This is a genomic window from Agromyces seonyuensis (genome assembly GCF_009789225.1).
In the GTDB taxonomy this organism is placed as follows: domain Bacteria; phylum Actinomycetota; class Actinomycetes; order Actinomycetales; family Microbacteriaceae; genus Agromyces; species Agromyces seonyuensis.
Genome location: NZ_WSTA01000019.1, coordinates 1 through 52676 on the forward strand (window position 1 = coordinate 1; position 52676 = coordinate 52676).

Consider the following 52676-nt stretch of genomic DNA (forward strand, 5'->3'; position numbering starts at 1 on the left):
CGCCTCGGCCGGCACCGCGGCGGGCTCGGCTCCGGCGCCGCGCGCGTCGAAACCGCGGCGGGCGAAGGATGCCTCGGGTGCGGCGGTCACGGGGGCGACGCCGGCGGTCGATCCCGCTGCGGACGGCGGAACCGAGCCCGGCGCGACCGAGCCGAGCGGGGCGGAACCCGGCACGACCGACTCCGGCGCGAGCGACTAGGACGCGCCACGGCGCAGGGAGGGGGACCCGATGCGACTGATTCCGAGATCCACGTACCGAGTGCAGGTGCGGGCCGAGTTCGACCTCGACCAGGTCGCGGCGATCGTGCCGTACCTGTCGAGCCTCGGGGTCGACTGGGTGTACCTCTCGCCGCTGCTCGAGGCGGAGCCCGGTTCGAACCACGGGTACGACGTCGTCGACCACCGCCGGGTCGACCCCGCGCGCGGCGGGCCGGGCGGCCTCGAGGCGCTGGTGGCGGCGGCGCGGCGCGCGGGCCTCGGTATCCTCGTCGATCTCGTGCCGAACCACGTGGGCGTCGCGACGCCGCGGCACATGGCGTGGTGGTGGGACGTGCTCGCGAAGGGCCGGGAGTCCGAGTTCGCGGGGGCCTTCGACATCGACTGGGACTTCGGCGCCGGCAAGCTCCGCATCCCGGTGCTGGGATCGTCCGACGCGCTCGCCGAACTGCGCCTCGAGACGGCCGACGACGGCTCGTTCGAACTGGCCTACTTCGACCACCGCTTCCCGGTCGCCGCGGGCACGGCGAGCGAGGTCGGCGAGGATCCGATCGCCGTGCACGCCCGGCAGCACTACGCGCTCATGGACTGGCGCTGGGCCGATGATTTCCTCAACTACCGGCGCTTCTTCGGGGTGAACACGCTCGCGGCGGTGCGCGTGGAGGACCCGCGCTGGTTCGAGGAGTCCCATGTCGAGGTGCTGCGCTGGGTGCGCGACGGCCTCGCCGACGGCCTCCGCATCGACCACCCCGACGGACTGCGCGACCCGATCGGCTACCTCGCCGCGCTCGCCGACGCGACCGGCGGCGTCTACGTGCTCGCGGAGAAGATCCTCGAGGGCGACGAGGCGCTGCCGGCGTGGGCGGCCGACGGCACGACGGGCTACGACGCGCTCGCCGACGTCGACCGCGTGCTCATCGACCCGGCGGGGGAGCCGCTGCTCACGGACTTCGACGCGGAGCTGCGCGAGGACGTCGACCACCTCGACCACGCCGAGCTCGTGCGCGACACGAAGCGGGGCGTCGCGAACGGGTTGCTCCGCTCCGAGGTGCTGCGGCTCGCGCGCGAGCTCGACGGCCCCGAGCACGGCGAACCGGTCGTCGACGCGCTCGCCGAACTGCTGACGGGCTTCCCCGTCTACCGCTCGTACCTGCCGTTCGGACGGGAGCACCTGGAGTGGGCCGCCGATGCGGCGCTGCGCGAACGGCCCGACCTGGAGGCCGAGCTCGACCGCATCGTGCCGCGCCTGCTCGACCCCTCGGAGCCCGCGGCGATCCGGTTCCAGCAGACGAGCGGCATGGTCATGGCCAAGGGCGTCGAGGACCGGGCGTTCTACCGCGACTCGCGGCTTACGAGCCTCACCGAGGTCGGCGGCGACCCCGCCGTGTTCGCGATCGACACGGACGGCTTCCACGAACGTCAGCGGCGGCGCTTCGAGACGCTGCCGCACTCGATGACGACGCTCTCGACGCACGACACGAAGCGCGGCGAGGACGTGCGGGCCCGCATCGACGCGATCGCCGAGCCGGCCGCTGCCGCCGACTGGGTCGCCTACCTCCGCGTGCTGGAGGCACTCGTCGGCACGGGCGACGGGGCCTTCGACCACCTGCTCTGGCAGGCCGTCGTCGGGGCGTGGCCGATCTCCCGCGAGCGCCTGCACGCCTACGCCGAGAAGGCCGCGCGCGAGGCGGGCGACTCGACGGACTGGAACGATCCCGACGCCGACTTCGAGAAGCGGGTGCACTCGCTCGTCGACGCGGTCTACGACGACGAGCGGGTCGCGGGGCTCGTCGCGGAAGTCGTCGGGATGCTCGCCGAGCCCGGGCGCTCGAACGGGCTCGCCGCGAAGCTGCTGCAGCTCACCATGCCGGGCGTCCCCGACGTCTACCAGGGCTCGGAGCTGTGGGAACGCTCGCTCGTCGACCCCGACAACCGTCGCCCCGTCGACTTCGCCGAGCGTCGCGCCCTCCTCGCGCGCCTCGACACCGGCTGGCTGCCGGAGGTCGACGAGTCGGGCGCGACGAAGCTGCTCGTGACGAGCCGCGCGCTGCGTCTGCGCCGATCGCATCCGGAGCTCTTCACCGGCTACTCGCCCGTCGCGGCCGACGGCCCGGCGGCCGACCACCTGCTCGGCTTCGACCGGGGCGGGGCCGTGACCCTCGTGACCCGCTTCCCGCGCGGGCTCGCCGAGCGCGGCGGTTGGGGCGAGACGACCGTGACCCTGCCGGGCATCGCCGCGCGGCACACCGACGTGCTGACGGGGCTCGAGTACGAGCACGACGTGCTGCGCGTCGCCGACCTGTTCGCCCGCTACCCCGTGGCGCTGCTCGCCCCGGTGGACGGCGGGGCGGGACCGGATCCGGCGGACGCCCGGAGGGAGCGACGATGACCGGGTTCCGCGTGTGGGCGCCCCGGGCGGGCCGGATGACCCTCGAGCTCGACGGCGCGCGCATCCCGATGACGGCCGGGACCGGCGGCTGGTGGAGCGCCGAGGGGGAGGGCCGCGACTACGGCTTCCTCATCGACGACGCTGCCCCGCCCCGCCCCGACCCCCGCTCGCGGCGGCAACCGAACGGGGTGCACGGCCTGTCCCGCGTCGAGCCGACGATCGAGCCCCTGCCCGCAGTGCCGCGCGCGGGCGGGTGGACGGGGCGGCAGCTCGCCGGCGGGATCGTCTACGAGCTCCACATCGGCACGTTCACGCCCGAGGGCACCTTCGAGGCGGCGATCGCGCGGCTCGACCACCTCGTCCACCTCGGCGTCGACTTCGTCGAGGTGCTGCCGGTGAACGCCTTCAACGGCGAGTGGAACTGGGGCTACGACGGCGTGCTCTGGTACGCCGTGCAGGAGTCCTACGGCGGGCCGGCCGGCTACCGCCACTTCGTCGACGCGTGCCACGAGCGCGGGCTCGCGGTCATCCAGGACGTGGTCTACAACCACCTCGGGCCCTCGGGCAACTACCTGCCCGAGTTCGGCCCGTACCTGCACGAGGGACGGGCGAACACCTGGGGCGCGTCGATGAACCTCGACGGGCCCGACTCCGACGAGGTCCGCGCGTTCATCATCGACAACGCGCTCATGTGGCTCGGCGAGTACGGCGTCGACGGCCTGCGGCTCGACGCCGTCCACGCCCTCGTCGACCACCGGGCGGTGCACCTGCTCGAGGAGCTGGCCGAGCGCGTCGACGCGCTCTCGGCGCACGTCGGCCGACCGCTGACGCTCATCGCGGAGTCGGACCTCAACGATCCGCGGCTCATCCGCTCGCGCGAGGCGAACGGGTACGGCCTGGATGCCCAGTGGAGCGACGACTTCCACCACGCGGTGCACGTGGCCGTGTCGGGGGAGACCGTCGGGTACTACGCCGACTTCGCCCCGCTGTCGGCGCTGGCCGACGTGCTCGAGGGCGGGTTCTTCCATGCCCGGACGCGCTCGACCTTCCGCGGTCGCATCCACGGCCGGCCGATCGACACGGAGCGCACGCCGACGTGGCGGCTCGTCGTCTTCGATCAGGACCACGACCAGATCGGCAACCGCGCCGTCGGCGACCGGCTCAGCGCGAGCGTGGATGACGGTGGCCTCAGGATCGCGGCCGCGCTGACGCTGCTCTCGCCGTTCACCCCCATGCTCTTCATGGGCGAGGAGTGGGCGGCGACGACGCCGTGGCAGTTCTTCACTTCGCACCCCGAGCCCGAGCTCGGGAAGGCGACCGCCGAGGGCCGTATCGCCGAGTTCGAGCGCATGGGCTGGGATCCCGCGGTCGTGCCCGACCCGCAGGACCCCGAGACGTTCCGCCGGTCGAAGCTCGACTGGTCGGAGCCGTACCCGGCGGGGGAGGACGGCACCGCGCACTCCCGGATGCTCGCCTGGTACCGCGAGCTCATCGCCCTGCGGAAGGCCAGGCCGGAGCTCACGGACCCGTCCTTCGCGGCGACCGAGGTCGAGGTCGATGAGGCCGCACGCACCCTGCTGGTGCATCGCGGGCGGCTCGCGATCGCCGTGAACCTCTCGGATGCCGGGGCGACGGTCGCCCTCGACGGCGCGGTGCTCGCGGACTCGACGCGAGCGGCCGACGGCCGCTCGTCCCGCACCGTGCTCGGCTCCGCGGAGCTGCCGCCGCGGAGCATCCTCGTCGTCGAAGCCCCGTCGGTCGAGTAGCGACGCCCCCGTCGTCGGTCGAGTACCGAACCCCCGTCGTCGGTCGAGTAGCGACGAAGGAGCGTATCGAGACCAGGGGAGACGGCCCACCTGGCTTCGAGACGCTCCGCTCCTCGAACGACGACGCACCCCGGCCGTCGGACCGGCTCAGACCGCGTCGACGTAGAGCCAGGTCGGCTCGCGGCGGAAGCGCGAGCGCTCGCGCTGGCTGCGGCGCTCGCCGTCGACGCGGGAGAACGCCTCGAACTCCACGATGCCCTCGCGGTCGAACGGGCCGCCGGCGAGCGTGTCGAGGATGTCGAGGCGGAGCCAGCGCACGTCCTCGTCGAGGTCGAGTGCGGCGGGCCGCGTCGACGGATGCCAACTCGCGAGCAGGTAACCCGTATTGCCGGCTACGAAGGCCGTGAAGCGTGAGCGCATGAGCGCCAGCGCGGTGGGGGCGCTGCGGTCGCCCGCATGCAGCGGCCCGCAGCACTCCCCGAAGGTCAGGCCGGTGCCGCAGGGGCAGCGGTCGTCGGCGCCGAGGTTCGCGAACGGCATCAGGTCACCGATCAGTCAGTCGGCGTAGCCGGGAGCGGCGGGGAGCCCGAAGAACTCCTCGAGCGTCGTGACGCCGGTGTCGTGCAGGTGCGTCGCCAGCTCGACGCCGACGAAGCGGTAGTGCCACGGCTCGAACTGGAACCCCGTGACCTCGACCTTGTCGGCCGGATAGCGCAATAGGAATCCGAACCGGTAGGCGTTCGTCGCGAGCCACTGGCCTTCGGGCGTGTCCGCGAAGCAGGTGTCGAGCGAGCAGTCGCCGGAGGCCGCGCCGATGTCCATCGTCAGCCCGGTCTGATGCTCCGAATACCCTGGTCTGGCGGTCAATCGCTCGGTCTCCTCCTGGCCGAGGCTCGCGAGGTTCTCGTTGTAGATCCGCTCCTGCGACGAGTAGCGCCGGTAGGCGGAATCGCCGCGGAGCGACAGACCCGCCTCGGTCTCGGCAGCGGCGAAGAGCTGCTCGACGGCTGCCGCCGCCTCGGGGCGCATGTCGGCGTAGCCCGACACGTTGGCCGACACGATCTCGGGGGCGTAGTCGATGGGGTTGAGCGGGCGGAGCTTGTTCACGACGATCCAGATCGAGTTCGGGTCGTCGATCGAGTTGGCGGACTTGTCGAAGGTCTCCACCGGTGCCGGTGCCTGCGGCGGGGTCGCGGGCTCGGGCCGCGTCGGGGCCTCGGTGGATCCGACGGAATCGGGCGTCGCCTGCGGCGGGTCGGCGAACCAGAACACGATCCCGACGATCGCAACGAGGAGGACGGCTGCGACGATCCCGATGATCGGTCCGCGTCCGGCAGTGCGCTCGGGCATCCGTCGATCATACGCGGCGCCGCTCGGCGCGAACCGGGCGCCGGCGTCGGGCGGGTGGTCCGGATCGGCGGCGACGGGCGATCCCAGCTCCGGCACGGGTGGAAACGCTTGCGAAACACGCGGGGAACGACCGCGACACGCCGTTCGTGAGAGCGCTCTCTTGACAAGTCCGGAACCGTGCGTCTAAGTTTTCGACTCGAAGTCGTGAGAGCGCTCTCTCCTTGAGATGTGGCGTCCTGACGATCACATTCCCAACCCACCTCACAAAGGAGTGACCGTGAAGCTTTCACGCCACACGAAGGTCGCGGCGGCCGTTGCCGGCGCCGCCTCCATCGCGCTCCTCGCCACCGCCTGCTCCTCCGGCGGTAGCGAGTCCGGATCCGACGGGGACATCACCCTCACCGTCACGACCTTCGGCACGATGGGCCTCGACGACCTCTACGCGCAGTACGAGGCCGACCACCCCGGCATCACCATCAAGCCCACCAACATCGACACGGGCGGCAACGCGCTCACCGACTGGCAGACCAAGCAGGCCGCCGGCTCGGGTCTGCCCGACGTCCAGGCCGTCGAAGAGGGCTGGCTCTCCAAGGTCATGCAGGTCTCCGACTCCTTCACCGACCTCAACGAGTACGGCGGCGCCGAGAACTCGGCCGATCAGGTCTCCTGGAAGAACGAGCAGGCCACCGACGCGGACGGCCGCCTCATCGGCTACGGCACCGACATCGGCCCCGAGGGCCTCTGCTACAACGGCGCGCTCTTCGAGGCCGCCGGCTTGCCGAGCGACCGCGAGTCCGTCGCGGCGCTCTTCGGCGGCGACGACGCGACCTGGGAGAAGTTCTTCGAGGTCGGCAAGCAGTACACCGACAAGACCGGCAAGGCGTTCTACGACCAGTCCGGCTTCGTCTGGAACTCGATGGTCAACCAGCTCCCCGAGGGCTACTACACGTCCGACGGCGAGCTCAACGTCGAGGGCAACTCCGAGCTCGAGGCCCGCTGGGCACTCCTCGCCCAGGGTGCAGCCGACGGCCTCTCGGCGAACCAGACCCAGTGGGACTGGGGCGGGGGCAAGGCGTTCATCGACGGCTCCTTCGCGACCTTCGTCTGCCCGGGCTGGATGCTCGGCAACGTCAAGGGCAACGTCGAGGCCGCCGGTGGCGACGCCACTTCCGGCTGGGACTTCGCCGACGTCTTCCCCGGCGGCGCGGCCAACTGGGGCGGCACGTTCCTGACCGTCCCCACCACTTCGAAGCACCCGAAGGAGGCGGCGGAGCTCGCCGCGTTCCTCACGAGCACCGAGTCGCAGGTCGCCGCCTTCCAGGCAGCCGGCGCCTTCCCCTCGACGACCACCGCGCAGGCCGACCCCGGCGTGACCGGTGAGAGCGAGCTCACGGAGTTCTTCAACGACGCGCCCGTCGGTCAGATCCTCGGCTCGCGCGCCGAGGGCGTCGTCGCCCAGTACAAGGGCCCGGACGACTCGGTCATCCAGGAGCAGGTCTTCGGACCCTCGGTCCAGGAGCTCGACTCCGGCAAGGCCGACGGCCCGACCGCGTGGGACCACGCGATCGACCTGCTGAACCAGCTCGTCGCGCAGTAAGCCAGACGGACGAACGGCCGGGCCCGGCGGAGCATCCGCCGGGCCCGACCCCCGAAACACCCCCCCCGAACCCAGACAGGCGAGCAGATGACCTCGACACTCACCCCTCCGGCGGAGTCCGCGCCGGCGGCGCCGGCCCCCGCAGGGAAGCCGTCGAAGGACCGTTCCGAATTCCGCCGGAAGCTCTCGCGCTTCGACCTCAAGGCCTCGCCGTACTTCTACGTCGCGCCCTTCTTCATCCTCTTCGGACTCGTCGGGCTCTTCCCGCTCGTCTACACGTTCGTCGTCTCGCTGAACGACTGGAACCTGCTCACGGGTCCCGGCGAGTGGGTCGGCCTCGACAACTTCGCCGCCGAGCTCACCGACCCGCTGTTCTGGAACTCGCTGTTCAACACCTTCAGCATCTTCCTGCTGTCCGCGATCCCGCAGCTCATCGCGGCCGTCGTCATCGCCGCGGTGCTCGATCAGAACATCCGAGCGAAGACGTTCTGGCGGCTGTCGGTGATCCTCCCGTACATCGTCACCCCCGTCGCCGTGACGCTGATCTTCAGCAACATCTTCGGCGAGCAGTACGGCCTCGTGAACAACATCCTCACGACCATCGGGCTCGACCCGGTCATGTGGAAGACCGAGACCCTCCCCTCGCACATCGCCATCGCGATCATGGTCAACTGGCGCTGGACCGGCTACAACGCGCTCATCCTCCTCGCGGCCATGCAGGCCGTCCCCAAGGACATCCACGAGTCGGCCGCCCTCGACGGCGCCGGTGCCGTGCGCCGGTTCTTCTCGATCACGATCCCGAGCATCCGCCCGACGATGATCTTCGTGATCATCACCGCCACCATCGGCGGACTCCAGATCTTCACCGAGCCCAAGCTCTTCAACGCCGCGAGCTCCATCCCCGGCGGTCCGCAGCGGCAGTACCAGACCACGGTGCTCTACATCTGGGACCTCGCGTTCAACCGGCAGGAGTTCGGCAAGGCCTCCGCAGTCGCCTGGATCCTCTTCCTCATCGTCGTCGCCTTCGGCCTCCTGAACTTCTGGCTCTCCCGGCGCATCGCCTCCGGCGAGAACCGCGCCATCTCGAAGCGGCGGGCCAAGCGACTCGCCCGCTACCGCACCGAGCAGGAGCTCGAGCTCGACCGACTCTCCGCGATCCCGGGCGCCCCCGCCCGCACCGGCGCCTCCGTGCCGCTCGAGCGCGACGCCGATCTGACCCCCGAGGAGCGTGACGCATGAGCGCCGCAACCGTCGACCGTGGAACGCGCACGAGCGCGCCGACGCCGAAGCCCGGCAAGCGGCGCTCGATGGGCATCGAGCGCCGCCCCGGCTGGTTCACCTACACCCTCATCGGCGTGTTCTTCGTCGCCGGGGCGTACCCCCTCTACTGGTCGTTCGTCATCGGCTCGAGCGACAAGTCGGCGCTGACGAGCACGTGGCCGCCGCTGCTGCCCGGCGGGCAGTTCTGGATCAACGCCGCCGAGGTCTTCGACACGATCGACTTCTGGAAGGCGCTGCTCAACAGCGTCATCGTCTCGAGCGTCATCACGCTCTCGGTGATCGTGTTCTCGACGCTCGCCGGCTACGCCTTCGCCAAGCTCCGCTTCCGCGGCCGCGAGGGCCTCATGGTCTTCGTCATCGCGACGCTCGCCGTGCCGACGCAGCTCGGCATCATCCCCCTCTTCATGCTCATGAAGGACTTCGGCTGGACCGGCACCCTCGGCGCCGTCATCATCCCGACCCTCGTGACGGCGTTCGGCGTGTTCTTCATGCGCCAGTACCTCGTCGACGTCATCCCGGACGAGCTCATCGAAGCCGCCCGCGTCGACGGCGCGAGCATGATCCGCACGTTCTGGCACGTCGGCGTGCCCGCCGCGCGCCCGGCGATGGCGATCCTCGGTCTGTTCACGTTCATGACGGCCTGGACCGACTACCTGTGGCCGCTGCTCGTCGTGCCGCAGAACCCGACGTTGCAGGTGGCGCTCAGCCAGTTGCAGTCGGCCAAGTACGTGGACTATTCGGTCGTGCTCGCCGGTGCGGTGCTCGCGACCCTCCCGCTCCTCATCCTCTTCGTGGTGGCGGGCAAGCAGTTGGTGTCCGGCATCATGGCCGGTGCGGTGAAGGGTTGACCTCTCAGATGACGAACGTGTTCCCCGAGGGGTTCCTGTGGGGCTCGGCGACCGCCGCGGCCCAGATCGAAGGCGCCGCCCACGAGGGCGGCAAGGAGGACAGCATCTGGGACGCGTACGCGCGCGTGCCCGGTGCCGTCGCCGGGGGCGACACCCCCGACCGCGCCGTCGACCACTACCACCGGATGCCCGAGGACGTCGCGCTCATGCGCAGCCTCGGCCTGCAGTCCTACCGGTTCTCGACGAGCTGGGCGCGCGTCGTGCCCGGCGGTCGCACGGTCAACCCCGTCGGCCTCGACTTCTACTCGCGCCTCGTCGACGAACTGCTCGAGGCCGACATCCTGCCCTGGCTCACGCTCTACCACTGGGACCTGCCGCAGGCGCTCCAGGAGCAGGGCGGCTGGGCGAACCGCGACACCGCTGCGCGCTTCGTCGAGTACGCCGAGGCGACCTATGCGGCGCTCGGCGACCGGGTGACGCACTGGACGACGTTCAACGAGCCGTTCTGCTCCTCGCTCATCGCGTACGCCGGCGGCGAGCACGCTCCCGGCCTCACCGACCCGCGCGCGGGCCTGGCCGCACTGCACCATCAGCACCTCGCGCACGGCCTCGCGACCTCGCGGCTGCGCGAACTCGCCGCGGCCGAGGAGCGCGACATCCGCCTCGGCATCACGCTGAACCTCACCAACGCGGTGCCGAACGACCCGACCGACCCCGTCGACCTCGACGCGGCCCGCCGCATCGACGGTCTGTGGAATCGCATGTACGTCGAGCCGCTGCTGCTCGGCGTCTACCCGGCCGACGTGCTCGAGGACGTGCGCGAGCACGACTTCGGCTCGCTCGTGCACGAGGGCGACCTCGCGGCGATCAACCAGCCGATCGACTTCCTCGGCGTGAACCACTACCACGACGACAACGTGTCGGGGCATCCGCTGCCCGCCGACGCGGCCCCCGGGCTGCGCCCGACCGACAAGCCCGGCCGGTCGCCGTTCGTCGGCAGCGAGTTCGTGACGACGCCCTCGCGCGGCCTGCCGCGCACGGCGATGGACTGGGAGGTGCACCCGGCCGGCCTCACGACGCTGCTCGTGCGCCTCGGGCAGGAGTACCCGAACCTGCCGCCGCTCTACGTCACCGAGAACGGCGCCGCGTACGAGGACGAGGTGTCCGAGGACGGCGCGATCCACGACGACGAGCGGCTCGCCTACGTCCGGGCGCACGTCGAGGCCGTCGGCGCGGCGATCGATCAGGGCGCCGACGTGCGCGGCTACTTCGTGTGGTCGCTGCTCGACAACTTCGAGTGGGCCTGGGGTTACGCCAAGCGCTTCGGCATCGTCCGCGTCGACTACGACACGTTCGAGCGCACGCCGAAGGACTCGGCGCTCTGGTACGCGCAGCACATCGCCGCCACGTCGGGCGTCGGATCGGTCGGCGCGACCGCCGCGTCCGCGTGAGCGCGCGCTAAGTTGGGCGCACGGAGAATCGGTCGACGCGGCGAGGGGGACGTGATGGTCGAGGACGCTTCGAGCAGCGGTGCACCGACCCTGGAGGCGGTCGCCGCCCGGGCGGGCGTGTCGCGCGCGACGGTGTCGCGCGTCGTGAACGGTTCGACGACGGTGAAGCCCGAGGCGATCCGCGCGGTGCAGCAGGCGATCGCCGAGCTCGACTACGTGCCCAACCGCGCGGCCCGCTCGCTCGCGAGCCGGCGCACGCAGACGATCGCCCTGATCGTGCCGGAATCGGCCGCGAAGGTCTTCGCCGACCCGTTCTTCGCGTCGGTCGTGCAGGGCGTCGCCCTCGCACTCGCGCGCACGGACTACACGCTCACGATGCTCATCGAGTCCGAGGCCGACCCGACGAAGACCGGACGCTACCTCCGCGGCGGCAACGTCGACGGCGGCATCGTGGTCTCCCACCACGAATCCGACCACTCGTACGTCGACGCGGGCATCCCGATGGTCTTCGGCGGCCGGCCGATCGACGGCGGCGAGTCCGCGGGCCCGACGGTCGACGTCGACAACCGCAACGCAGCGCGCGCCGCGGTCGAGCACCTCGTCGAGCGCGGGCGCACGTGCGTCGCGACGATCGCGGGCCCGCAGGACATGCCGCCGGGGCTCGACCGCTTCGCCGGGTTCCGCGAGGCGCTCGAGGCCGCCGGGTTGGATGCCTCGCTCGTCGAGTTCGGCGACTTCACGCCGGCCTCCGGGGCGATCGCCATGCGTCGGCTGCTCGAGCGGGGCGTGCCGATCGACGCCCTCTTCGCGGCGAACGACCAGATGGCGATCGGCGCGTACTCGGCGATCCGCGAGGCGGGGCTCTCCATCCCCGAGGACATCGCCGTCGTCGGCTTCGACGACGACGTGCACTCGGCGACGGCGGTGCCGCCGCTCACGACGGTGCACCAGCCCTCGGTCGACATGGGCGCGTCGATGGCGAGCATCCTCGTCGACCTCATCGAGGGTCGCGAAGCGCCGACGGCGACGCTGCTGCCGACGACGCTCGTCGTGCGCCAGTCCTCCTGAGTCGGCCCGCTGAGCCGGGCCGTTGAGCCGATCCGCTCGGGCGGCGCTCAGGCGTCGAAGGCGGGCAGCAGCTCGGCGGCGGCGAGTTCGAGCGTCTCGACGTCGGCGAGATCGGCCATCTGCAGGTAGAGCGTGTCGGCGCCGGCGACGGCGAGCTGCGACACCCGCTCGGCGACCTCGCCGATCGTCCCGGCGAGCCCGTTCGCGCGCAGCTCCTCCGGGTCGCGGCCGAGTCGCTCGCACCGAGCGCGGTAGGCGGCCTCGGTCGCGGCGATGACGGTCGTGTAGGCGACGGAGCGCCCGAGCGAGCGAGGGTCGCGCCCGGCGGCCTCGCACGCGGCATCGACGCTCAGGAAGAGGTCGGCGACCTGCCCCTCGTACTCCGGGAACGGGATATTGAACTCCGAGGCGAAGCGCGCGGCGAGCGCCGGCGTTCGCTGCGGTCCCTTGCCGCCCACGATCACGGGCATCGGCGACTGCGCCGGCTTCGGCAGCGCGGGGGAATCGACGAGCGTGTAGTGGTCGCCCTCGAACGAGAATCGGCCGCCGACCGGGGTCTCCCAGAGGCCGGTGACGACCTCGAGCTGCTCCTCGAGCATCCCGAACCGGCGCTCGGGGAAGGGGATGCCGTACGCGGCATGCTCCGCGGCGAACCAGCCGGTGCCGAGTCCGAACTCGATGCGGCCGCCGGACATGGCGTCGACCTGGGCGACCTGCACGGCGAGCAGGCCGGGGTGGCGGAAGGTCGCGCTCGTGACGAGGGCGCCGAGGCGGATCGTCGAGGTCTCACGGGCGAGGCCCGCGAGGGTCACCCACGTGTCGGTCGGGCCCGGGTATCCGTCGTGCTGCCCCATCCTCAGGAGGTGGTCGCTGCGGAAGAACGCGTCGAAGCCGAGGCGCTCGCTCTCGAGCGCGAGCTCCAATTGGGTCTCGTAGGTGGCGCCCTGCTGCGGTTCGGTGAACACCCGGAACTTCATGTCCTGATCCTCCCATGGCTCCGGGGCGGACGACCCGGCGCCGTGTCAGACGACGACGACGGAGGCGGCGGCCGCAGCGGATGCCGCCGGCTCCGCCTCGGACGCCGGGGCGAGCGCCGTGCGCCGCCCGAGCGCCTCGGCGACCTGGCCGAGGGATCGGCTCGCCGGGTACGGCGCCGCGACGAGGTCGCCGGGCCGGCTGGATGCCTGGAGGATGCGACGCAGGACGGTGTCCGGCGTGCGCTCGGGGTCGGCCGGGTCGACGGCTCCCACGATCGTGTGCCACCAGACGTCGGTCGGGAGCTTGCCGCGCGCCGCCTTCTCCTTCGTGACGAGACCCGGGGCCATGTACGGCTCCCGGTCGACGGCGTTCGCGTCGAAGAACACCCGCTTCGGGTCGCGGCAGTAGACGAGGATCGTGTCGTGGCGGCGGACCCAGCCGTCGTCGGCGGCCGCGCCGAAATCGCGCACCCAGACGATCTCGTTGAAGAAGCGCTCGCGACCGACGAGGGCGTCGAGCAGCACCTTCGCGTAGTGCGCCTCGCGCGAGTCGAGCTGCAGGTAGAGCGTGCCGTCGGCCGCGAGCGCGCGCCAGGCCTCGTCGAGCACCGGTTCGAGCTCCGCGCGGTACGGCTCGAATCGGTCGTCGTAGCGGGCCAGCGCTGCACGAACCCCGGCGGGCCCGGAGCCGAGGACGTCCGTGACCGCCGTCGCCGTCGACGGGGCGCTGCGGTCGGTGCGCGGGCGATCGCGGTGCGGATTCGCGGGCGCGCGGAGGACGGCGAGAGTCGTGCTCGAGTCGGGCAGCGCGGCGAGCACCGCGCGGGCGGTCTCGTGCGGGGATTCGGGCTCGACGGGCATCCGTCAAGCATGCCATCCGGTCGCCGGGCGCGCGCCCGCTGCCGGATCCCGGCGGGGCGGCCGCTTCGGCGTTCCGGCCCCGCCCGAACGCCTCGCTCGGCGATTCAGTCGGGGTCGAGCTCGAGCCGGATGCTGCCCTTGAAGCGATCCGCGCGTGCGACGCGCTCGTCGTCCGGGTCGTGCTCCCGCGCGGCCGGGCGGCTCGCGAACGAGATGCCGCGGTCGTCGTCGCCGGGCAGCGGCGCGGGCGCCGGGAGGATCGCCTGGCGGTCGAGTTCGGCCTGCGCCTCGTGGCGGGCGGGCGCGAAGACCTCGTCGAGGGCGCCGAACACGCCGGAGCCGGAGCCGCCGCCGGTGGACTTGCGCTTGTCGGACAAGTCGATCCAGCCGCGCTGCACGGCGAACCAGCCGCAGGCGCCGAGGGCCGCGGCGATCAGCGCGTAACCCCACCAATCCACCGGGCGAGTGTACCCCGTCCGGGTGACGCGGAACTGCGGTCTTACGGCACCCGGCCGATCCACTCCGCGCTCGAGAACTTGCCGGCCGCGAGGGCCTCCGCTTCGGCCAGTTCGTCGGGCTGCACGTGGCCGCGCTTGGCGCCGTAGAGCACCGTGAAGGTCTGCTTGAGCGCCTCGATGATCGCGGCGCGGGAGAGGCCGGTCTGCGAGCGCAGCGGGTCGACCCGCTTCGCTGCGGAGGCGATGCCCTTGTCGCTGAGCTTCTCGCGGCCGATGCGCAGCACCTCGAGGAGCTTGGCGTTGTCGATGTCGTAGGACATCGTGACGTGGTGCAGCACGCCGCCGTTGCCGAGGCGCTTCTGCGCGGCTCCGCCGATCTTGCCGAGCGGGCTCGCGATGTCGTTGAGCGGCTGGTAGGTCGCCTCGATGCCGAGCCCCCGCAGGCCCTGGAGCACCCAGTCGTCGAGGAACGCGTACGAGTCGGCGAAGCTCATGCCCTGCACGAGCTCGGCGGGGACGTAGAGCGAATAGGTGATGACGTTGCCGCGCTCCATCATCATCGCGCCGCCGCCCGAGATGCGGCGGACGACCTCGAAGCCGTGGCGCGCGGCGCCCTCGGGGTCGACCTCGTTCTTCACCGACTGGAAGGAGCCGATGACGACGGCCGACTCGTCCCACTCCCAGATGCGCAGGGTCGGCTTGCGACGGCCGTCGCCGACGCGACCGGCGAGCACCTCGTCGAGGGCGAGGTGGACCTTGGGGGAGACCGCGTCGTCGTGGATGAGCTCCCACTCGTAGTCGGCCCAGCTGCGGGCGTCGGTGAGCGCTCGGCGCACGGCGACGGCGACCGACTCGGGGGAGAAGCCGAGCAGCACGGCGTCGGGGCGCAGGCCGTCGTGGATCGCCGTCGCGATGGTCTTCGCGTCGGCGCCGGCGGCGAGGCCGTTCACGGCGCGGTCGATGTCGCCGAGCGCCTCGTCGGGTTCGAGGAAGAAATCGCCGGCGAGCCGGAAGTCTCGGATCACCCCGTCGACGACGTCGAAGTCGACGACGACGAGCTTCCCGCCGGGCACCTTGTATTCACCGTGCACCCGGCAACCCTACGCCCCGCCGCCGACCGGGAGGCCGGTGAGGCCGGGAATAGGGTTGAGCGCATGGAACAGACGAGCGGACCCGACGGCTACTCCTATCTGGGGCCGGCCGGGACGTTCACCGAGGCCGCGCTGAAGCAGGTGGCCGCCGCGGCCGGCAAGCCCTGGCATCCCGTCAACAACGTCGGCGAAGCCCTCGCCGACGTGCAGGAGGGGCGTTCGGTCGGCGCCGTCATCGCGATCGAGAACTCCATCGAGGGCGGGGTGACGGCGACCCTCGACGCGCTCGCGGCGCGCCCGGGGCTCCGCATCACCGGCGAGTACCTCGTGCCCGTCGAGTTCGTGCTCGTCGCTCGGCCCGGCAAGACGCTCGATCGAGTCCGCATCGTCAACGCGCATCCGGTGGCCTACGCGCAGTGCCGCGGCTGGCTCGAGCGCGAGCTGCCGGCCTCGGCGCACATCCCGTCGTCGAGCAACGTGGCCGCAGCGGCATCCCTCTTCGCCGACGCCACCGCGGATGCCGCGATCGCCCCGCCCGGCATCACCGACCACTTCGACCTCGACGTGCTCGCGCGCGACCTCGGCGACGACCCGGGCGCCGCGACGCGCTTCGTGCTCGTGAGCCGGTCGACCGCGCTCCCCGAGCGCACCGGCGCCGACAAGACGAGCGTCATCGTCGAGCTGCCCGACGAGGAGCCCGGCTCGCTGCTCGCGATGCTCGAGCAATTCTCGACGCGCGGCGTCAACATGAGCCTGCTGCAGTCGCGCCCGATCCTCGGCGACGCGTTCAACCGCTACCGCTTCGTCATCGACCTCGACGGGCACGTGCACGACGAACGCGTCGCGGACGCCCTGCTCGGCCTGCGCCGCTACAGCCCGAAGATCACGTTCCTCGGGTCGTACCCGCGCGCCGACGGCCGTCCAGTGCAGTACGAGGCCAAGCACGACGACGAGGTCTTCATCGAGGCGCGCGACTGGCTGCGGGGCATCCTCTCGGGCGAGCCCGCCGCCGACTGAGTCCCGTCGATCGAGGAGCCCTCGCGGGTCGAGCAGCGAAGCGTCTCGAGACCTGGCGAGCCGCCGTGCGGGGCCTCGATACGGTCGCTTCGCTCCCTACTCGACCGGCGGCACCCCCGCGACCGCGACGTGCGGCGCGAGCGGGTGGTCCGGCGTCACGTGCGGGAGCCGGGCGACGCCCTCGAGGGGGCGGGCCTCCTCGCGCGCCACGTCGGCGCCGGGGATGACGAGGCGCACCGAGGACTCGAAGGCCGAGAACAGGTCGGGGGAGCGGAACACCCCGCCGATCGCACGGACCTTCGGCGCCGGGTTCTCGCGTTCGCCGACGCGGGAGAGCGCCGCGAGCACCGAGCCCGCCATCTCGTCGCCCGCGAGCTCGAGGATGCCTCGGGCCACGGCGTCGTCGGGAGCGTGCTCGGCGACGACGGCCGAGTAGCGCGCGATGCGGGCGACCTTCGCGGGATCGGACTGCAACTCGATGTACGCCGCCTCGACGTCGGGGAACTCGGCGAGGACCGGACCGGAGAGCGACGTCGCGGCGCCGCGGCCGTCGTGGGCGCGCAGCACGGCGTCGAGCGCCGCGCGGCCGATCCAGTAGCCGCTGCCGGCATCGCCGATGAGGAAGCCCCAGCCGTCGACCCGGGCCACCCCGCCCGCGCCGACGCCGAGCGTCACGACGCCCGTGCCCGCGGCGACGACGGCGCCGAAGTCGGTGTCGAGGGCGCCGAGGTAGGCGCTCACGGAGTCGTGCGCGAGACGCACCCGGCGGGTGCCGAACGGCCGCAGCGACTCGAGGAGCTCATCGGCCTTCGCCTCGGCAGGCGTGAGGCCCGAGACGCCGAAGGAGACGTCGCGCAGCGGCTCCGGAGCATCCTCGGCGACCGCCATGACCACGCCGGCGAGCTGCGGCAGGAGGGGCCGGTCGGTGCGGATGCCGCCGAACCCGAACTCGAGCTCGGCGCCGTCGGCGCCCCGGTAGCGGGCGCGGATGCCGGACTGTCCGGCGTCGACGGCGACCGTCGCATCGCGCGGTTCGGGGGATTCGTTCACGGCAGCGATCGTACCCGCCCGCCTGGCGCGCTCCACGGGCCCCGATGCGCGCTCGTCAGCCCTCGACGCGCACGACGAGGGCGCCGGCGTCCGTCCAGAACCGCGCCGCGACGATCTCGCCGAACGCGTCGCCGTCGATCTCGAACTCCTGCGGCACGCCGTCGGCGACGCGCACCCGGGCCTCGGACCCCCGTCGGTAGACGATCTCGGTGCGGCGCGATCCGCCCGTCAGGTCGATGAACTGGCGTCCGAGGCGGCTGCGCCGCATGACGCGGTTCTGCCATGAGACCCGGAACCAGATGAAGATCCAGCCGAACCAGGAGCGCGGCTGGAGCACGACGACGTCGAGCAGTCCGTCGTCGATCGCCGCATCGGGCACGAGCTCGATGTTGCCGGGCAGGTCGCCGAGGTTCGCGATGAGGATGCTGCTGACCCGGGAGTGGTGGACGCTGCCGCCCTCGACCTTGTAGGCGGCCCGGAAGGGCGCCGACGCCGGCAGCGCGCGCAGGCCGCCCTCGACGTAGGCGAGCCAGCCGACCCGGCGCTTCAGATCGGGGTTCGTGTTGGAGATCATCGTCGCGTCGATGCCGACGCCCGCCATGACGAGGGAGCCGTGCCGCTCGCGCGAGCCGTCGGCACGCTCGACCTCGGCGACGAGCACGTCGACCTTCCGCTCGACGCCCGCGAAGGCGAGCACGACGCAATCGGCCGGGTCGTCGATGGGGAGCCGGAGGTTGCGGGCGAACAGGTTGCCAGTGCCGAGCGGCACGATGCCCATCGGGATGCCGGAACCGCGCAGCCCGTCGGCCACCGCCCGGATCGTGCCGTCGCCGCCCGCCGCGATGACGAGCTGCACGCGGGCCTCGACGGCCTCGGCGGCCATGCCGACGCCCGGGTCCTCGACGGACGTGTCGATCCAGAGGGAGGGCGCCCAGCCCTGGCGCTCCTCCGCGGCGGCGACCGCCGTGCGGAGCACGTCGATGCCCTGCTTGGAGGGGTTCGAGATGATCGCGGCGCGCGGGGCGTCCGACTCGCTCCCGGCCGGCGCCGGGCGCTCTTCGTCGCGCGCCGCTTCCTGCGCGCTACCCGGATCAGTTCCCGCGTTCCCCGCCTCCGCCACTCGCCCAGGGTAGCCGCCGGACCCCGACGGCGAGGATGCCTCGCGCCGGTAGACTCGATCGGGTGATCGATCCGGCATTCCTCCGCGAGCATCCCGACGTCGTCAAGGCCTCGCAGGCCGCCCGCGGCGAGTCCACGCAACTCGTCGACGAAGCGCTCGCCGCCGATGCCGGTCGCCGACGCGCGATCTCGGAGTTCGAGACCCTCCGCGCCGAGCAGAACGTGTTCGGCAAGACCGTCGCGAAGGCGCCCAAGGAGGAGAAGGCCGCGCTCGTCGCCCAGGCGCAGGAGCTCGCCGGCAAGGTGAAGGCGGCCGACGCCGCCGCGAACGACGCCGACGCCGAGTTCAAGCGCATCGTCGGCAGTCTCGGCAACCTCGTCATCGAGGGCGTGCCCGCCGGCGGGGAGGACGACTACGTCGTGCTGCGCGAGGTCGGGCAGAAGCCGACCTTCGACTTCGAGCCCCGCGACCACCTCGAGCTCGGCGAGCTGCTCGACGCCATCGACATGCCCCGCGGCGCGAAGGTCGCCGGCGCGCGCTTCAGCTACCTCAAGGGCGTGGGCGCCCGCCTCGAGATCGCCCTCATGAACCTCGGCCTCGACCGCGCGATCGCGGCGGGCTTCACCCCGATGATCACCCCGACGCTCGTGCGCCCCGAGATCATGGCCGGAACCGGCTTCCTCGGCAAGCACGCCGACGAGATCTACCACCTGCCGGCCGACGACCTCTACCTCGTCGGCACGAGCGAGGTCGCGCTCGCCGGGTACCACCAGGGCGAGATCCTCGACCTCGCCGACGGGCCGCTGCGCTACGCCGGCTGGTCGTCGTGCTACCGCCGCGAGGCGGGGTCCGGCGGCAAGGACACCCGCGGCATCATCCGGGTGCACCAGTTCAACAAGCTCGAGATGTTCACCTACATCGACCCGGCCGATGCCGAGGCCGAGCACGAGCGCCTCCTCTCCTACCAGGAGGGCATGCTGCAGGACCTCGGACTCGCGTACCGCGTCATCGACACCGCCGCAGGCGACCTCGGCTCCTCGGCGGCCCGCAAGTTCGACGTCGAGGCGTGGGTGCCGACGCAGGGCACGTACCGCGAACTCACGTCCACGTCGAACTGCACGACGTTCCAGGCGCGCCGTCTCGACATCCGCCACCGCACCGAGGGCGGCAAGACGCAGACGGTCGCGACGCTCAACGGCACCCTCGCGACGACCCGCTGGCTCGTCGCCATCCTCGAGACGCACCAGCAGCCCGACGGATCGGTGATCGTGCCCGAGGTGCTGCGCCCCTATCTCGGCGGCCTCGAGGTGCTCGAGCCCGTCGCGCGCCGGGGCGGCAAGTAACCGCATGGCGGAGCGCTGGCTCGTCGCCCTCGACGTCGACGGCACCGTCCTCCACGAGGACGGGAGCCTCGACGAGGAGATCGTGCGCGCCGTCGGCGAAGCCCGCGACCGCGGTCACGAGGTCACCCTCGCCACCGGGCGCTCCTGGGCGACGACCCAGCCGGTGCTCGAACGCCTCGGCATCGAGCCGGCCTTCGTCGTCTGCGCCAACGGCGCCCTGACGTTGGGGCTCGGCGACGACGGCGCCTACGAGCGCGTCCACGTCGAGGTGTTCGACCCGACGGCGGTGCTCGAGCGCATCCGCGGCCACCTGCCGAACGGCAAGTTCATGGTCGAGCTGCCCGACGGCTTCCGCCTCTACACGGCGGGCATGCAGGACTGGAACCTCGACGACGCCCGCGAGGTGCCGTTCGCCGAACTCCTCGGCGTCGACGCGACGCGCGTCGTCGTCATCTCGCCCGACCACGAGATCGAGGAGTTCCTCGGCCTCGTCGAGGGGATGGGTCTGCACCAGGTCAGCTACGCGATCGGTTGGACGGCCTGGCTCGACATCGCCCCCGACGGCGTGAGCAAGGCGACCGCCCTCGAGCGGGTGCGCGACCGGCTCGGCATCCCGAGCGAGCTGGTGCTCGTCGCGGGCGACGGCCGCAACGACCTCGAGATGCTCCACTGGGCCGGATCGACGGGCCGGGCCGTCGCGATGGGGCAGGCGCCGGCCGAGGTGCGGGCCGCGGCGACGGAGGTCGCCGGCACCGTCGGCGAGGCGGGCCTGGCGCCCGTGCTCGACACGCTGCCGTAGGCCGCGGAGGCATCCGCCCCTTCCGGAGCGCCCGTCGGACGCTATGCTCCCGAGTATCGCGCCCTGACCAGGCGTGATTTCGGGGGAGGTCGATTGGCAGAGGGGCATGCCGGCGACGTCGTCGACCGCGAGAGCGGCGAGACGGCCGGCGACGGGGGCGCGAGGCCGGAGGCGACGGAGTCCGTCGCGACCGGGACGGGCGACGCAGCGGCGTTCGACGCGCCGGAGAACGTCGTGCGCGCGGGGGCGTTCGTGCCGCCGCGGCATGCCCGCCTGCACGCGCACGGGCCGTGGGGGACGCTCGGGAAGATCGCGGCGTCGACTGTCGCGGTCGGACTCGTCGCGATCGCGTCGACAGGGGCGTACCTCGCCGTCGATCTCGTGCAGGACGTGGTCGCCGCCCCCGGCATCGACCTCGGCACCCAGGCCCAGGTCGCGGCCGCGGTGCCGGACATCGGCGCGATGGAAGGCGGCTTCACCTTCCTGCTCCTCGGCAGCGACAAGCGCCCCGCCGACGGGGCCTTCGGTGATCCCGAACTCGAGTCCGGCGTGCTCAACGACGTCAACATGCTGCTGCACATCTCGCAGGACCACTCCCACGTCGAGGTCGTGAGCTTCCCGCGCGACATGCTCATCGACGTGCCGGGCTGCACGAACCCGGAGACCGGCTACGACGTGCCCGCGCAGTACGACGTGAAGATCAACACCGTGCTGGACTCGGGCGGGCCGGCGTGCGTCGTCGACGCGGTGTCGCAGCTCGTCGGCGTCGACATCCCGTTCGCCGGCGTCGTCGAGTTCTACGCGGTGGCCGCCCTCTCCGACGTCATCGGGGGCGTCGAGGTCTGCGTCGCCGAGCAGATCGACGACGACTACACCGGTGTGCACCTCTCCCCGGGCTACCACTCGCTCCAGGGCATGGACGCCCTCCAGTTCCTGCGCACCCGGCACGGCGTCGGCGACGGGTCCGACCTCGGGCGCATCTCGAATCAGCAGATCTTCATGTCATCCCTCGTGCGCACGATGGAGCAGCGCGGGGTGCTCGGCGACCCGGCCCAGCTGTACGGTATCGCCAAGGCGATCCTCGGGGAGCAGTACCTCACCCTGTCGACGACACTGCAGAACCCGCTCCGGCTCGTCTCGATCGCGCGGGCGCTGCAGGCGATCGACCTCGGCAAGGTCGCCTTCATCCAGTACCCGACGGTGTACACGTCCGACTTCAGCGCGGTCGTGCCGGGCCCGTCGGCGGACGCGATCAACGCGGCGCTCCAGCAGGACGTCGCCGTGCAGCTCGACACGACCGCGCAGGACGGCACGACGTTCGGTACCTCGACCGATCCCAACCAGACCGCGACGGCGACGCCGACCGCACCGCCGCCCTCGACGGACTCGGCCGCTCCCGAGGCCGCGGTGCCCGAGACGCAGGCACCCGTCGTCGGGGACGCCGTCGACGTGCTGCCCGACGACGTGCTCGGACAGACGGCCGCCGAGAGCCGCTGCTCGACCGCAAACGATTACTGAGCGCTCCAGGGGGCTTCGGATCGGGGCCGACGGACCGTCATCGGCATCCTCCAGAGCCTTCCCAGCTTGCGCTGAAAACCTGTTGGAAACCGGCCTCGGGTAGAATCGGGGCCGGTCTTCGTCGTTCGAAGCCCTCGGCGCATGCCGAGGCGGACGACGACGAAGGGCCGGGAGGGCTGTCCGAGCGGCCGATGGAGCCGGTCTTGAAAACCGGTGGGCAGCAATGCCTCGTGGGTTCGAATCCCACGCCCTCCGCACCCGGCGTCCCCGCCGGAGCCTGCGACCCGAAGCGAAAGGCACCCGAGTGAGCGACCCCCGAACGGCGCGAGAGCGCCGCCAGGCCGCAGCCCGCGGCTCCGCCAGGCACGGCCGCTTGAAGCGGCATTCCGGGTGGCGGACGGCGATCCTGGCGGTCGCCTCGACCCTCGTCGTGGCACTCGTCGGCGTCGGCGCCATCGGTGCGTACGCGGCGTTCGACCTCGCAGGCTCGGCCAACCAGACGGTCGATCTCGGCAACGAGGACGTGCTGAAGGACATCCCCGACGTCGGGGCGTTCCCCGGCGGCATCAACCTCCTCGTCATCGGCAGCGACAGCCGCGAGGGGCAGGGCGAAGCGTTCGGCGAGGGCACCGAGGACGGTGTCCTCAACGACGTGACGATGCTCCTGCACATCTCGGAGGACCACTCCCACGCCGAGGTCGTCAGCTTCCCGCGCGACATGTTCACGTCCGTGCCGGCCTGCGACGATCCCGAGGAGGAAGGCAGCACGCTGTCCCCGCTGTCCCGGGTGAAGATCAACACCGTGCTCAGCTACGGCGGCATGGGTTGCGTCGTCGACACCGTCGAACAGATCACGGGCGTCGAGATCCCGTTCGCCGGCATCGTGCAGTTCAACGGCGTCATCGGATTGTCGGACGCCGTCGGCGGCGTCGAGGTCTGCGTGGCGGAACAGATCGACGACTCGTACACGGGCATCCACCTCACCCCGGGCAACCACACGCTCCAGGGAGTCGACGCGCTCCAGTTCCTCCGCACGCGCCACGGCGTCGGCGACGGTTCCGACCTGGGCCGCATCTCGAACCAGCAGGTCTTCCTCTCCTCCCTGGCGCGCAAGCTGCAAAGCGACGGTGTGCTCTCCAATCCCGCGACGCTCTACGGCATCGCCCAGGCCGCACTCTCGAACATGACGCTGTCGAGCACGCTCGAGAGCCCCCTGACGATGGTGCAGATCGCGATGGCGCTGAACGACATCGACCTGTCCAAGCTGGCGTTCATCCAGTACCCGACGGGCTACGTCGAGGGCGGGGTCATCGCGAAGTCCGACGAGGCGGAGGCCGTCAACCTCGCACTCCAGAACGACACCCCGGTGACCTTCGACGCCGAGACGCAGGCGAACTCCTCCATCGCGACGGAGGCCGACCCCAACGCGGTGACGACGACCCCCGCGGCGCCCGTGCCCGATGTCGACACCGACGGCGACGGCGTCGCCGACCAGGTCGCCAACACCGACACCGACGGCGACGGCGTCAACGACGCCTACGTCGCCCCGGTGGAGGCACCCGCCCCGACCGAGGGAGCCTCGGAGCAGCTCGACGGCGTTATCGGTCAGACCGGCGACGAGGCGCGCTGTTCGGTCTCCAACGACGGCTGAGCCGGGTCCGACGAACCGATTCGAGGATGCCCGCACCCGCGGTCATCCTCGAATCGTCGTTTCGGGCCCGCTCGGGTATGCTGACTGAGCGTGCCCGCGCAAGCCGGCACCTGGAGACGTCGCATAGTCCGGTCGAGTGCACCACCCTGCTAAGGTGGAGTCCCCGTAAGGGGACCGCGGGTTCAAATCCCGCCGTCTCCGCTCTTCTCTTCGGCCTGATCAGCGAGTTCACGCTGATCGATCTGAGAACTCAGCACGATTCGGCGCTTCCGTTCCCAACGGGGCGCCGTTTGCGTTTTCCGTGGCGGTGTTCGGCTCGGAGGATGACTCGATGGTGCCTGCGTCGTGCGCGGGTTCTCGGCATGACCCGAGCCCGCGTCCGGCCCGCGAGGCGGAGGGGAGTGCCAGACTGTGCGGATGTCGCGACGACGCACCGCATCCCGCCGCCCGACCCGATCGCCGGGAGCGGGTGAGGTGCTCCAGGCCGTCGCGCGATGGCTGCTCGCGGCCCTGCTGACCGCGGCCGGGCTCTCGCACCTGTTCTGGGCGCGGCGGGGGTACCGCATCGTCGTGCCCGACTGGGTGGTCGACCACGCGCCGATCGACAAGGACGGCGTCGTCGTGGCATCCGGGGCGGCCGAACTCATGCTCGGCGCCGCGGTCGTCGGGCTGCCGAAGGAGCGCCACCGCATCGGGGCGCTCATCGCGCTCTTCTTCGTCGCCGTGTTCCCGGGCAATGTGCACCAGTGGCGCACCGGCCGACCCGCCCCGATGCTGCGCTCCGACCGGGCCCGATTCATCCGCCTGTTCCTGCAGCCGGTGCTCGTCGCCTGGGCGCTCTGGAGCACCGCGCCCGCGGCGAGCGGCACCCGCCGCCGCTGAGCCGAGCCGGTGCGGGGGCTCACCAGGATGACGCCGCGCCGCGGTAGCCCTCGGATGCCGCCCCCCGCAGCACGTTCGTGACGAGCGCGTCGGCGAACGCCTCGTCCAGCGGGGCGTCGGGCACGAGGAGGCGGTTGTAGCAGGCGCCCCAGAGCTGGTCGACGAGGAGGTCGTGGTCGACGTCGGGGCGGAGCTGGCCTCGGTCGAGGGCCTTGCCGAAGTACTCGCGCGCGAGTCGGCGCCGGGGGGCCGTGTAGTGCTGCGAGACCGCGGTCGCGAGGTCGGGGTCGGACTGCGCTGCGCCGATGAGCTCGGCGATCACGGGGCCGGCGCCCTGGTCGGTGAGGAGGCGCACGAACGCGCGGAGCTGGGTGCGGATGTCGGCGGCGACGTCGCCCGTGTCGGGGAACTCGAGCGCAGCCCGGCTCTCGTCGAAGTAGGACTCGGCCGCGAGTGCGCCGGGGGAGGGCCACCACTTGTAGATCGTCGTCTTGCTCGCCCGTGCTCGTGACGCGACCCGGTCGAAGGTCACTGCGCGCAGGCCCTCCTCGTGCAGCAGCGCCGACGTCGCGGCGAGGACCTCCGCGCGCACCTCGGCGGCCGGTCGCCGACCGCGCCGCCGCGGCTCGCGCTGCCCGTCCGTCGCATCCATGCCTGCGACATTAGTGGACAACTTGGTCACATCTGCGTATCCTGATGTGGACAACTCGTTCATTTATAGATCTGGAGTCAGGATGACCGACAGCACCGCCCCCCGGGTGGCCATCGTCACAGGCGCATCGGGCGGCATCGGTCGCGCGGTCGCCGAGCGCCTCGCGGCCGACGGCGTGCGCGTCGTCGCCCACTACAGCGGCAACGCCGACGCGGCAGCCGAAGTCGTCGCGGCGATCACCGCCGGGGAAGGCGAAGCGATCGCCGTGGGCGGCGACGTCGCCGACGAGGCTGCGATGGCGGCGCTCTTCGACGCGGCCGAGCAGCGGTTCGGCGGGGTCGACGTGCTCGTGCACACCGCCGGCATCATGCCCCTCGGGCCCATCGCCGAGCTCGACCTCGAGACCTTCGACCGCATCCAGCGCGTCAACGTGCGCGGCACGTTCGTCGTCGACCAGCTCGCGGCCCGTCGCATGCGCTCGGGCGGCGCGATCATCAACTTCTCCACGAGCGTCACCCGGCTGCAGATGCCGACCTACGGCGCCTATGCGGCCTCAAAGGGCGCGGTCGAGGCGATGACCCTGATCCTCGCGCGCGAGCTCCGCGGCCGGGACATCACCGTCAACGCCGTCGCGCCCGGGCCGACGGCGACGCCGCTCTTCTTCGCGGGCAAGCCGCAGGAGGTCGTGGACCGGATCGCGTCACTCAACCCCATGGAGCGGCTCGGCACGCCCGAGGACATCGCCGAGGTCGCGGCCTTCCTTGCCGGCCCCGGCCGCTGGGTCAACGGCCAGGTGCTCTACGCCAACGGCGGAGCCGCCTGACCCCGAGGAGGCCGAGCGCGAGGCGGAGGCGCTGCGACGGGATCAGGGCGCGTCCTGATCCGTGGTTCCCGCACCGAGGACGAGACTGAGCGGATGCCTGCCGAGCCCAGCGACCCGATCGTCCCGTCCGTCCCGACCGCCGCCGCCGCCGCCCCGGAATCCGACGCACCCGGCGCCGCCGCCCCGGCCGCGGACGTCCGCCCGCCGTTCGCCTGGTGGACGTGGTTCCTGATCGGCGCGGGCGGTGCGATCGTCGGGCTGCTGCCGTGGCTCGTCACGGGCGCGACCCTCCCGCTGCAGAACCTCTGGGCCGTCGAGACGCTGCCCGACGACATGCCGCGCACGCTGCTGCCGTTCAGCCAGTACGAGCTCGTGACGGTCGCGGCCCTGCTGGGCGTCGGCGCCGCAGCCGCGGGCATCGCCTTCCGCGCGCTGCGCGCCCGTGCCGCGGCGAGGTCCCGGTTCGCCCTCGTCCTCGGCGTCCTCGTCGTGCAGCTCGCCGCCATCGTCCAGACCACCGTCGTCGTCGCAGCGGGTCTGCGCGACGGCACGGAATCCGGGCTCTATCTCGGCGTGGTCCTCGGGGCGGCGGCGATCGCGTTCGCCGCGGGCCTCATCGTGCTGCCGCTCATCGGCTGGGGGCCGCGCGCGGGCGCGCTCATCGGGCTCGCGCTCGCCGCGATCGTGTCGACGTCGTGGATCGGCGCCGCGATCGACCCCGTCATGCTCGTGACCACGGACCTCTCGACGTGGCTGCTGCCGGTGCTGCGCTGGGTGCCGCCGGTGCTCGTCGGCGTCGCGATCGCCTGGTGCGGGCTCGCTACCGTCGGCCGGGCGATCGCCGCCGTCGTCTCGCTCGCGCTGCTCTGGGTGCTGCCCGCCCTCATCACCGGGGTGTGGAACGCGTTCGGCAGCCGCGTGCTGCTGCGCTATCCGGATGAGCTCGTCGATCAGCTCGTCGGCGTCTTCCGCTCGGCGCTCGTGCAGCCGGAACTCGTGCTGCCTCCGCTCGTGGTCGCCGTCGTCGTCGCCGCGCTCGGACTGGCGCTCGGTGCCGTGCTGCGTGGCCGCCGCGGCGGGCATCCGTCGGCCGGCTGACCGACCGAGGCGGAGCGGCGAGCCGACGGTCCGGTCAGGACTCGGTGATGGGGGCGGGCCGCTTCGCGCGCACCGAACGCAGCTGCAGGGCCGGCGGCGCGACGCGCACGCCCGTCAGGAACTCGGTCTTCGGCAGCGCGACGAGCACGACGCCGATGGTCCAAGACAGCACGGTGGTCACGACGAATCCCGGCAGCGAGCCCGTTGCGAGCCAATCGAACGCGGCGGCGATCGGGACGTGCACGAACAGCACCACGAGGGTGGCCATCGAGAGCCGGATGACGAACACGGCGGCACGCCCGCGGATCCAGCCGAAGAGGACGTCGGCGACGAGCACGAGTCCGCCCCCGACGAGGATCGCGGTGGCGATGCCGACGGCCGGCAGCCCGAAGTAGAGCAGTTTCACGTCGAGGTAGCTCTCGGGGAAGCGGAGCATCAAGCAGAGCCCGACGAAGATCATCGCCGCGCCGAGGAGCGGCGGGCGGGGAATCCGATCCCCGACGATCCGCAGGGTACGGCCGGCGACGAGGAAGATCACCGATCCGACGCCCTGGCCGATGCTGAGCGGTGCATCGTAGAGGGGCAGACCGGGCGTGTAGGCGACGATCATGAAGAGCGCGATCGCGATGGGCCACTGCCAGGCGAGGTGCAGTCGGCCGACCCAGTAGTAGACCATGACCGCGACGAAGAGCGCGGGCGTGAACCAGAAGGCGTGGAACGGCGAGCTGAGGTGAGCGCCGCCCCAGACCTGGATCGCCGCGTGCCGGAGGTCGAAGGTGCCCCGGATCGACCAGACGGTCCAGGTGATCGAGGCGATGATCACGAACCACGCGGCGTACGGCACGAGCAGCGCCTTCGCGCGCAGCACCGCTTCCTCCTTCGGGCCGCGCCGGCCGCTCCAGAGATACCCGGAGAGCACGAAGTAGAGGGGGAGGACCCAGGGCCCGAGCCAGCGCGCGGCTTCGGGGCTCATCCAGATGTGGCAGGCGATCACGGCGACCATGCCCAGGACCCGGAGCGCGTCGATCGCGGCAGAACGTTCCGGCATGGGCGCGATCGTATCCGTCGGGCAAAATGCCCGGTAGACGGCATCTACCCCCCGTTCGGGTCTGACGGGAGGCGGTGAGCGACGCCGCCTCAGCGACGGGCGATGGTGGAGCCGCGGATCACGAGCCGCACGGGCAGCCGGTGCTCGCCGGTCTCGCCGTCGACGCCGTCGGCGCCGTCGATCGCCTCGAAGATGCGCATCGCGGCTGCTCGGCCGAGCTGCTGGAGGTTCGCGTCGATGCTCGTGAGCTCGGGCCGGGACTGCGTCGCGAGGACTTCCCAGTTGTCGTAGCCGATCACCGCGACGTCGTCGGGCACCCGCTTGTCGAAGTCGCGGAGCGTGTCGAGCACGCCGCGCGCGATCTGGTCCGAGCCGCACACGATGCCGTCGATCTCCGGGTGGGCGGCGAGCAGCATCGCCGCGGCGTCGCGGCCCCAGTGCTCCGACCAGTCGTTGTAGGCGACGTCGCCGACGAGCTCGAGGCCGGCGTCGGCGAGCGCCGCACGCACGCCGGTCGTCCGGTCCTGCGCGGCCGCGTAGGCGGGGTCGCCGGAGATGTGGGCGATGCGTCGGCGGCCCGTGCCGAGCAGATGCTCGACCGCGAGTCGGCCGCCGGCGACGTTGTCGGGAGTGAGGGAGAGGTCGGCGGGGTCGTCGGACGGCGCGTAGGCGTAGACGACGGGCACGGGCTGCTCGCCGAGCGAGGGGCGGGGGTCGGTCTGGCGCCCGACGACGATGATGCCGTCGACCCGGCGGTTGAGCAGCGCTTTCAGGTGGTGCTGCTCGCGGATCGCGTCGCCCCGCGCGTCGCAGAGGATGACGTTGACCTGCCCGGCCCCGAACGCGTCTTCGGCCCCCATGAGGATCGGGATGACGAAGCGGCCCTCGAGGTCGCTCGTGAGGAGCCCGACGGTGCCGGTGCGGCCGGCGATGAGGCTGCGGGCGAGCTGGTTCGGGCTGAAGGCCAGTTCGGCGGCCGCGGCGACGACGCGATCGCGCGTGCCGGGGGCGACGTCCTCGCGTCCGTTGATCGCCTTCGACGCGGTCGCGATGGACACTCCGGCGAGCTTCGCCACGTCGCCGAGCGTCGCGTTGCGGGCGGCGGTGCGCCTCGCTGCCGGCATCCGGACCCCCTTCGTCGGTATTCCTCAAACGTTACCGGACGCTTCCCTTGACGCGGCCGTGCGGCCCACAGTACCGTGCCGAAAGGGATTTCGGAGTTTTCGATCGCACCGCCGATTGCCCCGGGTCGGGCACCGCCCGGAACCCGCTCAACGAAGAGCCAGAGGAGAACCCCATGCGTCACACGACCCGCCGTGCACGGCGTGCCGTCGGCCTGCTCGCCGCCGGTGCGCTCGCGTTCGGCCTCGCAGCCTGTTCCAGCAGCGGCGATCCCGCCGCCGACCTGTCCAGCGCCGGCCCCGAGGGGGTCGACGACGGCACGACGCTCACGCTGTGGACCCGCGCACCGCTCGAGAAGCAGGCCAAGCTCCTCGTGGAGGCGTACAACGACTCCCACGAGAACCAGGTCGAGCTCACCGTCGTGCCCAACGACGACTACGTCGCGAAGGTCGGTGCGGCCGCCGGCTCGGGCGGACTGCCCGACCTGTTCGCCGCCGACATCGTCTACGTGCCCAACTGGGTCGAGCAGGGCCTGTTCCAGGACATCTCGACCCAGATCGACGGGCTCGACTACAAGGACCAGATCAACCAGGGCCACCTCAGCGCCGGCACCGACGCCGACGGCAAGGAGCACGTGCTGCCGTTCGTGCTCGACCTCTCGATGCTGTTCTGGAACAAGGAGCTCGCCACCGAGGCGGGCCTCGACGCCGAGAACGGCCCGGCGAACCTCGAGGAGTACGCCGAGTGGGCGAAGGCCATCCAGGGACTCGGCAAGGAGGGCGTCTACGGCACCGCCACCGGCCTCAACTGCGGCGGCTGCCTCGTCTTCACGTGGTTCCCGAGCGTGTGGGCCGACGGCGAGGAGGTGCTGAGCGACGACGGGACCGAGTCGCTGCTCGCGAGCGACACCGCCAAGGCCGTCTACGACACGTGGGCCGACCTGTGGGCATCCGGCGCCGTGCTGCCCTCGTCGAAGGACGAAGCCGGCCCCACCTGGACCGCGGCCTTCACCGAGGGCAACGTCGGCCTCATGTTCTACCCGGCCACCCTGCTCTCCTCCACGCCGTTCGACGTCGGCGTCTCCGGCATCCCCGGTCCCGAGGGCGGTGCATCGACCTTCGTCGGCGGCGACGGCATCGGCATCTCGAAGGACTCGAAGAAGTCCGCGCAGGCGTGGAACTTCCTCAACTGGATGATGTCCGAGGACGCCCAGGTCGGCGTGCTCGCCAAGGACAACGACGTGGTCTCCCGGGCCGACCTCGCGGAGAACGAGTACTCCGAGCAGGACCCGCGCCTCGTCACCATCAACGAGGTCGCCGGCGAGGGCGACACCCCGGTCGCGCTGAACTTCCAGCAGGCCTTCAACGCGCCGAACAGCCCCTGGCTGACCCTCGTGCGCAACGCCGTGCTCGAGCAGAGCGGCACGGTCGACGCCGACAACGACGAGATCACCTCGGTGCTCTCGCAGTAGCGGCACCGGCCGGATGCCTCGCGCGGCGCTTCCCGTGAGGCATCCGGCCCCACCGACCCAGCCGGACACCCGAACGAGGACGCCATGACCACTGCCACCACGCCGCCGCCCGCCGCGGCGATCGCGCCCCGACGGCGCCGGAGCGTCTCCCGACGCCGAGCCGGCACCGGCTGGGCGTACGCCGCCCCGACCGCGCTGTTCGTCGTCGCGCTCTTCGTGCTGCCGCTGCTGCTCGTGCTGCAGATGTCCGGCTCCGACTGGCCGCTGCTGGCCGGCAACCAGGGCTGGAACGCCCCGGAGAACTACGTCGACGCCACTCAGAACCGCTTCTTCTGGGACTCGATCTGGTTCACCCTGAAATACACGGTGCTCGCGACCGTGCTGCTCATCGGCCTGGGGCTCGGCCTCGCACTGCTCGTGCAGGAGTCGACCCGGTGGAAGGGCGTGCTGCGCACGGCGTTCCTCGTGCCGAGCGCGCTCGGCCTCGCGAGCGCGTCGCTCCTCTTCTACGTGCTCTATTCGCCGTACGCCGGGCCGTTCGCCGATCTCATGTCGTCGTGGGGCATCACGTTCCTCGGCACGCCCGAGGGAGCGCTGTGGTCGACGCTGTTCCTCATCGTCTGGCGGTACGCGGGCTTCTACATGCTGCTCATGCTCGTCGGCCTGCAGGGCATCTCCGACGACGTCTACGAGGCGGCCCGCATCGACGGCGCGAGCCGCTGGCAGATCTTCCGCTCCATCACGATCCCGCTGCTGCGGCCCACGCTCGCGCTCACGACGGTGCTCTGCGTCACGGGCTCGCTGCTCGCGTTCGAGCAGTTCTACATCCTCACCAAGGGCGGGCCGGACAACTCCACGATCACGGTCGTGCAGCTCATCTACAACATGGCCTTCCAGGGGCAGAACGACCTCGGCGTCGCCGCGGCGCTCTCCGTCATCGTGCTGCTCGCCCTCGTCGTCATCAACATCGTGCAACTGCGCACGTTCAACCGCAGCGAGGAGGACTGACCCGTGTCCCTCACGAAACCGACGGCGACGCTCACGGAGGCCATGACGGTCCCGAAGGGCGAGCGGGAGCGTCGCAGCCCCCGCCATCCGAGCCGCGCCGCCTCGATCGCCGGCCGGATGCCGTTCTGGGTCTTCACCGGCGCACTCGCGATCGTCTTCCTCTACCCGCTCGTCTGGACGGCGATCTCCTCGGTCGCGCCGCTGGCGGGCACCGGGCAGACCGACGGGTGGGGCTTCGGCAACTACGTCACGCTCGCGAACTATCAGGCCGGCGTCTGGGTGTACCTCGGCAACTCGCTCTTCGTGTCGTTGCTCACGGTCATCCTGACCCTCGTCGTGTCGATGCTCGGCGGGTACGCCTTCGCCCGGTTCAAGTTCCCGGGCAAGAACCTGCTGTTCCTCGGCACGCTCGCGATCCTGATGGTGCCCTACGCGACGCTGCTCATCCCGCTGTACGTGCTGCTCGCATCGGTCGGGCTCGCGAACTCCCTCGTCGGCGTCGCGCTCGTGCTCACGATGTTCCAGCTCCCGTTCTCGACCTTCATGATGCGCATCTCGTTCGAATCCATCCCGCGCGAGCTCGACGAGGCGGCCATGGTCGACGGATGCTCGTCCTGGACGGCCCTGTGGCGGGTGCTCGTCCCCGCCGTCAAGCCGGGGCTCATCACGGTCGGACTGTTCGCCTTCCTCGCGGCGTGGAACGACTTCATGGCGCCGCTCATCCTGATCTCCGACACCAACCGGATGACGCTGCCGCTCGCCGTCTCGAACCTGCGGGGCCAGGTGCAGGGCGTCGTCGACTACGGCGCCACCGAGGCCGGCGTCGTCGTGCTCGCGGTGCCGTGCATCCTGCTCTTCCTCGTGCTCCAACGCCACTACGTCCGAGGCTTCATGTCCGGCGCGTTCAAGGGATAGATCCATGACTTCCACTGCAGCCGCCGCCGGCGGCCTCCCGGTCGCGCCCGCCGCCGCCTCGGGCGGCTCGCCCGTCGCTCCCGTCGTGCCCGCCCGCGGCGTCCGCCGCCCGCTCGGACTCGACGAAGTGCGCCTCACCGACGGTTTCTGGGCCCGCCGCCAGGAGGTCAACGCGACCGGCACCATCCCGCACATCGGGCACTGGCTCGACCGGGAGGGCTGGCTCGGCAACTTCGACCTCGCGGCCGCAGGGCGGCTCCCCGAGGGGCGGCGGGGCCGGGAGTTCAGCGACTCCGAGGTCTACAAGTACCTCGAGGCGATCGCGTGGGAGATCGGCCGTCAGGATGCCGCCGGCTCCGCCGATGCGGCGGCGGCGGCCGCGGATCTCGACGCACGGTTCCGCGACGTCGTCGCGCGGGTCGCCGCCGCGCAGGAGCCCGACGGCTACCTGAACACGAAGTTCGGCCGGCCCGGGCAGGAGCCGCGCTGGAGCGACCTCGAGTGGGGGCACGAGCTCTACTGCCTCGGCCATCTCTTCCAGGCCGCCGTCGCGCGCCGTCGCACGCGCCCGGACGCCGACGACGGACTCGTGGACGTCGCCCGGCGGGCCGCCGACCTAGTATCGGACGTCTTCGGGCCGACGGGCATCCAGTCGGTGTGCGGCCACGCCGAGATCGAGGTCGGGCTCGCCGAGCTCGGCCGCGCGCTCGACGAGCCGCGCTACCTCGAGCAGGCCGAGCGCTTCGTCGAGCGGCGCGGTCAGGGCACGCTCGCCGACATCGAGTGGGGCCGCTCGTACTACCAGGACGACGTGCCGGTGCGGGAGGCGACCGTGCTGCGCGGCCACGCCGTGCGGGCGAACTACCTCGCCGCGGGCGCCGTCGACGTCGCCGTCGACTCGGGCGACGACGCGCTGCTCGGCGCGCTGCGCGACCAGTGGGCGTCGACCGCCGCCCGGCGCACGTACGTCACGGGCGGGCAGGGGTCCCACCACCAGGACGAGGCGTTCGGCGACGACTTCGAGCTGCCGAGCGATCGCGCCTATTCGGAGACGTGCGCGGGCATCGCCTCGATCATGTTCAGCGAACGGCTGCTGCTCGCCGACGCGGATCCGACCGAGGCGGCGCGGCACGCCGACCTCGTCGAGCGCACGCTCTACAACGTCGTCGCGACCTCGCCGGCCGACGACGGCCGCTCCTTCTACTACGCCAACACGCTGCACCAGCGGCGGCCGGGCGCCCCGGCCGACCCCGAGGTCGTCTCCCCGCGGGCGCACTCCTCGCTGCGCGCGCCCTGGTTCGAGGTCTCGTGCTGCCCGCCGAACGTGGCGCGCACCTTCGCGAGCCTCGCCGCCTACTTCGCGACCGCCGATGCCGACGGGGTGCAGCTGCACCAGTACGCGCCCGCGCGGATCGCCACCGACCTCGGCGGCGGGCGGGCGATCGCGCTCGCCGTCGAGACCTCCTACCCGGCCGACGGGCTCGTGCGGGTGCGGGTCGACGCCGCACCCGGCGACGCCTGGACGCTCGGCCTCCGCGTGCCGTCGTGGGCCGACGGCGCGCGACTGCGGGTCATCGCGGCCGACGGGGCGCCCGTCGAGGTGCAGGATGCCCATCCGGGCCAGATCGCCGTCGCGCGCGTGTTCGCCGTGGGCGACGTCGTCGAGCTCGACCTGCCGGTCGCGCCGCGGTTCACCGAACCGGACCCCCGCACCGACGCGATCCGCGGCACCCTCGCCGTCGAGCGCGGGCCGGAGGTCTTCGCGCTCGAGTCGGTCGACCTCGCGGGCACCGCGCTCGCCGGGGTCGACCTCGCCGACCTCGTCGTCGACGCGTCGGTCGGGCCGCGCGAGGCGGATGGCCGGGTCGTCGTGACGCTGCGGCGCCGCGCGACCGCGGGGGAGCCGATGATCGCGGCCGAGGCAGCGCTCGTGCCGTACCACGAGTGGGCGGAGCGCGGTCCCTCGACGATGCGGATCTGGCTCCCGACGAGCTAGGGCTGCTCGTCGGGAAGCGGCCGGGCGCGCTGCGCGAACAGCGGCACCCCCGCCGCGACCGCCGCTGCCAGATAGGCCGTCGCGAGGGAGTCGAGGGTCGCGTGCGCATTGAGGCCGCTCGGGTTCGGCACGACGTGGAGTTCGGCGCCGGCGAGGCGCTCCGGCTGCACGCCGACCCTGGCCCTCGGGCGCCCGAAGCCGACGCGGTAGGCGGTGACGCCGAGCATCGCCACGACCTTCGGGCGGAGGCGGTCGACCTTCTCCTCGAGGGCGGCGGCGCCCTCGACGAGCTGGTCGCGCGTCAGCTCGTCGGCCCGTGCGGTCGCGAACGGCACGAGGCTCGTGACGCCGACGCCCTGCCGGTCGAAGAGGCCGTGGTCGTCGGAGGAGAGCCCGGCCGAGGCATCCACCACCCGGTCGAAGATGCCGGCGCGCTCGAGCGCCGGGTAGAAGCGGTTGCCGCGCCGCGCGAACGGCGCCCCGACGGCGGCCGTCCAGAGCCCCGGGTTGATGCCGCAGAACAGCAGGCGCAGTTCGCCGTCGGGCAGCGTGTCGGGGATGGCGGCGCCGTGGAACGCGGCGAGTTCCTCGCGGGTGAATCCCATCCGGTCATCCTGGCATCGCGCTCGCCGGGGCGGGTCGGACCCACCGATCGGAGCGATGCGCCGAGGCTCAGCCGCTCGCGGCCTTGCGCCTCGCCGCGACCGACTGCTTGAGCGCCTCCATGAGGTCGATGACCTCGCCGCCCTCCTCCTCGGCCGGTTCGCCGAAGGTCGCCGCGGTGTCGATGTGGTCGCCGTGCTCGAGCTTCGCCTCGATGAGGGTGCGCAGCTCCTGCTGGTAGTCGTCGCTGAACTTCGACGGGTCGAAGTCCTCCGAGAGGGACTGCACGAGCTGCGCCGAGAGGTCGAGCTCCTTCTTCGTGACCGACGGCTCGTCGTCGAGCGAGGGGAACGCGGCCTCGCGCACCTCGTCGGCCCAGAGCAGCGTCTGCACGACGAGCACGTTGCCCCGCACCCGCAGGGCGGCGAGCCGCGTCTTCTGGCGGAGCGCGAACTGCACGATCGCGGTGCGGTCGGTCTCCAGCAGCGTGCGCCGCAGGAGCGCGTACGCCTTCGTCGACTTGCCGTCGGGCTCGAGGTAGTACGGCTTGTCGAGCATGATCGGGTCGATCTGGTCGCTCGGCACGAACTCGACGACCTCGATCTCCTGCGAGCGCTCGGCGGGCAGCGACTTCAGGTCTTCGGCGGTGAGCACCACGGTGCGCTCGCCGTCGACGTAGGCGCGGGCGATGTCCTTGTACTCGACCTTCTCGCCGTCGAGCTCGCAGGTGCGCTGATAGCGGATGCGCCCGCCATCGGCCTCGTGCACCTGATGCAACGGCGCATCGTGGTCCTCGACGGCGCTGTAGAGCTTGATGGGCACATTCACGAGTCCGAATGTGAGCGCCCCTTTCCAGATGGCTCTCATGGCTCCAGTGAACACCTCCGGGCGCCGGGCGGGAAGGGTCCGGGTTTTCCGGAACGCGCGGACGCACGGCTGCGCCGCATTGCGGCGCGGGGTCCGTCCGCCGTATGCATCGAGCATCAGGTGAGGATGCCTCGACGGAATGAGGTCGGCTCGTGGCACGGATCGGGTTGCTCGACGCGATGCGGATGCTCGCCGCGACGGCGGCCGCGCTCCTGCTCTCCGCAAGCGTGCTGATCGGCGGTGCGGCGCGCGCCGACGGCACCGAGGCGCCCCAGCCCGACTCCCCGGCTTCGACCGCTGACCCGGTGTGCGTCGAGGCGCGGGCGTTCCTCGACGACGGGAAGCCGGGCGATGCGGCCGACCTCCTCGCCGCGGTCGGCATCTCGGATGCGTCCGGCGCGGCATCCTGCGCGCTGGAGGCGGCCCTCGCGCAGCTCGCGCTCGGCGAGATCGGGCAGGACGCCGTCGCGAGGTGCCTGCTGGCGATGGAACTCGTCCGTGTCGAGGAGTACGAAGCGGCGCTCGAGGTCATCGACACGGCGCGGGAGAGCGCGTTGGCCGACGCGAGCGCCGCAGCGATCGATGCGCCCGAGTCCCGCCGGCACACGGCGATGTGCGGCCCCGCGCGGAAGCTGGCGGAGCAGGGCTTCGCTGCAACCGATCCGATCGGGAGCTTCGCAGTCGGGTTCGCCGCGACGACCGAGCGCGCGAGCGAGGACCTGCTCCCGCTCGTGCTCGGAGTGCTCGCAGCGGCGCTCGTGATCCTGCTGCTCGGCCGGCTCCTCGCGCTCACGCCGCTCCTGCGCGATCCGGTGACGGGGAGGCTGCATCGGCTGCTGAAGTGGCCCGCCTGGATCCTGCCGTTCGCCGTGCCGGGCGCCGCGATCTGGCTCGCCGACGCCGACGTCGTGGAGCCGAATCGGTCGTGGATCGCGATCGGCGTGCTCCTGCTCGGCGGTGCCGTCGCCGTCTACTGCTTCGGTCGCTGGCTCGCCACGCAAGTTCGCATCGTGTTCGAGTTCGGTCCGCCCGTCGCAACGGCACCGCCGGACGGGCCGCCGGATCCGGATCCGGTCGCAGGCCCCGCAGGAGCGCTGGTCGCGGCGCCGTCGAGCGGATCCGGGGAGGCGTCGGACTCGATCCGGACGCTGTATCTCGCAAGGCTGGCGGTGATCGGCGGCGAGCCGGCAACCGGGATCGAGATCCCTGTCGGCACCGACGTCACCGATCTCGCCGACGTGCTCGAACACCTTGCGGACGCGCCGAAGTCCCCTGGTGCGATCTGGAAACGGATGCTGGATGCGGTGCGCCTGATCTTCCTGACCTCGCCGTGGCGCATCAGGGTCGTCCTCCGTGCGGGTGATGAGATCCATCTCGACTTCGAACGCAACGGCCATCGGGTCGCGTTCGAGTCGGTCGGCTTCGCCGACCTGGATGCCGCCGGGGCCGTGTTCGACGATGCCGGTCGACGCCGCGCACTCGCCACGCTCGCAGCCGGGGTCACAGTGGGGGTGCTCGGGCGACGGTACCGGCATTTCGAGTCGGGGCTCTTCGGGGCGACCGATCCGCGCAGCATCGGGTTGCACAGCGTCGCGACGATCGACCTCGGCTACGAGCGGAAGGAGGCGGCCATCCGGGTGCTCGAAGCCGCGATCGGCCACGACGGCGGCAACCGACTCGCGACGACCGCGCTCTGGAACTATCGCCATCGCGACGCCACGGACGAAGCGGAGATTCGTGACTACGCGCGCTGGCTCTACGGCGAGTTGGCGATCGGGTGGCGGCGACCGGGCGGATCGAGTCTCGAGCAACGTCTGACCGCCTCGTATCTGTCGATCGCCCGCAACGGAATCTCCCGGTTGGGGAACGACCGGGAAGCCGTCAGGGCCGCGACGGCCGCGGCGGTCGCCGGACTGGCCGGGTCGTATCGGCGTCGGGGCAGGCGGCCGGACCGCGCGCGGATCGCCGTCCAGCGTCAGCGATTCGGCGCGGGTGCGTTCGCCCTCGGCGCCCTCGACGGAGCGGAGGCGACGCCGGGATTCGAGTTCCGGGTGTCGTCGAGCGCGTCGGCGGAGTGGCGGAAGCGGCGCAACCGCCACGTGCGCGAGTGGGCGCGCGATGCCTCCCGCAGCCGGAACCCCGGGGTCAGATACAGCCTGTGCTGCGCTCGCGTCGCGCGAGGCGAATTCGACTCGGAGCGCGGGCTCGACCTCATCCGCGACGACTTCGCTATCGGCACGTCCCGGACCGCCCTCAGGGAGTGGGCCGCGAGAGATCCGGAGCTGACGACGCTGCGCGCGCACGCAGAGGCGGAGTCGTGGTTCACGGCCCCGGTCGGCCCGCTGGCCTGACTCGGCGAGGGCCGGCTTGCGGCGCATCCCGACGGCTGTACGCCGACCGCTCCGATCGCGCAGACTGAACCCATGGCAGCCGGGGCGGGGCGCGTGGTCGACGTCGATGGGCGGCACCTCGCGGTGTCGAACCTCGATAAGGTCATGTATCCCGAGACCGGCACGACGAAGGGCGAGGTGCTCGGCTACTACGCCGAGGTCGCGCCCCTGCTGCTGCCGCACACGGCGGGGCGGCCGTGCACGCGCAAGCGCTGGGTGCACGGCGTCGGCACCGAGACCGATCCGCAGCCGGTGTTCTTCGAGAAGCAGATCGACCAGGGCGCCCCCGACTGGGTGCGGCGCGGCACGATCGAGCACTCCGACGGCCCCAAGACGTACCCGATCGTCGGCGACCGACCGACGCTCGTGTGGCTCGCCCAGCTCGCCGCGCTCGAACTGCACGTGCCGCAGTGGCGCTTCGACGCGCGGGGCGAACGCGGCAACCCCGACCGGCTCGTGCTCGACCTCGACCCCGGCCCGGGCGTCGGACTCGCGGAGTGCGCGATCGTCGCGCGCGAAGCGCGAGGCATCCTCGGCGGCATGGGGCTCGACCCGGTGCCGGTGACGAGCGGGTCGAAGGGCCTGCACCTCTACGCCGCGCTCGACGGCTCGTTCACGAGCGACCAGGTGCGCGACGTCGCCCACGAGCTCGCGAAGGCGCTCGAGGCCGATCACCGCGATCTCGTGGTGAGCCGTATGGCGAAGGATGCCCGCCCCGGCAAGGTCTTCGTCGACTGGAGCCAGAACACCGCGGCGAAGACGACGGTCGCGCCCTACTCGCTGCGCGGCCGGTTCCGCCCGTTCGCGGCCGCACCGCGCACGTGGGAGGAGCTCGAAGACCCGGACCTGCGCCACCTCGAGTTCGAGGAGGTGCTCGAACGGGTGCGTGCCGGCCTCGATCCGATGGCGCGCATCGACGCCTGGACGGGCGGACTCGCGTCCTTCGCCGCGACCCCGCGCGAGGCGGCGCCCGCGTCGGTGCCGGGATCGGATGCCGCGGTGGCCGCCGCGGCCGCCGCCGGCACGACCGGTTCGGGGGCGACCGGCGACGCCCTCGACCGCTACCGGGCCAAGCGGGACCCGGCGAAGACGCCCGAACCGATCCCCGCGAGGGTCGAGCCGTCGACGCTCGGCGGCGCCCCGCGCTTCGTCGTGCAGGAGCACCACGCGAGCCGCCTGCACTGGGACTTCCGCCTCGAACGCGACGGCGTGCTGAAGTCGTGGGCCGTGCCCAAGGGCATCCCCGTGGTCGACGCGCATCCGCCGATCCAGCACCTCGCGGTCGAGGTCGAGGACCACCCGCTCGAGTACGGCTCCTTCGCGGGCACGATCCCGGCGGGGGAGTACGGCGGCGGCGAGGTGACGATCTGGGACGACGGCACCTACGACCTCGAGAAGTGGCGCGATGCCGAGATCATCGTCACCCTGCACGGCCGCCCCGGCGGGCCCATCGGCGCCGGCCGCTACGTGCTCATCCGCACGAGCGGCTCGGGCGAGAAGGCGCAGTGGCTGCTGCACCGCTCCGCGCCGAAGGACGGTCCGAACCGTCGGGCACCGGCGACGACGGGCGCGAAACGGCAGGATGCTGCGCCGCCGGCGCCGGGCATCCCGTACCGGCCCATGCTCGCCACGGCGGCGACGATCGCCGAGATCGGGCGCGGCACGCATGCGCTCGAGTTCAAGTGGGACGGCATCCGGGCGCTGGCGCGGAGCGCCGGCGGGGGTGTGCGCCTCGTCTCGCGCCGGGGGCAGGATCTCGCGCTCGCCTATCCCGAGCTCGGCCGGCTGCCCGAGGCGCTCACGGCCGACGCCGTCGTCGACGGCGAGATCGTCGCCCGCGACGAGGGGGGCGCCCCGTCGTTCGAACTGCTGCAAGGGCGGATGAACCTGACCAACCCGGCCGAGATCGCGCACGCCCGCGAGCGCACGCCGATCGCGCTGCTGCTCTTCGACGTGCTCGAGATCGACGGCGTCGACGTGACCGGCCTGCCGTGGGTCGAGCGTCGCGGCCGCCTCGAGAGCCTCGTGAAACCGGTCGACGGGGTGCCGGTCGAGCTGCCCGCGCTCGCCGCGGGCACGCCGTCCGCCGCGATCGCCGAGGCGGCGCGACTCGGCCTCGAGGGCATCGTGGCGAAGGATCCGTCCTCGCCCTACCGTTCGGGCGAGCGCACGCGAGAGTGGTGCAAGCACGCGTTCCGCACGACGCAGGAGGTCGTCATCGGCGGGTGGCGACCCGGGCAGGGATCTCGGGCCGGCCGCATCGCCTCGCTCCTCGTCGGTATCCCGGACGGCGCCGGCGGGATCGCGTACGCGGGTCGGGTCGGCTCCGGCTTCACCGAGCGGGAGCTCGACCGGATGCTGACGACGCTCGAGCCGCTCGGCGCGGACGCGAGTCCCTTCACGGCGGTGCCCGAGCTCGACGCCCGCGACGCGCACTGGGTGCGCCCGGAGCTCGTGGGCGAGATCGAGCTGAAGGGCTGGACGCGGACCGGCGCGGCACGCCAGCCCAGCTGGCGGGGGCTGCGGCCCGACAAGGCGCCGTCCGACGTCGCCGCGACGCCCGCACCGTCCTGAGCGAGACGCCCTCTGGTCATTCCCGGGGTCGCCTGACTACGGTGTGCGCATGGGCACGATCTACTACGGCGACGCGGGCACCCCCATCGGCATCGAGGATCGTGCGCTCGCGCACCTCAAGGTCGCCATCGCGACGAAGCTGCGTCGCGGCGAGAGCTTCACGCTCTCGTGGAAGCATCCGGACGGCCAGCCGGCGGGGCGCTCGACGATCTGGCTGCACCCGTCGATCCCGCTGCGCTTCGTCTTCGACGAGCCCGAGCCGCCGGAACTCAACCGCGAGTTCATCGAGGAACTCATGCGCTCCGCGAACACCTCGGGGGGCATCCAGCTCATCGAGGAGCACATCGAGACCGGCCCGGTCCCGACGGTCGACGTCCCCGACGGGCTCGCGGTCGAGGGGGAGGGGACGGCGAAGGTCACCCGCACCGAGCACGGTGCGACCGTCGAGGTCGAGGTCTCCGACGACGCGGCCGACGGCGCGCGGGGCTGAGGCCCCCTCAGGCCGAGCCGGCGCCGAGCAGCTCGAGCAGGGCGCGTTCGGCGGCGCCCGTGCGCCGGAGCAGCCGGCCCTCCCGGTAGGCGGCGAACACCGCCGGATCGATATAGCTGGCGCGCGCGATCGTCGGGGTGTTGCCGAGCACGGCCGCCGCCGCTTCCACCGCCGCCGATTCCGCCGCGCGGCCCGCCTGCTCCGATTCCGCCGGCCCGGTCGCCGCGAGCAAGGCGGCCGCGGCGATCGTGCCGCGGAGCGTGCGGAAGTCCTTCGCCGTGAAGTCGCCGCCCGTCCGGGCGCGGACGTCCTCGTTCACTTCGGCGGGGGAGAGCGCCCGCATCCGCCGCCCGTCGCGCCACGCGTAGAGGCGTGCGGCCCCGCCGCGGTCGCCGGCGAGCCGGAACCAGGCCACGACGTCGTCGTCGGCGAGGCGCACGTCCTGCTGCTTGGCGCCCTTGGCGCGGTAGCGCAGTCGGAGTGCGCCGTGCTCGATCGTCGCGTTCCGCACGAGCAGCGTGGTGAGGCCCCGGCTGCGATGCTCGGCGAGGTACTCCTCCGACCCGATGCGGATCGCCCCGAGGTCGAGGGTGCGGAACGCGGCGGCGAGGGTGCGCTCGTGCGTCAGCCCCTCGCCCCGGAGTTCCCGGGTGACCGAGCGGCGCGCCTCGGAGAGCGTGCCGGCCAGCGCGAGCATCCGCGCGAACTTCTCGGCGTCCTGCTGCGCGCGCCAGTCGGGGTGGTACAGGTACTGCCGCCGTCCGGCCTCGTCGGTGCCGACGGCGAGGATGTGCGCGTGCGGGTCGAGCGCGATCCACACGTCCGTCCAGGCAGGCGGGATCGCGATCGCTTGCACGCGCGCGCGTTCGGCCGCATCGACGGTCGACCCGTGCGCGTCGAAGTACGCGAACCCGCGACCGGCGCGTCGCCGGGAGTACCCGGGCGACGCGTACGGTTCGACGAGTTCGAGCGCGCTCAATGGTCGCGCAGTGCGGCGATCAGTTCGGACTTGCGCTTCCCGCTGTACCCGGTGAGACCGAGTTCCTTGGCGCGCTTCCGGAGCTCGGGGACCGTCCAGTCCTCGTAGTCGCCCGCCTTCCCGCCACGGCGGCCGACGGCTTCGCGGCCGTCGCGCGCGGCGGCGTTCGAGATGCGGGCGGCCTTCTCCTTCGACGCGCCCTCGTCGCGGAGCGTCTCGTAGAGCTCCTCGTCCTGCAGCTGCGGGGTGTTCGGCATCGCCCGCTCCTTCCTGGTCGTGACGTCGTCGTGGCCCGATGCCGGTCGGGCCGGATGCCTCAGAGGGGCCGTCCGCCGGTGACGGGCAGCACCGCGCCCGAGACGTAGGACGCGTCGTCCGAGGCGAGGTACACGTACGCCCCGGCGAGTTCCGCCGGCTGGCCGGGTCGCCCGAGGGGCGTGTCCTCGCCGAACTCGGGGATGTGGTCGGGCCAGCCCGTCGCCGGGATGAGCGGCGTCCAGATCGGGCCCGGCGCGACGGCATTGACCCGGATGCCGCTCGGCCCGAGCTCCTCGGCGAGCGCCCGCGTGAACGTCACGAGCGCCGACTTCGTCATCGCGTAGTCGAGCAGTCCTGGGGAGGGATCGAACGCCTGGATCGAGGTCGTCACGATGATCGAGGACCCCGGGTCGAGGCGCGGCACCGCAGCTCGCGCCAGATAGATCGGCGCGAGCAGGTTGGTGCGGATGACCCGTTCCAGGTCGGCGGTCGGCATCATGGTGACGCCGCGGCGGAGCTGCTGATGCGCGGCGTTGAGCACCAGCAGGTCGAGTCCGCCGAGGGTCGCCTCGGCGGTGGTCACGAGCGACGTGCAGAACGCCTCGTCCTGCAGGTCGCCGGGGAGGAGCAGCGGCTCGACGCCGGCATCGGAGATCCAGCGAGCGGTCTCCGCGGCGTCCTCGGCTTCGTCGGGGAGGTAGTTGATCGCGACCTGGGCGCCCTCGCGGGCGTAGGCGATCGCAACCGCGCGGCCGATCCCGGAGTCGCCGCCGGTGACCAGCGCCTTGCGGCCGGCGAGCCGCCCGGACCCGCGGTAGCTGTACTCCCCGTGATCGGGCAGCGGCCGCATGTCCTCGGTCGCGCCCGGTGCATCCTGCCGCTGTCGCGGGAAGGGGCCGTGCGCGTGCTTCGTCGTCGGATCGATGAGCTGGGTCATGTCGGCTCCCTCGTGTCGGCTCCGTACGACGCGAGCCGCCCGGGAGGGCCGCCGCGCCGAGCGCGAACATCCGCGCTCCGTGCGGACGCTACGCGCGCGGCACGGGCTCCGGCACGGGGTTGACACTCGCGCACGACCGGCGTACGGCCCTCGGGCCGGCTTCACGTACCTCGCGATGCGGCGGTGCGTCAACCCCCTCCGCCGGATTCCGGGACGGGCGTAGCTTCGATCTCAAGCCGAAACCCGGCCTCGTTCGGCCGGACAGCGGCCCCACGCGATCAGAAGGAGTCCCATCATGAACATCTTCGTCGCCATCATCGCCCTCATCGCGATCATCCTGCTCTTCACCGGAGGCTTCGTGCAGTCCCTGCAGTTCCTCCTGTGGGTGGGAATCGTGCTGCTCGCCATCGCGGTGATCCTCTGGCTCGTGCGCGCTATCTCCGGTAGCCGCGCACGTTGATCCCCGGGGTGCGTCGGCTTGGGGAAGCCGGCGCAGGGGAATCCCCCGGGGACGGGGAATACAGCGGGCGGACGGCCTATCGGGTGCCGTCCGCCCGCGCTCGCGTCCGGGGCGGCCTCACGGCCGTCCCGGACGCGTTCGTCGTTTCCGGATGCCTCGGCGGCTCAATCGCCGTCGAACGGGGCGTCCTGCTCGGGCTCGGGCACGAAGTGCAGTCCGCCGGCGCTGTTCGCGGTCAGCAGCAGGTCCTCGACCCAGAGCCGGTTGAGCGTCGGCTGCCGGTTGCCGCTGAAGATGAACTGCAACGGGATCGACTCGTGCAGCCAGAACGTCGTGCGCCCGCTGCCGCGCTCGAGGCCGTGCTCCCAGGTCATGGCGAAGCTCTCGGAGCGGCGGAGTTTGCTGAGGATCGCGACCCGGAGGTGCGCCAGCACGCGGTCGTCGATCTCGAGTTCCCGCGGCGACGAGTTGTAGATGAGCTTGCCCATGCCCGGATGCTAGCCCGTCGGAGCACCTCGGTCGGCATCGGTTCGGCATCTTCCCCGCGACCTTCCGGCCGATGGCGAACGGCACGCCCGGGATCGACGCTCGGACCGCCTCGATTCGCAATCACGCCGAACGTGGGTTACAGTATTCAGGTTGCCCGGTACGGGGAACACGAACTGAATATGCGCCCGTAGCTCAATGGATAGAGCATCTGACTACGGATCAGAAGGTTGGGGGTTCGAGTCCCTCCGGGCGCACCGAGCACTATTGCTCCGAGATCTGTGTTGAGACAGTGCGAGAACGGCCCGCTTCGGCGGGCCGTTCTCGTTTTCCCGGGTGCATCGGCGAGGGGCCTTGGCTGGTGGTCCGGTCGATCGGTCGCGGGGTGTTCACGGGCCGGCGAGCAGTTTGACAGCTGGCCCGCGGGTTATGTCGGAGCGCCCCGTGCAGGCACTCCTGCCTGGGCCTCCCGCTGCTATGTTTCGGGCATGCCCGACCCTTCGGCCTCCGCGCTGCTCGTTCCCCTCTGGCTGACCGTGGCGATCCTCGCCGGCGGATACGCGCGGACGCGGAACCGGTCTGCGTGGTCCTGGTTCGTCCTGACATTCTTCCTTGGCCCGATCGCCGCGTACCTCCTGGTGGTCTGGCCTCCCCGCGAGCCCACGGGCAGGGCGCTCGAGCGGGTCGTTCCGCCGGGCGAGCAGCCCTCCACGTCAGCCTGATCCGACAAGGCGCCCCATGCGCGGTGTATACGCCTGCATGAGTATTTCCTGAGAATGTCCTGGATGCCCCGAGCGGCAACCGGAAACACACTGTTCAACAACCGCTGCCGCTGGTTAGGCTCCTGGCGAATCGACGCGAGGGGGATGCGGAATGCAGGCGGTAGCGGGACACGGGAGTGCGGCGGAGGCGGTCATCGGGAAACCTCCCGGCGGGGTCACCCGCCGAGCAGCAGTCGACGACGACCACTCCGTCCGCAGGCCGGGGTGGTCGTCGCCGTTGCGGGTGTGGTCCGGTCGGCTCGGTGAGGGCATGGCGTTCGCAGCGCTCGGGGGAACGCTGCTGCGCCGCATCCTCACCATCGCGATCGCCGCGGCCTTCGGGCTCGCCGCCGCCGACGTCATCGGACGTCTCGCTTCGCTCGAGCACGTCTGGGCGCTGCGCGTCGCCGCCGGCGTCCTCGTCGGCGTGCTGGTCGCCGGCTTCGTCGGCATGATCTCGGCGACCGCGACCAGCCGCGGGCGCTTCCGCGCCGCGCTGCGCCGCGTCGGCATCGTCGTCCCGCTCATCCGCGCGGACCTGCGCGCGCGCGTCAACGGCGGCGTCTGGTTCGCGCTCGGCGCGAGCGCCGTGGCCTTCACCTCGCCCGCGTTCACGTCGCTTCCGGGCGGTCCGGTCGCCTGGGCGCTCGTCGCGGGGACGCTGCTCGGCACGCTCACGAACCGGCTGCACCGCGCGACCCATGCCCACGACACGACACGTACCTTCAACCTCGTCGCCATGGTGCTCTTCGCCGGTTCGGTCGCGGCGATGGGCGGCACCTCGACGGGCGAGTGGTGGACGCTCAACTTCTCGACGCTCGGCACCTCCGACGACCTCGCCGCTGCCTGCTTCAACGTCGCGATCGTGCTGAGCGGCTCGGCCATCGTCGTCATGGCGCGCGCCCTCACCGCCGGGGTCGCGTCGGGGCGATTCCGCCCCATCCGCATCGGGGTGCCCGTGATGCGCGGCCTCATCATGCTGCTCGGGGCCTGCCTCGTCGGCGTCGGCCTCGTGCCCATCGACACCGACACCGACCTGCACAACGTCTTCGCCCTCGGCTCGGCGGCCTGCTTCGCGGTGCTCGCACTCGGCCTCCCGGTGTGGGTGCGCGGCCTCCCGCGCGGCCTCGTCCCCGCGTCCTTCGGGTTCGTCGCCGTCGAGGTGATCGCGATGGTCGCCTACGACGGGCTCGATCTCTTCACCTTGACCGTGTTCGAGATGGTCGCGTTCACCCTCGTCTTCGCCTGGCTCATCATGCTCGTCGCGGTGACCGCGGAGCCGGTCGCGATCGCGCCGGTGCCGGAAGCCACGGGCCTGGTCGGGAACGGCGTCGCGCCGGCAACCGCCCGCGAGCTGCGGATCGAACTGTCGCCGATGCTCCGGCGGCACACGCCCGCAGCGCTCCGGGGCGTCGTCGTCGGCGCCCGAGCGGAGGTCCGTCGCGCGCATGCCGTGGCGGCCGCCCGTCCGGCGGTCGCCCGATCCGCGCCGCCGTCCGCCACGAACTCGGGACGCCGCCACTACCGTCGCCTCGGTCGGCGTTCCCGCCGAGCGCCGCGCGGCGAGTCCGGCCCGGGTTTACGCTGAGCTGCAGCCGTGCCCGCGCCGGCGGGTCGATCGAGGGGGAACCGTGACGGAAGATCGCATCGTCGTGCGCCGAAATGCCGAGGAGCACCGCTTCGAGATCCGCGAGGGCGGCGAGCTCGCCGGCTACGCGGTCTATCGCGAAGAGGAGGGCCGCACGGTGTTCACGCACACGATCGTGCTGCCGGCCTTCGGCGGGCGCGGACTCGGCACACGGCTCGCGAAGGCCGCACTCGACGCCGTGGTCGAGGACGGCGGCCCCATCGTGCCGCGGTGCCCGTTCATCGCGAGCTACCTCGTCGAGCACCCGGAGTACGCCGCTCACGTCGAGCAGCCGGGCGCGACCGCGTCCTGACCAGGTTCGGCACCACCCTCGGAGTCGAGTGATCCTCAGGGAACTGGCCCCTGGACTGGGGACGGCGCAGGTGAACGCGCGACCCCTACGCTCAGGCAGTGCCGGGACGAACGTCCACTCCGTTCGGGGGCGGTAGGCGAACGTCCCGGTACACAGCGAAGTCCGAGCGTGCGCGATTCCTGCCGTGTACGCTCATCGAGGCTCGTCGGGTCGAGTTCGGGTCGCCCGATGAGAAGCCTCCTCCGGGGGGCCGCGGTGGGGTGGGAGGTAGGGTTCCCGCCCCATCGCGCAACCCGCGGCGCGCGAGTCGTCGCAGCGAGCCGGCGGAAGCCGCTCGGCGCCAGAGGCATCCGTTCGGCGGTCTCAGTGCTCGTCGGGCAGGCCCGCGCGCAGCCGCTCGCAGAGGTTGCCCAGTTCGACCAGCTCGTCCTCGTCGAGGGCGTCGCCGATCGTGGCCGTGATCGAGCGGATGTGCAGCACCGCGACGCGACGGAACAGCTCGTAGCCGTCATCCGTCAGCGTCACGATCGTGCCGCGCCCGTCCTCCGGGTCGTCGCGCTTGCTCAGGATGCCCCGTGACGTCAGCCGGTCGACGAGGCGGCTGATGCTCGGCTGCGAGATGAGCGCCGTCTTGTTGAGATCGCGCATGCGGAGCGAGCGTTCGGGCTGCAGCGAGAGATTGAAGAGCACGTCGTACTCGTTGAGGGAGATGAGCTCGGACGGGAAACCGGAAGCGAGGCGACGCATGATCGCGACCTGCGCTCGGAAGAGGGATTCCCAAGCATCCACGGTGATGCGACGATCGGCCACTCGGCACCCCCGTTCTCCCGGAATCATCATAGGGAGCGGCGCGGGTGCGCGGCGGCGCGGGCGGGCGCGGCGTCGCCGATCGGAACGGGTGCCGGCGGAGTCGGACGGGCCCGGGAATTGAGAATGGCCCGGTCGGAGAGGCTGCCGACCGGGCCACGCTCGTTGCACCAAGAGTGTCCTGCAATCACATTCCGCACCGGCTGCCACAGCAAACAACCGGTGCTCGATCAATGTATAACGGAACGGTAACAAGCGCTACCCGCCGGGCCGATTTTCCTCGGTGATTCGACGATGAATTCGCCCAGTGCAGGCCGACCGCCGGATGGGCGCGGAGCGAATGCCAGATGAGCGCCGATTTCGCTTCGGAGGCGCCGATCGGGCGAGGCTGCGGCGGGTGCGGCGGCGGGTCGCGGGCCGCGTGTCGGCGGTGCGGGCTAGCGTCCGGACTGTCTCACCACTGCAGTGAACGGCATACGGAACCGGAGTGAACCATGGCGAACGAGACCACCCTCACCATCGTCGGCAACCTGACCGACGCGCCGGAGCTGCGCTACACGCAGGGCGGCGTCGCAGTCGCGGGCTTCACCGTCGCGAGTACCGAGCGTACCTATGACCGCGCGAGCGGCGAGTGGAAGGACGGCGACGCGTTGTTCCTCCGGTGCTCGGCCTGGCGCGACCTCGCCGAGCACGTCGCGGGTTCCCTCGGCAAGGGCGCCCGGGTCATCGTCGTCGGTCGGCTCAAGCAGCGCTCCTACCAGGACCGGGAGGGCGTCAACCGCACGTCGCTCGAGCTCGAGGTCGAGGAGGTCGGGCCGTCGCTGCGCTATGCGACCGCCCAGGTTGAGCGCGCGGGGCGCGGAGCGCCGGCCCCTGTCGCCGCCGCTGCGGCGAGCAGCGGGTACGGAGACGAGCAGCCGTTCTGAGCGGCGTCCCGTCCGCATCGGCGCGCCGACGGGACGGGGCGGGCAGCCTTCGGCGAACGGCGGGGTCGATCGGGCAGAGTGCGCCGCAGCTCGGAGCGTTCAGCGCGCCGGAGTCGCCGCGTGGATGCCGAGCGCCTGCGCAACGTCGGAGATCCGTCGGGCCACGCCCGCGTCGGCGTCCGTGAGCCCGCCCTCGGAGTGCGTCGTCAGGTGCACAGTGACCGAGCTGTAGCGCACTTCGACGTCGGGGTGGTGGTTCGCCGACTCGGCGACGATGGCGACCGCGGCGAAGAAGCGCGCTCCCGTGGCGAAGTCGCCCGTCTTGAACGTGGCGACGGCTTCGTCGCCGACGACGGCCCAGTCGGCGGACTCGGCGCCGGCGCGGAACTGCTCGGGGCTGATCGTGCTCATCAGGGCTCCTCCCGTCGGAACGCGGCTGCGCGCGCCGGCGTCGCTCGCGTGGCGTCACGGTAGCGCGCCCGACGCCCGCCCGCGAGGGGTACGTGCCAATGCCGTCCGCCGGCCCCGTCCGAGCGTCCGCGAGCTCCCGTCCACGGCCTGCCGGCGCGCCCGCGGCCCTGCCGGATACGCGACGGCTGATGCGTACCCAGAAGTGGGGGTGCTCCCGGCGGGGCGTGCCCTCGATGCATCTGCAACGATCGAAGGAAGGTCGCGGCGGGAGGAGCCGCGGCCCGAGCTCGACCCGAAACCCTGTCCCCGGCGCTCCGAGGCCGTCGTCGTCGCACGCTGCCCGTCGCTGCCGGGAATCCGTCGTGCAGCCGCGCGACGACGCACCAGCCTGCAACGAAACGGAGCACCCATGTCCCGCACGACCACCCGCATCCTCGGCCTCGCCGCCGCGACCGCCGTCATGTGCGCGGCCCCCGTCACCGCGAACGCCGAAGAGCTCGACACCCAGGCGCCGGTCATCGCCGACTCCGCCTTCGGCGCCGTCACCGGCACGAAGACCTTCGCGCTGTCGCAGTCGGAGGCCAGCCCGGCCCGCACGTACGTCGAGATCCAGCAGATCGGCGCGAACGGCAAGTGGCAGAAGCTCGCCGGCCAGTGGTTCACCGAGACCAACGACTTCGCATTCACGGTCGACACCGACGCGCTCGTCGAGGGCGCGACCACGCAGATCAAGGTCTCCTCGTGGGACGTCGCGGGCAACCAGTCCGGCAAGACCTTCCCGGTCGTCATCGACCGCACCGCCCCCGTCGCGACACTGAAGGACGGCGCCGTCGTCGTCAACGGCATCCACGTCGTCGCGCCGAGCTTCAAGCTCTCGGACGCCGGCGTCGGCCAGGTCGACTACGTCGAGGTCAACGGCACCAAGTACGACCGCACGAACAACAAGTGGTCGGACCTCAACGGCGGGAACTACGCCGTCGCGCAGGGCGTGAACACCGTCATCGTCGTCGACACCGCCGGCAACCGCAGCGAGCCCTACACGTTCACGTACGACACCGTCGCGCCGACCATCGAGCTCAAGGCCGGCGCGGCGCTCGTCAACGGCATCCACGCGACGGCGCCGAGCTTCAAGCTCACCGACGCGGGCATCGGCCAGGTCGACTACGTCGAGGTCAACGGCGTCAAGATCGACCGCGCGAACAACAAGTGGTCGGACCTGAACGCGGGCGGCTACGCCCCCGTGCAGGGCCTCAACTCGATCGTCGTGGTCGACACCGCGGGCAACCGCAGCGCGGCCTACACGTTCACGTTCGACTCGCTCGTCCCCACCCTCGAGCTCAAGCCCGGCACTCCGGTCGCCGCGGACGGCACGTTCCTCGCCGCGCCGAGCTTCAAGCTCGTCGACGCGGGTGCCGGCCAGGTCGACTACGTCGAGGTCAACGGCGTCAAGATCGACCGCGCGAACAACAAGTGGTCGGACCTGAACGCGGGCGGCTACGCCCCCGTGCAGGGTCTCAACACGGTCGTCGTGGTCGACACCGCGGGCAACCGCAGCGCGGCCTACACGTTCACGCTCGACTCGGTCGCCCCGACCGTGGTCGGCGACGTGCAGGCCTACCAGACCAAGGAAGGCGGCCGCACTTCGGTCACCCTCGAGTTCAGCGAGCCGATCGACGGCGCGAGCCTCGGCCAGGGCTGGTACGGCAACGGCACGACGTTCACCAAGGCGTTCTACAGCGCCAAGCAGGTGACCCTCGACTTCACCGACCTCGTCGGCAACCACGGCACCTACGTCCTCCAGGTGCAGGCGCCCAAGGCCCCCGAGTCGTCGAAGCCCGCCGAGTCGTCGAAGCCCGCTGCGTCGTCGAAGTCCCCGGCGTCGGCCCCGGCCGCCGCGTCGAAGACCCGCGCCGTCGGCAAGTCCCAGCCGGTGCAGGCGAACGTCCCGCAGTTCGCCGGCGTCCACATCGACGCCTCCGACGTCGAGCGCGGCGACGGCTTCCGCGGCTTCCGCATCCACCGCGGCCACTGAGGTCGCACGCCGAACGGCGGGCGGAGGACTTCGGCCCCGCCCGCCGTTCGGCGTTCACCGGCAGGGTCGGGAACGACGGACGGACGCGGTCCCCGCATGCTGCGGGGGCCGCGCCCGTCGGCTCGCGCGGGGGAGCAACCCGCGCGCATCCTGAGGAGGAAGCGGTTCAGACCACGTCGGGGCTCGGCGTCGTGGCCTGGCGGATCGAGACGTCCGCGTGGCGGTCGAAGCGGTAGCCGACGCCGCGCACGGTGCGCACGATGTCCTGGTACGAGCCGAGCTTCGCGCGCAGGCGCCGCACGTGGACGTCGATCGTGCGCTCGTTGGGGATGTCGTCGTCACCCGTGCCCCAGAGGCCGGAGATGAGCTCGTGGCGGTCGATCGTGCGGCCCTCGCGGAGCACGAGGTACTGGAGGAGCTCGAACTCCTTGAAGGTGAGGCCGGCGGCCTCGCCGTCGAGCAGGACGCGCTTGCGAGAGATGTCGACGATGACGCCGGCGGGGTGCCGGTCGGCGTCGTCGCGCTCGGTCTCGACGGGCTCGCCGCGGTGCTTGGCGAGCGCGGCCTTGTCCTGGAGCGCGAGGCGGACGACCTCGACATCGCGGCCGCCGACGCCCTCGGGGGCGAGGGCCACGGCCGCGTAGGTCTCGGCGGACGGGGCGATCTCGGCGACGACCTTGCGGAGCGCCTCGACGATGCGGTGGAGCGTCGTGCCGTCCTCGAGGGCCTTGGCCTCGTCGACGCCGACGTACAGCGCGAAGCCGCGGGCCTCGGTGCCGGTGGGCACCGCGCGGGGACGCGGGGCGGGCGCCGTGGGCGCGGCCTGGATGGAGGGGCGCGGCTCGACGGCGGGGCTGCCGACCGGGCGCGGCGTCGAGAGGCGCGGGCG

General features: G+C 71.9%; 46 protein-coding genes, 3 tRNA genes and 1 pseudogene. 30 read left to right on the forward strand and 20 right to left on the reverse strand.

Annotated features, from left to right (window positions below):
* Positions 1 to 229 precede the first annotated feature (229 nt).
* Both treY and treZ read left to right on the forward strand, forming a co-directional pair.
* A complete protein-coding gene (treY, locus tag GB864_RS05940; protein WP_160423430.1) occupies positions 230 to 2605 on the forward strand; it encodes a malto-oligosyltrehalose synthase in 2376 nt (791 codons plus the stop codon).
* Complete coding sequence (gene treZ, locus GB864_RS05945) at positions 2602 to 4371, forward strand: malto-oligosyltrehalose trehalohydrolase (protein ID WP_160423431.1); 1770 nt, start codon at positions 2602 to 2604, stop codon at positions 4369 to 4371. The genes treY and treZ overlap by 4 nt, the downstream gene beginning before the upstream one ends.
* A 147-nt stretch (positions 4372 to 4518) precedes the next feature.
* Here the strand turns inward: treZ and GB864_RS05950 are convergent, their stop codons facing one another.
* Both GB864_RS05950 and GB864_RS05955 read right to left on the reverse strand, forming a co-directional pair.
* Positions 4519 to 4911 carry a YchJ family protein gene (locus GB864_RS05950; protein ID WP_160423432.1) on the reverse strand — a complete coding sequence of 131 codons (393 nt, stop codon included), beginning with the start codon at positions 4909 to 4911 and terminating at the stop codon, positions 4519 to 4521.
* A gap of 15 nt (positions 4912 to 4926) precedes the next feature.
* Positions 4927 to 5721, reverse strand: a complete 795-nt coding sequence (locus GB864_RS05955; RefSeq protein WP_160423433.1) for a M15 family metallopeptidase — start codon at positions 5719 to 5721, stop codon at positions 4927 to 4929.
* A gap of 277 nt (positions 5722 to 5998) precedes the next feature.
* On the opposite strand from GB864_RS05955, the gene GB864_RS05960 reads away from it, so the two are divergent.
* The 5 genes from GB864_RS05960 to GB864_RS05980 all read left to right on the forward strand — a co-directional run bounded on the left by GB864_RS05960 (position 5999) and on the right by GB864_RS05980 (position 11966).
* Entirely contained in the window at positions 5999 to 7318 is a 1320-nt protein-coding gene (locus GB864_RS05960) for an extracellular solute-binding protein (RefSeq protein ID WP_160423434.1), read from the forward strand.
* 87 nt (positions 7319 to 7405) lie between these two features.
* Complete coding sequence (locus GB864_RS05965) at positions 7406 to 8557, forward strand: carbohydrate ABC transporter permease (RefSeq protein WP_160423435.1); 1152 nt, start codon at positions 7406 to 7408, stop codon at positions 8555 to 8557.
* Complete coding sequence (locus tag GB864_RS05970; RefSeq protein WP_160423436.1) at positions 8554 to 9447, forward strand: carbohydrate ABC transporter permease; 894 nt, start codon at positions 8554 to 8556, stop codon at positions 9445 to 9447. Before GB864_RS05965 ends, GB864_RS05970 begins: the two co-directional genes overlap by 4 nt.
* Before the next feature lie 8 nt (positions 9448 to 9455).
* Positions 9456 to 10898: a glycoside hydrolase family 1 protein gene (locus GB864_RS05975; RefSeq protein ID WP_160423437.1), complete on the forward strand. Its 1443-nt coding sequence runs from the start codon at positions 9456 to 9458 to the stop codon at positions 10896 to 10898.
* A 54-nt stretch (positions 10899 to 10952) separates the two neighbouring features.
* Positions 10953 to 11966 (forward strand): LacI family DNA-binding transcriptional regulator, encoded by a 1014-nt coding sequence (locus tag GB864_RS05980; RefSeq protein WP_160423438.1) that lies wholly within the window; start codon positions 10953 to 10955, stop codon positions 11964 to 11966.
* A 47-nt stretch (positions 11967 to 12013) separates the two neighbouring features.
* Here GB864_RS05980 and GB864_RS05985 read toward each other — a convergent pair whose 3' ends face one another.
* The 4 genes from GB864_RS05985 to GB864_RS06000 all read right to left on the reverse strand — a co-directional run bounded on the left by GB864_RS05985 (position 12014) and on the right by GB864_RS06000 (position 15353).
* Positions 12014 to 12943 carry an LLM class F420-dependent oxidoreductase gene (locus GB864_RS05985; RefSeq protein WP_160423439.1) on the reverse strand — a complete coding sequence of 310 codons (930 nt, stop codon included), beginning with the start codon at positions 12941 to 12943 and terminating at the stop codon, positions 12014 to 12016.
* 45 nt (positions 12944 to 12988) lie between these two features.
* Positions 12989 to 13804: a DNA methyltransferase gene (locus tag GB864_RS05990; protein ID WP_160423440.1), complete on the reverse strand. Its 816-nt coding sequence runs from the start codon at positions 13802 to 13804 to the stop codon at positions 12989 to 12991.
* A gap of 104 nt (positions 13805 to 13908) precedes the next feature.
* Positions 13909 to 14262, reverse strand: a complete 354-nt coding sequence (locus GB864_RS05995) for a hypothetical protein (protein WP_160423441.1) — start codon at positions 14260 to 14262, stop codon at positions 13909 to 13911.
* Positions 14263 to 14303: 41 nt separating this feature from the next.
* A complete protein-coding gene (locus GB864_RS06000; RefSeq protein WP_160423442.1) occupies positions 14304 to 15353 on the reverse strand; it encodes a lipoate-protein ligase LplAB in 1050 nt (349 codons plus the stop codon).
* Positions 15354 to 15416: 63 nt separating this feature from the next.
* Between GB864_RS06000 and pheA the strand changes: the two genes are divergently transcribed.
* Positions 15417 to 16370 carry a prephenate dehydratase gene (gene pheA / locus GB864_RS06005; RefSeq protein WP_160423443.1) on the forward strand — a complete coding sequence of 318 codons (954 nt, stop codon included), beginning with the start codon at positions 15417 to 15419 and terminating at the stop codon, positions 16368 to 16370.
* Positions 16371 to 16466: 96 nt separating this feature from the next.
* Here the strand turns inward: pheA and GB864_RS06010 are convergent, their stop codons facing one another.
* On the reverse strand, positions 16467 to 17420 hold the full coding sequence (locus GB864_RS06010; protein ID WP_160423444.1) for a BadF/BadG/BcrA/BcrD ATPase family protein: 954 nt from the start codon (positions 17418 to 17420) through the stop codon (positions 16467 to 16469).
* Positions 17421 to 17475: 55 nt separating this feature from the next.
* On the reverse strand, positions 17476 to 18540 hold the full coding sequence (locus tag GB864_RS06015; protein ID WP_160423445.1) for a diacylglycerol kinase family protein: 1065 nt from the start codon (positions 18538 to 18540) through the stop codon (positions 17476 to 17478).
* A 62-nt stretch (positions 18541 to 18602) separates the two neighbouring features.
* Between GB864_RS06015 and serS the strand changes: the two genes are divergently transcribed.
* The 7 genes from serS to GB864_RS06050 all read left to right on the forward strand — a co-directional run bounded on the left by serS (position 18603) and on the right by GB864_RS06050 (position 24733).
* The gene (serS, locus tag GB864_RS06020) at positions 18603 to 19883 is read left to right on the forward strand and encodes a serine--tRNA ligase (RefSeq protein WP_160423446.1); all 1281 of its coding nucleotides are present in this window, start codon (positions 18603 to 18605) and stop codon (positions 19881 to 19883) included.
* Positions 19884 to 19887: 4 nt separating this feature from the next.
* Positions 19888 to 20682, forward strand: a complete 795-nt coding sequence (locus GB864_RS06025) for an HAD family hydrolase (RefSeq protein ID WP_160423447.1) — start codon at positions 19888 to 19890, stop codon at positions 20680 to 20682.
* A gap of 93 nt (positions 20683 to 20775) precedes the next feature.
* Positions 20776 to 22200 carry an LCP family protein gene (locus GB864_RS06030; protein WP_160423448.1) on the forward strand — a complete coding sequence of 475 codons (1425 nt, stop codon included), beginning with the start codon at positions 20776 to 20778 and terminating at the stop codon, positions 22198 to 22200.
* Positions 22201 to 22370: 170 nt separating this feature from the next.
* A tRNA-Ser gene (locus GB864_RS06035) sits at positions 22371 to 22455 on the forward strand.
* A gap of 118 nt (positions 22456 to 22573) precedes the next feature.
* On the forward strand, positions 22574 to 23851 hold the full coding sequence (locus GB864_RS06040; protein ID WP_160423449.1) for an LCP family protein: 1278 nt from the start codon (positions 22574 to 22576) through the stop codon (positions 23849 to 23851).
* A 112-nt stretch (positions 23852 to 23963) separates the two neighbouring features.
* A tRNA-Ser gene (locus GB864_RS06045) sits at positions 23964 to 24052 on the forward strand.
* A gap of 216 nt (positions 24053 to 24268) precedes the next feature.
* Positions 24269 to 24733 carry a DoxX family protein gene (locus GB864_RS06050; RefSeq protein ID WP_202107017.1) on the forward strand — a complete coding sequence of 155 codons (465 nt, stop codon included), beginning with the start codon at positions 24269 to 24271 and terminating at the stop codon, positions 24731 to 24733.
* A gap of 19 nt (positions 24734 to 24752) precedes the next feature.
* Here GB864_RS06050 and GB864_RS06055 read toward each other — a convergent pair whose 3' ends face one another.
* Entirely contained in the window at positions 24753 to 25385 is a 633-nt protein-coding gene (locus tag GB864_RS06055; protein ID WP_160423450.1) for a TetR-like C-terminal domain-containing protein, read from the reverse strand.
* An 82-nt stretch (positions 25386 to 25467) separates the two neighbouring features.
* Here GB864_RS06055 and GB864_RS06060 point away from each other — a divergent pair, with 82 nt between their 5' ends.
* Positions 25468 to 26208: an SDR family oxidoreductase gene (locus GB864_RS06060; RefSeq protein WP_160423451.1), complete on the forward strand. Its 741-nt coding sequence runs from the start codon at positions 25468 to 25470 to the stop codon at positions 26206 to 26208.
* Between the two features lie 93 nt (positions 26209 to 26301).
* Entirely contained in the window at positions 26302 to 27306 is a 1005-nt protein-coding gene (locus tag GB864_RS06065) for a hypothetical protein (RefSeq protein WP_160423452.1), read from the forward strand.
* Between the two features lie 34 nt (positions 27307 to 27340).
* Here the strand turns inward: GB864_RS06065 and GB864_RS06070 are convergent, their stop codons facing one another.
* Both GB864_RS06070 and GB864_RS06075 read right to left on the reverse strand, forming a co-directional pair.
* On the reverse strand, positions 27341 to 28354 hold the full coding sequence (locus tag GB864_RS06070; RefSeq protein ID WP_160423453.1) for an acyltransferase family protein: 1014 nt from the start codon (positions 28352 to 28354) through the stop codon (positions 27341 to 27343).
* Positions 28355 to 28443: 89 nt separating this feature from the next.
* Positions 28444 to 29478: a LacI family DNA-binding transcriptional regulator gene (locus GB864_RS06075; protein WP_160423454.1), complete on the reverse strand. Its 1035-nt coding sequence runs from the start codon at positions 29476 to 29478 to the stop codon at positions 28444 to 28446.
* A gap of 173 nt (positions 29479 to 29651) precedes the next feature.
* Here GB864_RS06075 and GB864_RS06080 point away from each other — a divergent pair, with 173 nt between their 5' ends.
* The 4 genes from GB864_RS06080 (at position 29652) to GB864_RS06095 (ending at position 34866) form a co-directional block, all read left to right on the forward strand.
* Positions 29652 to 30947 (forward strand): ABC transporter substrate-binding protein, encoded by a 1296-nt coding sequence (locus GB864_RS06080; protein WP_160423455.1) that lies wholly within the window; start codon positions 29652 to 29654, stop codon positions 30945 to 30947.
* Positions 30948 to 31031: 84 nt separating this feature from the next.
* Complete coding sequence (locus GB864_RS06085) at positions 31032 to 31955, forward strand: carbohydrate ABC transporter permease (RefSeq protein ID WP_160423456.1); 924 nt, start codon at positions 31032 to 31034, stop codon at positions 31953 to 31955.
* A 3-nt stretch (positions 31956 to 31958) separates the two neighbouring features.
* Positions 31959 to 32870, forward strand: a complete 912-nt coding sequence (locus GB864_RS06090) for a carbohydrate ABC transporter permease (RefSeq protein WP_419672772.1) — start codon at positions 31959 to 31961, stop codon at positions 32868 to 32870.
* Positions 32871 to 32874: 4 nt separating this feature from the next.
* Positions 32875 to 34866 carry a glycoside hydrolase family 127 protein gene (locus tag GB864_RS06095; RefSeq protein WP_160423457.1) on the forward strand — a complete coding sequence of 664 codons (1992 nt, stop codon included), beginning with the start codon at positions 32875 to 32877 and terminating at the stop codon, positions 34864 to 34866.
* Here GB864_RS06095 and GB864_RS06100 read toward each other — a convergent pair.
* Both GB864_RS06100 and ku read right to left on the reverse strand, forming a co-directional pair.
* Positions 34863 to 35471 (reverse strand): mismatch-specific DNA-glycosylase, encoded by a 609-nt coding sequence (locus GB864_RS06100; protein WP_160423458.1) that lies wholly within the window; start codon positions 35469 to 35471, stop codon positions 34863 to 34865. The two genes, GB864_RS06095 and GB864_RS06100, sit on opposite strands and share 4 nt — an antisense overlap.
* 67 nt (positions 35472 to 35538) lie before the next feature.
* Entirely contained in the window at positions 35539 to 36336 is a 798-nt protein-coding gene (gene ku / locus GB864_RS06105) for a non-homologous end joining protein Ku (RefSeq protein WP_160423459.1), read from the reverse strand.
* 152 nt (positions 36337 to 36488) lie between these two features.
* On the opposite strand from ku, the gene GB864_RS06110 reads away from it, so the two are divergent.
* The 3 genes and pseudogenes from GB864_RS06110 to GB864_RS06120 form a co-directional block, all read left to right on the forward strand.
* Entirely contained in the window at positions 36489 to 38687 is a 2199-nt protein-coding gene (locus GB864_RS06110; protein ID WP_160423460.1) for a hypothetical protein, read from the forward strand.
* Between the two features lie 72 nt (positions 38688 to 38759).
* Positions 38760 to 41300, forward strand: a complete 2541-nt coding sequence (locus tag GB864_RS06115) for an ATP-dependent DNA ligase (RefSeq protein ID WP_160423461.1) — start codon at positions 38760 to 38762, stop codon at positions 41298 to 41300.
* Between the two features lie 49 nt (positions 41301 to 41349).
* Positions 41350 to 41649: pseudogene (locus tag GB864_RS06120) on the forward strand (DUF7882 family protein); the annotation flags it as partial.
* A 148-nt stretch (positions 41650 to 41797) separates the two neighbouring features.
* Here the strand turns inward: GB864_RS06120 and GB864_RS06125 are convergent.
* The 3 genes from GB864_RS06125 to GB864_RS06135 are packed head-to-tail and all read right to left on the reverse strand — an operon-like array spanning position 41798 to position 43964.
* Positions 41798 to 42769 (reverse strand): DNA topoisomerase IB, encoded by a 972-nt coding sequence (locus tag GB864_RS06125; protein WP_160423462.1) that lies wholly within the window; start codon positions 42767 to 42769, stop codon positions 41798 to 41800.
* Positions 42766 to 43026, reverse strand: a complete 261-nt coding sequence (locus GB864_RS06130) for a DUF7218 family protein (RefSeq protein WP_160423463.1) — start codon at positions 43024 to 43026, stop codon at positions 42766 to 42768. Before GB864_RS06130 ends, GB864_RS06125 begins: the two co-directional genes overlap by 4 nt.
* Before the next feature lie 59 nt (positions 43027 to 43085).
* Complete coding sequence (locus tag GB864_RS06135) at positions 43086 to 43964, reverse strand: SDR family oxidoreductase (RefSeq protein WP_160423464.1); 879 nt, start codon at positions 43962 to 43964, stop codon at positions 43086 to 43088.
* A gap of 295 nt (positions 43965 to 44259) precedes the next feature.
* Between GB864_RS06135 and GB864_RS18135 the strand changes: the two genes are divergently transcribed.
* Positions 44260 to 44424: a hypothetical protein gene (locus GB864_RS18135; RefSeq protein ID WP_202107018.1), complete on the forward strand. Its 165-nt coding sequence runs from the start codon at positions 44260 to 44262 to the stop codon at positions 44422 to 44424.
* A gap of 164 nt (positions 44425 to 44588) precedes the next feature.
* Here the strand turns inward: GB864_RS18135 and GB864_RS06140 are convergent, their stop codons facing one another.
* Positions 44589 to 44912: a DUF7882 family protein gene (locus tag GB864_RS06140; RefSeq protein WP_160423465.1), complete on the reverse strand. Its 324-nt coding sequence runs from the start codon at positions 44910 to 44912 to the stop codon at positions 44589 to 44591.
* Between the two features lie 182 nt (positions 44913 to 45094).
* Between GB864_RS06140 and GB864_RS06145 the strand changes: the two genes are divergently transcribed.
* The 3 genes from GB864_RS06145 (at position 45095) to GB864_RS06150 (ending at position 47611) form a co-directional block, all read left to right on the forward strand.
* A tRNA-Arg gene (locus tag GB864_RS06145) sits at positions 45095 to 45167 on the forward strand.
* A 775-nt stretch (positions 45168 to 45942) separates the two neighbouring features.
* The gene (locus GB864_RS18410) at positions 45943 to 47259 is read left to right on the forward strand and encodes a hypothetical protein (protein ID WP_236778918.1); all 1317 of its coding nucleotides are present in this window, start codon (positions 45943 to 45945) and stop codon (positions 47257 to 47259) included.
* Between the two features lie 43 nt (positions 47260 to 47302).
* Entirely contained in the window at positions 47303 to 47611 is a 309-nt protein-coding gene (locus GB864_RS06150; RefSeq protein ID WP_336603896.1) for a GNAT family N-acetyltransferase, read from the forward strand.
* Positions 47612 to 47974: 363 nt separating this feature from the next.
* On the opposite strand, the gene GB864_RS06155 is transcribed toward GB864_RS06150, so the two are convergent.
* Entirely contained in the window at positions 47975 to 48400 is a 426-nt protein-coding gene (locus GB864_RS06155; protein WP_336603897.1) for a MarR family winged helix-turn-helix transcriptional regulator, read from the reverse strand.
* A gap of 512 nt (positions 48401 to 48912) precedes the next feature.
* Between GB864_RS06155 and GB864_RS06160 the strand changes: the two genes are divergently transcribed.
* Positions 48913 to 49344: a single-stranded DNA-binding protein gene (locus GB864_RS06160; protein WP_160423468.1), complete on the forward strand. Its 432-nt coding sequence runs from the start codon at positions 48913 to 48915 to the stop codon at positions 49342 to 49344.
* Between the two features lie 99 nt (positions 49345 to 49443).
* On the opposite strand, the gene GB864_RS06165 is transcribed toward GB864_RS06160, so the two are convergent.
* Positions 49444 to 49755, reverse strand: a complete 312-nt coding sequence (locus GB864_RS06165; RefSeq protein WP_160423469.1) for a 4a-hydroxytetrahydrobiopterin dehydratase — start codon at positions 49753 to 49755, stop codon at positions 49444 to 49446.
* Positions 49756 to 50164: 409 nt separating this feature from the next.
* On the opposite strand from GB864_RS06165, the gene GB864_RS06170 reads away from it, so the two are divergent.
* Positions 50165 to 51787, forward strand: coding sequence for a hypothetical protein (locus tag GB864_RS06170; RefSeq protein WP_160423470.1), 1623 nt, complete (start codon positions 50165 to 50167; stop codon positions 51785 to 51787).
* A gap of 166 nt (positions 51788 to 51953) precedes the next feature.
* Here GB864_RS06170 and GB864_RS06175 read toward each other — a convergent pair.
* Positions 51954 to 52676: winged helix-turn-helix domain-containing protein (locus GB864_RS06175; RefSeq protein ID WP_202107019.1), on the reverse strand; the 723-nt coding region annotated here is incomplete at its 5' end.

What these genes read in the sequence shown, in the direction of transcription:
- GB864_RS06140 (WP_160423465.1), bottom strand. Translation starts at nt 44,912, where the DNA reads ATGGGCAAGCTCATCTACAACTCGTCGCCGCGGGAACTCGAGATCGAC.
- GB864_RS06115 (WP_160423461.1), top strand. Translation starts at nt 38,760, where the DNA reads ATGGCAGCCGGGGCGGGGCGCGTGGTCGACGTCGATGGGCGGCACCTC.
- pheA (WP_160423443.1), top strand. Translation starts at nt 15,417, where the DNA reads ATGGAACAGACGAGCGGACCCGACGGCTACTCCTATCTGGGGCCGGCC.
- GB864_RS18410 (WP_236778918.1), top strand. Translation starts at nt 45,943, where the DNA reads ATGGCGTTCGCAGCGCTCGGGGGAACGCTGCTGCGCCGCATCCTCACC.
- GB864_RS06100 (WP_160423458.1), bottom strand. Translation starts at nt 35,471, where the DNA reads ATGGGATTCACCCGCGAGGAACTCGCCGCGTTCCACGGCGCCGCCATC.
- GB864_RS05980 (WP_160423438.1), top strand. Translation starts at nt 10,953, where the DNA reads ATGGTCGAGGACGCTTCGAGCAGCGGTGCACCGACCCTGGAGGCGGTC.
- GB864_RS06165 (WP_160423469.1), bottom strand. Translation starts at nt 49,755, where the DNA reads ATGAGCACGATCAGCCCCGAGCAGTTCCGCGCCGGCGCCGAGTCCGCC.
- treY (WP_160423430.1), top strand. Translation starts at nt 230, where the DNA reads ATGCGACTGATTCCGAGATCCACGTACCGAGTGCAGGTGCGGGCCGAG.
- GB864_RS05950 (WP_160423432.1), bottom strand. Translation starts at nt 4,911, where the DNA reads ATGCCGTTCGCGAACCTCGGCGCCGACGACCGCTGCCCCTGCGGCACC.
- GB864_RS06025 (WP_160423447.1), top strand. Translation starts at nt 19,888, where the DNA reads ATGGCGGAGCGCTGGCTCGTCGCCCTCGACGTCGACGGCACCGTCCTC.
- GB864_RS06085 (WP_160423456.1), top strand. Translation starts at nt 31,032, where the DNA reads ATGACCACTGCCACCACGCCGCCGCCCGCCGCGGCGATCGCGCCCCGA.
- GB864_RS06170 (WP_160423470.1), top strand. Translation starts at nt 50,165, where the DNA reads ATGTCCCGCACGACCACCCGCATCCTCGGCCTCGCCGCCGCGACCGCC.
- GB864_RS06070 (WP_160423453.1), bottom strand. Translation starts at nt 28,354, where the DNA reads ATGCCGGAACGTTCTGCCGCGATCGACGCGCTCCGGGTCCTGGGCATG.
- GB864_RS06060 (WP_160423451.1), top strand. Translation starts at nt 25,468, where the DNA reads ATGACCGACAGCACCGCCCCCCGGGTGGCCATCGTCACAGGCGCATCG.
- GB864_RS06065 (WP_160423452.1), top strand. Translation starts at nt 26,302, where the DNA reads ATGCCTGCCGAGCCCAGCGACCCGATCGTCCCGTCCGTCCCGACCGCC.
- GB864_RS05975 (WP_160423437.1), top strand. Translation starts at nt 9,456, where the DNA reads ATGACGAACGTGTTCCCCGAGGGGTTCCTGTGGGGCTCGGCGACCGCC.
- GB864_RS05965 (WP_160423435.1), top strand. Translation starts at nt 7,406, where the DNA reads ATGACCTCGACACTCACCCCTCCGGCGGAGTCCGCGCCGGCGGCGCCG.
- GB864_RS06130 (WP_160423463.1), bottom strand. Translation starts at nt 43,026, where the DNA reads ATGCCGAACACCCCGCAGCTGCAGGACGAGGAGCTCTACGAGACGCTC.
- GB864_RS06055 (WP_160423450.1), bottom strand. Translation starts at nt 25,385, where the DNA reads ATGGATGCGACGGACGGGCAGCGCGAGCCGCGGCGGCGCGGTCGGCGA.
- ku (WP_160423459.1), bottom strand. Translation starts at nt 36,336, where the DNA reads ATGAGAGCCATCTGGAAAGGGGCGCTCACATTCGGACTCGTGAATGTG.
- GB864_RS06095 (WP_160423457.1), top strand. Translation starts at nt 32,875, where the DNA reads ATGACTTCCACTGCAGCCGCCGCCGGCGGCCTCCCGGTCGCGCCCGCC.
- treZ (WP_160423431.1), top strand. Translation starts at nt 2,602, where the DNA reads ATGACCGGGTTCCGCGTGTGGGCGCCCCGGGCGGGCCGGATGACCCTC.
- GB864_RS06050 (WP_202107017.1), top strand. Translation starts at nt 24,269, where the DNA reads ATGTCGCGACGACGCACCGCATCCCGCCGCCCGACCCGATCGCCGGGA.
- GB864_RS05955 (WP_160423433.1), bottom strand. Translation starts at nt 5,721, where the DNA reads ATGCCCGAGCGCACTGCCGGACGCGGACCGATCATCGGGATCGTCGCA.
- GB864_RS05985 (WP_160423439.1), bottom strand. Translation starts at nt 12,943, where the DNA reads ATGAAGTTCCGGGTGTTCACCGAACCGCAGCAGGGCGCCACCTACGAG.
- GB864_RS06075 (WP_160423454.1), bottom strand. Translation starts at nt 29,478, where the DNA reads ATGCCGGCAGCGAGGCGCACCGCCGCCCGCAACGCGACGCTCGGCGAC.
- GB864_RS18135 (WP_202107018.1), top strand. Translation starts at nt 44,260, where the DNA reads ATGAACATCTTCGTCGCCATCATCGCCCTCATCGCGATCATCCTGCTC.
- GB864_RS06080 (WP_160423455.1), top strand. Translation starts at nt 29,652, where the DNA reads ATGCGTCACACGACCCGCCGTGCACGGCGTGCCGTCGGCCTGCTCGCC.
- GB864_RS06135 (WP_160423464.1), bottom strand. Translation starts at nt 43,964, where the DNA reads ATGACCCAGCTCATCGATCCGACGACGAAGCACGCGCACGGCCCCTTC.
- GB864_RS06160 (WP_160423468.1), top strand. Translation starts at nt 48,913, where the DNA reads ATGGCGAACGAGACCACCCTCACCATCGTCGGCAACCTGACCGACGCG.
- GB864_RS05970 (WP_160423436.1), top strand. Translation starts at nt 8,554, where the DNA reads ATGAGCGCCGCAACCGTCGACCGTGGAACGCGCACGAGCGCGCCGACG.
- GB864_RS05990 (WP_160423440.1), bottom strand. Translation starts at nt 13,804, where the DNA reads ATGCCCGTCGAGCCCGAATCCCCGCACGAGACCGCCCGCGCGGTGCTC.